Origin of the sequence: Desulfosporosinus shakirovi (genome assembly GCF_020595055.1) — a bacterium.
GTDB classification, from domain to species: Bacteria; Bacillota; Desulfitobacteriia; order Desulfitobacteriales; family Desulfitobacteriaceae; genus Desulfosporosinus; species Desulfosporosinus shakirovi.
The window spans coordinates 1-57,671 of record NZ_JAJDOO010000011.1 but is presented as its reverse complement, the minus strand read 5'-3'; the positions used below and the strand labels follow the sequence as shown (position 1 = coordinate 57,671).

Below are 57,671 nucleotides of genomic sequence, written 5' to 3'. Positions count from 1 at the left end.
TTTGAGGAGCGCCGAACCAAACTCTATCGGGGATGGCTTAAAGCGGTTGAACGGAGTAAAGATTGGGAGGATTAACTATAAGAAGCATTATGCATTTTTACTAGATCTCAAAATAGTCTTCATTAAGAAAGAGGAATTTTGGCAGGAAACTCGGTTTATATAGAGAATGATATAATATCGACTAATAAAGTTCATAAGAGTAGGAAGTTTTGGTATACTAATACATATTTATCCGTAGAAATGCGATAGATTAGTGTAGCGATGCATAATTAATTATCGGCCCCGAACCCTTGGGTCAAGTGAAAGGGGATTTTTGTATGAACAAAAAGAGTGTAAAAGATGTAGAGGTGCGTGGAAAACGAGTACTCGTTCGAGTAGACTTTAATGTCCCTTTAAATGAGCAAGGACAAATTACCAATGATAAACGAATACAAGCCTCCCTACCTACCATTTTATATCTGATAAGAGAAGGAGCACGTGTTATTCTTGCCTCCCACTTGGGGCGTCCTAAAGGACAAGTTAATCCAAAGTATTCTTTAGCACCTGTTGCTAAGCATTTAAGCGAACAGCTGGCTCAAGCAGTGTCCTTTGCTAAAGACTGTATCGGGGATACAGCGATGGAAGCCGTCAGCACGTTGCAAGATGGGGAAGTCCTCTTACTAGAAAATGTCCGTTTCCATGCAGAAGAAGAGAAAAATGACCCTACATTTGCAAAAGAATTAGCTGGATTGGCAGAGTTGTTTGTCAATGATGCCTTTGGAACCGCTCATCGCGCCCATGCTTCAACTGAAGGGGTTACACACTATATACCAGCAGTTTGCGGTTTGCTGATGCAAAAAGAAGTTGACTTCATGGGCAATGCCTTGGAACGGCCGGAACGTCCCTTTGTAGCCATTATCGGCGGTGCCAAAGTAAGCGATAAGATCGGAGTCATTGAAAATTTGCTGGAAAAGGTCGACGCTCTGATCATTGGTGGGGGGATGGCAAATACCTTCCTTAAGGCTCAAGGATTTAACGTGGGAAAATCCTTCCTTGAAGAGGAAAAAGTGGAATTGGCAAAGCAACTCATTGAGAAGGCCAAGGCTAAAGGGATCGAATTAGAACTTCCAATTGATGTGGTGGCAGCTCTTGCTTTTCAAGCGGATGCTACTCATCGTACGGTGAAAGTGTCTGAAATTGGGGAAGATGAAATGGCTCTGGATATTGGTTCGGCCAGTGCTGAGAAGTTCGAAGCCCGCATTTCGACGGCTAAAACGGTGATTTGGAACGGCCCGATGGGTGTTTTTGAAATGGAGGCCTTCGCTAAAGGAACAGAGCGAGTTGCTCAAGCGGTCGCAACTTGCGGCGGGATCACGATTGTTGGCGGAGGAGATTCGGTGGCAGCTGTAGAGAAAATGAAAGCAGCGGATCGCATGACCCATATTTCTACAGGGGGCGGGGCTTCACTTGAGTTTCTAGAGGGTAAAGTGTTGCCGGGTGTTGCCGCTCTGCAGGACAAAGAATAATCTGAAGTTTAATTGTATGGATTGATCGCTTGTTGCATCTCGTGCATAGAGTGAGAAGAACCTTTATTTCCGAGCTGAGCTATTTACATAATTAAAATGCAAAAGATACAAATTACCATTAAGATGGAGGTATCAAACAAAGTGGCTAATCGACGTTCGGTTATCGCCGGCAACTGGAAGATGTTCAAAACTGTAAGTGAAGCAGAGGACTATGCAGTAAAGTTCTTGGATGAGGTTAAGGATGTTACTGATCTGGATATTGTCCTTTGTGCTCCGTTTACAGCCCTTCATGCCCTTAAGAATGAACTGGAAGAAAGTATTGTCCACATAGGTGCTCAAAACATGGCCTGGGCAGACCAGGGTGCTTATACCGGAGAAATCTCAGCTCAGATGTTGCTTGATGCAGCTTGTACATATGTCATAATCGGCCACTCGGAACGGCGTGAAATGTTCGGGGAAACGGATCAGGAAGTTGCTAAGAAAGTGCAACAAGCTTTAGCGGTAGGATTAACGCCCATTCTTTGTTGTGGAGAGAACTTGAACCTACGTGAAGAAGGGGAGGCAGTGGAGCGGGTCCAAGGTCAAGTGTCTCGCGCTCTTTCCGGCTTATCAATTGAAGATTTGAGTCGCATAATAGTTGCTTATGAGCCTATCTGGGCGATTGGCACTGGGAAGACAGCATCGAGTCAAGACGCTCAAGAAATGTGTGCCGCGATTCGTGTCACTCTGACTGAACTTATGGGACAAACCGCCGATAAAGTGCCTATTCTCTATGGCGGAAGTGTCAAGGCCGAAAATATAGCAGAACTGATGAAAGAGACTGATGTCGACGGGGCTCTAGTCGGTGGGGCTAGTCTTGATCCCCTTAGTTTTGCTAAGCTAATAAAAAACGCAGGTCCTCTTGTGGCCCGCATGGAAGGAATATAGTAATGGAAGTTGCCAAACCACTTTTTCTCATGATTCTAGATGGCTGGGGTTGCCGAGACGCCGTTGAAGGCAATGCTATTGCCCAGGCGAATATTCCTAATTTCAAATATCTGGAAAACGACTATCCCCATACTACCCTTCAAGCATCTGGGGAGGCCGTAGGACTGCCGGGCGGACAGATGGGGAATTCCGAAGTTGGTCACTTAAACATGGGGGCTGGGCGGGTCGTCTATCAGGAGTTAACTCGTATTTTCAAGGGGATTCAGGATGGAACATTATTTGAGAATTCCGTCCTGCTCGAGGCCATGGATCAGGCCCGAGTACATAACAAGGGACTTCATCTAATGGGCTTGCTCTCCGATGGTGGAGTTCATTCTCATATTGATCACTTATTCGCACTGCTGAAGATGGCCAAGAAAAAAGACTTAACTAAGGTTTATATCCACGTTATTCTCGATGGCAGGGACGTCTTACCTCAGAGTGCCAAAGACTATATTGTCCAACTCGAGGAGAAGATCAAAGAACTGGAAGTGGGAAAGATAGCATCAGTAAGCGGTCGTTACTACGTAATGGACCGGGATGAGCGTTGGGAACGCCTTGAAAAAGGATATCGGGCGATAGTTTACGGGGAAGGAAAGCACGCCGCAGGGGCCCTATCGGCAGTGGAATTTTCCTATGATACCCGTGTCACCGATGAGTTTGTGTTGCCTACAGTAATCGACGATCAGGAAGGGAACCCGGTGGGCCGAGTTCAAGAGGGTGACAGTGTCTTTTTCTATAACTTCCGTTCGGACCGAGCTCGCGAAATCACACGTGCTTTTGTAGATGATGAGTTTCCGGGATTTGAACGACCCAATCGCCCCCATGTTCGCTTTGTATGTATGACTCAGTATGATGAGACGATTCCTGCGCCTGTGGCATTTCCTCAACAGAATTTGGACAACACCTTAGGAGAAGTGTTTTCAGATCAAGGGCTAAAGCAGTTAAGAATTGCAGAGACAGAAAAATATGCCCATGTAACCTTCTTCTTCAATGGCGGGCTTGAAGAACCTTATCAAGGCGAAGACCGAATCCTTATTCCTTCACCAAAAGTCGCTACTTATAACCTGCAGCCTGAAATGAGCGCCGCGGAGATAACTCAAGCTGTCCTCAAACAGCTGCGGGAATCGACTTATGATGTGATCATTCTAAACTTTGCTAACCCGGATATGGTGGGACATACAGGGGTGTTTGAGGCGACAGTCAAAGCAGTAGAGGTGGTCGACCAATGTTTGGGCCAAATTCATGAGGAACTTAAAAAAATGAAAGCTACCCTCCTTGTGACTGCGGATCATGGGAATGCTGAAGAAAAAGTGGATCCTAAGACATTGTTCCCCATAACTGCCCACTCCACTAACTGTGTACCGTTTATTCTTGTTGATGAAAGGTTTAAAGGACAAGCACTGCGCGAGGGTGGAGCATTGTGCGATGTGGCTCCCACTATCTTAAAACTACTTCAGATTCCTATTCCTAAGGAAATGACAGGAAAGTCATTGCTCGAATCTTTAGCTATTTACTAGCCTTGGAATTCACGAGGCTTATAACATAGGCAGATAGGTTCTATCCTATCCAAAGCTCTAGAGGCATTCAACCTCGGTGCCTTGCCATCGTGGCGGCCCTTTAATCCCGAACATTAAGTTCGAGTCATGGCCAACGTATAAGTGCAACTAAGGCTGCCGCTTGCGCCTGCGTTTTCGCTAGCTAAGTATTTCTTATATTTAATTAAGCTAGAAACTCCTCAGTTGGGATTTCTAATAAAAAAGGGGGACATTGATCAATGAGCTTTATTACAGATGTCTATGCACGCGAGATTCTGGATTCACGGGGGAATCCAACAGTAGAAGTCGATGTCGTTCTCACAGATGGAATCATAGGTCGTGCAGCGGTTCCATCAGGTGCTTCAACAGGGGCGTTTGAAGCGGTTGAACTTAGGGATGAAGATGATACCCGTTACATGGGTAAAGGAGTATTGAAGGCGGTTGAGAATGTTAATCTGACTATCGCCCCAGAAGTAGAAGGACTGAATCCGTTTGATCAACCCGGCTTAGATCGGGTGTTAATTGAACTTGACGGAACAGAAAATAAAGGGAATTTTGGGGCCAATGCAATTCTTGGAGTATCCTTAGCTGCAGCTAAAGCTGCAGCAGAGTCGTTAGGAATACCTCTTTATCAATATTTAGGAGGGGTAAATGCTAAAGAACTGCCCGTGCCTTTGATGAACATCTTAAACGGTGGTAAACATGCTGACAACAATGTGGACATTCAAGAATTCATGATAATGCCCGTCGGAGCGTCAAGCTTTGCCGAGGCTCTTCGCATGGGGACAGAAGTGTACCACAGTCTTAAAGCCGTTCTCAAGGAGAAATCTCTTGCCACTGCAATTGGGGATGAAGGCGGTTTTGCACCTAGTCTAGAGTCCAACGAAGATGCGTTGTTATGCATAGTTGATGCCATTCAGAGAGCAGGGTATCAGCCGGGTGAAGACGTTGCTTTAGCCCTTGATGTGGCAGCAACAGAACTTTACGAAAATGGAATCTATAATTTAGCCGGGGAAGGGGTTAAGAAGACATCGGACGAGATGATTGATTATTATGAGGGTCTGATCGGGCGCTATCCGATTCTTTCCATTGAAGACGGCCTGGATGAAGAGGATTGGGAAGGCTGGCACAACCTGACTAAGCGCTTGGGAGACAAGGTGCAGCTTATCGGTGACGATTTGTTTGTTACCAATCCAAAACGCTTGGCCCGTGGGATTGAAGAGAAGTGTGCCAACTCGATTCTTATTAAGCTTAACCAAATCGGAACACTGACGGAAACCTTGGATGCCATCGAAATGGCCAAACGGGCAGGATATACGTCAGTAGTTTCACACCGTTCCGGTGAGACTGAAGACGTTACCCTAGCGCATATCGCCGTGGCTGTGAATGCAGGCATGATTAAAACAGGGGCTCCTGCACGGACGGAACGAGTTGCTAAATACAATGAGCTCCTTCGAATCGAAGAGGAACTTGGGGAAAGCGCTGTATATCGCGGTCGCAAAGCTTTAGCGAGGTAATAGCTAGGAAAGTTAGCAGAAAGCAAATACATACCCAATTCAACCCCCCTATTCATGGATTGATTGAGTTTTGCAGGCGCTTGTGCTAAAATGAGCCTATTGATAATTTACAAAGTCGTAGTGATAATATAACAAAGGGTTATCTTAGGGGGGTGAATTATTTTGCAAATTGCTTTAATAATTCTTTTAATCCTTAGTTCGATAGGACTGATTGCAGCAGTACTGCTTCAGTCTGGAAGAAGTGCAGGATTATCAGGAGCTATTACTGGCGCCGGCGAAGCTATCTTTGGTAAGAAGAAAGGTATGGACGAATTATTCGCTAAGCTCACAGGAGTTTTAGCGGGTGTCTTCTTATTAAGTTCTTTAGGCCTAGCTATTATTGCTTAAGTCTCAGAGGTTAGATTGGCTTCTTTATACTGTACCAAAATCAATGAGGGGCACTTCGTATGAGGTGCCCTTCTGTGCTATTCTTTATTGCGGATAATATTTTCTTAGAGTTCACTCGAGGTTTATACATAAAATAATAGTAGTCCGGATATTGGGTATCGGACATCGACTAAGGAGGTGCTTTGGTGGAACCACAAAGACGCTTAGTAGAGCCTTTTTATTTCCCAGGAAACCGTGTAGGCTGCTTGCTCATTCATGGCTTTTCGGGATCTCCTTCAGAAATGCGTTTAATGGGTGAAGGTTTAACTAAGTTTGGCTGGTCAGTCCTTGGAGTACAACTTTCAGGGCATGGAACAAGCCCTGAGGAGATGGCAAAAACGAACTGGGAGGACTGGGCTAAAGACGCAGAAGTTGGGGTTAGAAAGCTGAGGGAGTCTTGTGATATTGTCATCGGAGTAGGACTGTCGATGGGAGGGCTATTAGCACTTCATTTAGGGACGCTAGGCATAATCGACGGTCTGATTACTATGAATGCTCCAATGATACTTGCTGACCGGAGAACTCGTTTCCTCCGGTTCGTTAGACCATTTATGACGTATGTTGAAAAACCAAAATCAAAACCAGTTGCAACCGTAGCTAAATCAAAAACAACCTCATCAGTAACGGAACCAAAAGCGGAGCGTTTTGTCTATGAACGGATTCCGGTGGATGCCCTGATTTCTTTGAATAGAGGAATTCGCCAGGTGCGCAGTAAACTCCATACAATTAAGTGCCCGGCTTTATTAATGCAAAGTACAAGAGATTTGACGGTTAACCCTATCAGTGTTGAAATCATTAGAAAGAAAATGCAACAGGTTAACCCAGGCGTGATTTATTGGGAAAAATCCGGACATATTTTAACACTTGGGCAGGAACGAGATGAGGTTGTACTAAAGGTTCATGAATTTCTTCAGAGGTTTGTCGAGAAGAAGGAATTACAACAGTCATGAGCGGATATTTTTGAAAGACATAAACTGATGTAATTGTGCAACCCAATAAAAGCTACCGTTAAAGGGTACATAATTAGGAAATAGGTCCTTATTGTAAGGAAATAATTTTGATTAGGAAAGTGAGCTGGGGCTTTCATTGGAGGTGTTCTTGGAATTTGGTTTAGAAGCAATGCGGGGGATATCAGAAGCCTTGGAACTATAATTCTATGAGAGATTCCAAGTATTCTAGGACATCATTATTTTTAAAATAGGTAATTTGTGTTATACTGAAATACTAGATGAGAGGAGGAGTAGTATGCCTTCTGAAGGAATTAAAGTTGTTGCCGACAATAGAAAGGCTTTCCACGATTATCATATCGAAGATCGAGTGGAGGCCGGGATCATTCTTACTGGAACAGAAATTAAATCTATTCGTAGCGGGCGGGTAAATTTAAAAGATAGTTATGCACGTTTGGACAATGGCGAAGTTTGGGTTCACCAAATGCATATCAGCCCTTATGAACAGGGAAACCGATATAATCATGATCCACTTAGACCGCGAAAACTTTTACTTCATCGTGCCGAAATTAATAAACTGATTGGCAAAATTCAGCAACAAGGGCTAACCCTGATCCCCATTAAAATATATTTAAAGAAGGGTATGGCAAAAGTAGAATTAGCGGTGGGTCAAGGAAAGAAAAATTATGATAAACGCCAGGCACTTGCCGAACGAGAAGGTAAACGTGACATTGAGCGAGCACTAAGGGATCGTAATAAAGCTTACTAGAAATGAAATTTAGTTCAAACAAAAAAATATAATGCGGAAAAAATTGAACTAAAAGAATGTAGGCATTCTTAAATGAGCATCTTTCCATAATAATGTAAAGATTCCATGGATATTCGCTTTGCTTTATGCTTAAATGTGTTATACTATGCATGTGGACCTTTTACATGGGGGCGTTTTAGACTCGCTCGGGGAAGCGGTGGCATAGGTTGCGCGTCGAGATTCCACCTGGTCTCGTTAAACGGTGGACCTAATAGTTAACGAAAATAATTACGCTCTAGCTGCTTAAGTGCCGCTAGCATCCTGCCTTCAGAACCTACGATGAAGAACCAGGGTGTCAATTAAGTAGGACGCTCTAATGTCAATGCTCGGAGACATTAGCTAAGATTATCGAGCTAGCCTGAACTGAATCCTTGCCTTTAGGAGTCAAGACTGGCGAAATTTAAATTAAAGGACACACGCGTAGACGCTTATGTGGCAGCTCTTCGATACAGGGGTGCAAGTCCCCTCGCCTCCACCAATTATTACCACATATGAATAATGATGTAAAATATACATATAACAGCAGTTGTCAATTTACAACTGCTGTTTATTTTTCATTGTATAAAAAAGTATAGTATGAAAAGAGTTCTTCAATTAATACCACCCTAATTGTAGGGTGATATATAAACCTGGTGTGTGAATGGTAAAATAAACTGATCGGTTATCGTACAGCAAAACTTATCGAAATTTGACCACAAAGTGATCGCTTTCATCTTGAAATAATGCAACTTAATTCTGTCGGTGAGCTTGCGGCGATAATGTTTGAAGTAGAAGATGCTGATGAAATTCATGCTCTGGAAGCAGCATTTGAGTTAAAATCTTTAATAATCAATAATCAATAATCCGGCGGTAACAATTCAATTATAGAAAATTCTATTTTAGTGTACCATTCTTGCATGGGTGCTTTTTATTACAAAAAGGGGGGATATTACCCAGTCCGTGAAGTGTTTAGGAAAGAACAATACATTAACTCTTAACAAATTTCAATTTATTCAGAAGATGTAAAAGGGGGAGAGTGAACCAAGCTCTCCTCCATAAAAAAATGTCAATCATCCCAATACATATTATGCCGGATTGTCCAAAAGGGTTACAGGCCTGTTCTGTTGCCCCTGAATAATATACCTAATCCTAGGTAAGATACCCTCGACACAATCTCTTCTCTTACTCAGCTCTCATCAGAAATAGTGGGGTCTGTTGTCAAGGTTCAGAAGGTCATCCGTACAACTGAGGAAAAACTCGCCGGGAACCTCATGAAAGTCTTTAGATGTCAAAGCGAAGTGGATGGAGTAATGAGGGTGTTTGAGTTGAAGTACGAACTGTAGACCTGTAAATGGGTTTTGTGGAAGATGTAACGCCCTTACTCGTTGGGGACTTCTTGCTTTTATAAGCCATAAGCATTTCCCGTGTTAGATTTGTATTAGAGGTAGGATTCAATGTTTATTATCGGAAACGGCGATAGCTTTTTGTTACGTTTAGACACGTTTCCCCTTACTTCGCAAGAAAGTTATGAGATAATACAATTTATCCTAGTCTCTTTAATTCGGAGTCGAAAGGGTGAAGGAGAAAAGACCTTTTTAAAGATAATAAAGTTTGAATAGGGGGAAATTTCATTGAAAAAATTGTTGACCTTGATCTTACTTTTTGCCCTTTTGTTTGTGTCCGGGTGTCAAAGTAACGCCAATTCGCCTGTTTCTAATCCCGACAATTCTGTTTCTTCAGATGCATCGCCACCTGAATCGTCTCCCGTCTCTGAACCCGAACCACTGGTTTCTCCTGAACCTGTTTCTGCTGTCCCTTCTCCAGTTTTAGAAAGCACGACAGAAAAAACACCTCAACCCAGTGAACCTGCTCCGGCCTCCACGGTGCAATCCACACAACCCCAACCCCAACCCCAACCACAACAGGCGACTCAACCTTCACAGAATACAACTAAAACAACAGTTATTGAGATAGAGTTATCCCCGAAGATTAATTCAGCTGAGGTCGACGCTGCATATAAAAGAGCCCTAGCTGAACAGAAGATTGATGATGAGATGAAAGCAAAGTACGGTAATGTTGAAGTGGTTGGAGATGGAACGAATGGTACAAATAACGGCGATGGAATTACTTTAAAGAATGGTGCAGATAATGGTGAGACTAATGGAATTATAATCAAGGAAAAAGGACCAATAGAATGACGCTCATAGACATTGGATAAATATACTCAGCTCTCATCGGCAACGGTGAGGGCTTTTTTTAAGTTAAGATATATAATACTGAGCATACTAATCCCTAACATTTAGGAGGGATAATGTATGTCTGAACTTGAAGAGCTAATAAAGCAAATCGAAGAATTACGCTTAAGTATGATCAAGATAAAAGAGGGTAAATCCTTTACGGATCCGGAAGTCGTAACTTCAAGTCAAATATTAGATGCTGTTTTAGATAAGTATCAAATAATGCTGATGAATATAAAGAAAGCTGATAAGGAATAAAAACAGAAACGAGCCCTAGTCTTTACTGAGGGGGCCATTTTCGTTATCTTTATCTTAATTTCATGGACATCATCTTCGATCCTTCGAAACGACTCGATCAGCCTGGCGTTTGCATGCTCTACTCCATTAGCGACTTGCAGTCTTTATCGTGTAATATAGGAGCGCAATACTGAGGAACCATAGAAAATAACGATGAAGGTTGGAGCGAACATAAATGTATTTGTCATACAGTACTTTAGCTCTACCACAGTCAGACCCTTGATTTCACTGGTGTTTGTACAAATTATAAAAATGTATCAAATTCGGAGGTTTTTAAGCTTTTTTCACACTTCTCTTTCTGTTAAAATTCAGAGGATATTGCAGGTTCAGCCTGAGGTTCAAGGCCGTTAGTGATGTACCATCTGCTCCCTTGGTTTCTGCTCCGTGATTTGACTTGATTGCATTGTAGGCAATGATGTAGATGTCTTCATCATACAACAATCGGTACAGGTCCTTGTTAATAAATTTTGGGTTGGTGCTATTGCGTTTGCGAAAGCCGTCTAGTTTCTTGAGTAGTCTGGTTTGATTCATTCGAATCGACTCCTTTTGAAATAAGAAATTAGGAACTGACTCTCTTGACCGTGTATCAGCCATTATAGCTGATCGTTAGGCTACTGTTGAGTCTCGCTGCCATATGCGGTGCTATAGCGCACTTAGGCAAGTCACGTTTCACAGGCTCAAATGGTGTATCCGTACTTAGGTGCTCTGTTCGCCGTTTATCTGACGATGTCAGTTATGCCTGTCGGCCTACTAATGGTAGGCCAGATTCATACCTACCATACCGACAGGTACTGCGAATCACTCGCAGTAGCCTTCCTGGAACCATTGACTAGAGTTCAGCTAATCTAAGTTTCACCGTATACGGCCTAGCTTGCCAGTATTACTTGCTTTTCCGGCATGCTCTGGTTCCCCTTGACTTTCGTCTTAAGGTTAGCCGGATGCTTTACTACGCATTGTATGAGCGTATATTTCTCATGAAATGCATTTGAGGGAGTACTGTCAATAATTTTTCGCAAAATTGATATCTGTTTGGTTAAAGTATTTAATTAAATGTGCCCCCATACCAAGAGTTGATATGGGGGCAGCGGATTCTACCCCTTAGGGTTGGAATGGGGCTACCCAAATGTCCTTTATCTCGACGACCGAGCGTGGCGTTTTTCGAGACTGCCGGCAGCCTCCTTTTCCCTTTGAACGGTTAAGCCTCACTTAAAACGGCCTGTCAACCCGGAGAGAAAGGAGGAGAGTGTAATGGCGGTGCAAGTGACTCCTTTGAATTCGGCCCTGGTCGTTGTCTACCAGGCCGGACTCACCGCACTCGGCGCCCCGATCAAGAGACAGAAAAGCCTGAATTACCTGAGGTTCGACGCCTCGGACCAGGCTCTTCACGATGCGGCCCATGCTTTATTCGGCCTGTCGCAGAATCCGGTGCTGGACGTACTCTACCGAAAGACCTTTGAACTGACTGAGGAATAACGGTTAGGAACTAAATCTATGAGACGAGGAGGCAGGGGAAAAATGGCCCTATCGACAAGCAAGGTGGTCAGGTTAACCTTCAATACTGCAGGGGGCAAAACCTTCGCGATTACCATTGATAATCCGAAGGAAGACCTGCAGCTGACTGAGGCAATGGCCGCAATGAATTCCCTTATCGCCAGCGATATATTCTTATTCTTTTGGGGGTGCCGGAAGAGGACCGGGCGCAATTCATCAGCGATGTAGACATTGAAAGCATGACGACCCGTGAGCTGGAGCAGGCTGTTAATGAGCTGAAACAGTCCAAACAGGAGACGGCAGGTTTACAGAAAGCATTGGCTCAGGAAAAGGACAAAAACACCCAGCTGGCCCAGGAGCGGGACAACCTGAAAAAGGAAACCAGTGATTTGCGGAAGTCTAAGCAAGAACTGCAGCTGGATGTGGAGAAAAAGGTCATAGAGAATAAGAAGCTAACGGAAAATTCGAACTTGAAGAGCTACCAGAAGGTGAGCAATGAGCTGACTGCTGCCCAGATCAAGCTGCTCACTGCTAAAATCGCTTTTTGCTACGAGAGCTTGGAGAAAACGTTCAAGGAACTGAGTTATGAGATGGGCCTGTTGGCAAAGGTTGATTCTCAGGTGCATGGGGAGTATACGAAGATGCTGAATGGTTTTTTGATTAAGGCTATGGAGGAGAGGATGGGGCGCAAATCCTCCACTGGGAGCCGAAAGGATAGATCCGCCTTGACGTTGTAATACAGATACGAATGCAATAGTATTGCTCGATAAATAGTTCTTATTTTTTCAGTAAACATTCAGTTAATCTTCAGGCCTATTTCGGTCTAATAATGGATCGTAACCATGTCTTCAGAAATTGGTGTTGAAAAATAAATTCAGAACGAGTTGAAGAATATAGAATGACTTTAATTATCACCCTATTATTAGTGGGTATAATTCCTTCATTATTAAGAATGTTGCTGCTTATGAAGATGAAGAAACAGTTCAACTGAAATGAGCGATAGAAGTTTCGGTACTCCAAGCTGCATTTGTTGGGAGTTTAACGAACCAATAATATTCCAATGTGTTAAGGTTAGGTCCCGAAAAATGGAGAGATAAGCGGTGCTTGCCCTAGTGACAAGATATCCCATCAATGAAGGTATTTCATGCCAATATGACGAAAATATAATATAATAAGTGGAAACTTTTCGTGCGTCATGGAGAGGGCATTGGATAAGTTTTTTAATTAGACGTTATATAAAATGGAATAGCTCAAATTGTTTAGCAGGGGTGAAACAGCATAATGCAGCAAAAGACAGTACAAATATCACGCTTGGTCATTGGTGCTCCGAAAGGTCGTTCAGGTAAGAGCATGGTAACCATGGGACTGCTGGCAGCCTTGATGATCCGAGGATTGAAAGTTCAACTCTATAAAAATGGACCTGATATTACTGAATTCGGTTGGTTGGCTAGTGCGACTGGACGTCCCTGTCATAACTTCGATAGTTTTCTCATGTCCCGGGAAGTGATCAGGCAATCCTTCATTCGCCACGCCGTCAGCGCGGATCTTGGGATCGTCGAGGGGGTAGATGGCCTATTTGACAGCGTAGACCTGGCGGGCAGAGGCAGTACGGCCGAAGTAGCCAAAGCAATACAAGCGCCGGTGATACTGGTGGTGGATACTGCGCGTATAACCCGTAGTGTGGCTGCCGTGGTAATGGGCTTTATGCGCTTTGACCCAGATATCCGGTTGGCTGGCGTAATTTTAAACAGGGTGGCCGCCCGTCCCCGTCACGAAAATATGATGAGGTCTGCTATTGAACAATATTGTGGCTTGCCGGTATTAGGGGCGATACCAAAGGGAGTCCTGTTTAACATCCCTGACCAGCATTTGGGGTTGATTCCCACAGATGAACGAAAAGATTTGGACCAGGCGTTGGAAGAAATAGGTCAAACTGCGTTGAAATATCTTGACCTAGATGGGTTGTTGCAGGTGTCCGCTAATGTGCCGCCCTTGGAAATTACCGGTGGAGAGGGAGTCGTTTTTCCTTAACATAACCTATTTCGCCGGACTCAAATAAAAATGTTTTAGCAACTAAACTTCGCTAAAGACTGCGAAGTTGTTTAGAAAAAGGCGCTTATTTGCGCCTTAAATTATACCGGTAATAATACTTATTTTGAAGGAAGTTTTAATATCAGCAACAATGAATCACCTTAAATGTTATTTCAAGGTGATTCATTGTAAACGATGACGATGAGATTGCTACATATAGTTATATACTGATAACACAATTTCTGCCTTTTTTCTTTGCGCGATATAAAGCCACATCGGCAGATTTTAATACATTATCAGGGGTTTTACATTTTTCATTTTTTGAGGAGACACCGATACTTACGGTAATGAAAATTTGTTTTGAAGGTTTTGAGCTTCTGGGTCTGCTTTTTGGCTTCTTTTTTGATCTATTTTTATCTCTTAGTATGAAGCCTTTTTTAGATATTTTTTCCCTGAGTTCTTCAAGATGAGGGAGTACATCATTTATACTTTTGCCAGGGAAAAGGATTGTAAATTCTTCTCCGCCATAACGGAAAGGTTTTCCGCCGCCCATAACATCCTTAATGACAGAAGCAACTAACTTTAAAACTTCATCTCCCGTATCATGTCCATAAGTATCATTGAATTTCTTGAAATGATCAATGTCCAACATAGCAATCGAATACTTATGACCCAGTTTCATAATATCTTGCTTAAGGGCTCGGCGCGATGGCAGACCAGTAAGTTCATCGAAGAATGCCATAGAATAGGTGTCCTGAATTATTGAAATTATAAGAATAATTCCTGAGGTAGTAAAAAATATTGAATAGAGTAACTGACTGTTTATGTGTAACACAAAAAATAATACAAATAGTACAGCAATAAAGGAAATATCCTGATAGGACTTGTATAAGATCAGCCGAATAAACAGAATTATTAAAGTAACGAGAAAGGCTATTATGGAAATTTGGGAAATTGAAGTTATTGACTGAAGGTTTATTGGCAATATATTTTCATTAATCGTTATGAAAATACTACTTTGTCCTGAGTAAAAAAAATAAAATGAAAATAGTAATTGAGAAGTAATAAAACCTATACGAATGAGCCCCCATAAACTAACTATTCCCCGTTCTTTAAAAAGAGGAAATAATGCAAAGTTTATAGGAATCACTAAACTTACTAACATATTAATATCAGTACTTTGAGTCGAATTACCAATGGTCTCTTGAGAATAATAAATTGAAGCCAAACATAGAGTGAGAATTATCAGGATGAAAAATACGCAACTACGGTTAAATCTCCAAGCAATAGCAGAACCTACAAAAAATATTACATAGGGAGCAAATTTTATAATGTCTAATTGCTGGTTTGACATCGTGCTTGTTGATCTATAAAGAAAATATGCCATTAAAATCAATATAAATATTGGTAATGTCGAAAAAAAAGATTTAACTGTAGTTTTCAAGTTTGTTCCCCTTCGAGCGTCTCATTTTATTTCTCTCCCATTTTAAGTTATTTGGACAAAAGTTATAAATTGTGCTATTAAGACTACATTACATATATCGGAACACAAGTGATATTTCTATACGTTCATGACATAAGCTTAATGAGAAGTGTCGAGGGTTTAGTTTGGTGCGCCTTGTCTTGTCCCTATCAATTATTTCCATATATGAATAATGGTTTAAAACGTACATATAAGGGGATGTAACGAAACTTGTTTTCCGGTTTATTATATCCCCACTCTATTTGTAATCCCCTGATATATTGGAGGACTGTTCACCACTTCAAAGGTGTACAGTCCTCTATTTTGGGATAACGCACCACCAGCTTGAAAAAATCTCAAGTTTCGTTACGGCCCCTTTTTAAGTATAGTATGAAAAGAGTCCGGTTAATACCTATTGTAGGGTGATATAACAACGAACCCGCAGGGTTGGCAGTGTGCTGACCGGGAAAATCCTCCTTGGCGGCACCATTGAGACCGGCAGCTGCCCGAAGGAGGCCAAGAACCTGCTTCAGCATGGGGAATGGCTGAAGTGGTTGGAGGATTTTAAAAGAACTGTGGGGGACGGCAAGCTATTTCCACAGTTTGCTTAAGGGGCACCGTAACACAATCGACTGCTTTTAAATTGCTATTCCTCCATGAATCGGATTAATTCTTTAGTGAATCTCTCCCGCTGGTCATAGAAAAGGAAATGTCCGCACGCCTTAAGAGATACAAGTCTGGCATATCTGATACTGTTCTTTTGTGTTATAGCCAGCGGGTACAGGCAGACCTGATCATTGATTCCGTGAAGAATGAGTGTTGGGACTTGTATTGTTTTCAGATCTTGAAATAAGTCTTCTTCCCCCAACCAGGCTCTGGCTATAGCCGCAGTAGACCAACTTGCCGCCTGCAGCCCCAATTGAAAGAGCCAGTCTGACAAAGGGTTGGTGACAGGATTGAAGAAGATCGTATTTCCAAACTTTCTCAACATACTGGGGCGGTCTTTATATGTACCGTTGATGATGTCAATCACCGCTTGCTTTGGTAAACCATATGGGAAATGCGAACGTTGCACAAGGCTCGGCGCCGCTGCGGCAAAAAGGGCCAGTTTCGCAACTCCGTAACCATAGTGTCTAGCCATGTATCTGACGCAAATTGCTCCTCCGGTTGAATGTCCTCCTAGCACAAAATTATGTAAATTTAGTGTTTCAACCACACAGCGAATATCATCGGACAATCGGTTATAATCGTAACCGGTCCATGGTTTGTCCGATAAACCGAACCCTCTGCAGTCTATACCGATGCACCTGTATCCCATTTGGGGCAGTTGGTTGAACTGGTATTCAAATAAATTGTGGTTTCCAGGCCATCCGTGAATGAGCAGGATTGTCTTGTTGCCTGCGGGGTTGATATCCTCCACATAGACTTTTACATTTGGCTCAACAACAATATGAATTCCCATGTCAATACCCCTATTCTTAAAATGTTACGTTATAGGATATTCACCCGGGAATTTATAGGTGTACGTCTTTAGCTGAGAGTTTCTATGTCTGCTATAATTTCGGCACAATTGTTTTGCAATAGAAAATACCTTTCCATAATTCAGGTCTCTCCCTGGTGCGCTGCCGAAAGTTATCAGGTAAATACAGATTATCTTTCCTAATAGGAGTGCAGCTAAGTTTAATAGTACTCCTTGCCAGTCAAATATCAGATGGTACTTTCTGGTATGCAAACTATGTGGCCAAGAACGGTCACGCATCTGATTGTATCAGTTGTCGTCAGTGCGAGAAGCACTGTCCGCAGCATCTGTCCATTGTAGATAGCTTAAAAGAGGTTGCCAAGACATTTGATACGTAAAATTTCTTGACATTCGACCTGTAAGTATATATTAAGGAAAATTTCAGTATTCTTTCAGTTTGTATTCAACTTGCTATTGCATAATTAAAATAGATGCAGGAGGTTTGGTTAAAAATAATCAATTATCAATAGGTAGGGGAAATCAACTCCCTAATCTACCAGGGGAGGTTGAGACAGGAGTTTTCGGATTGACGATCGGCTTAAGATGATATACTCATTGAACAAAAGTATAATGATATGAAGGAGAAATTTATCATGATAATTGAAATGAAGAAAAGAAGCACAGCTGCAATGATCTCAGTAACCATTATAATGTCAGGCTTATTTGGCTTTGGCGGAGCATTTCTTGCGAACGAAATAAACGGTGGAACTGCTTTAGAAACTACAATGAACAACACAGAAAGTAACAGTACGCTAAGCAGTAATAGGCAAAATAACACCATACAATTAATAAGTTCTACTCAAACAGACACGTTAACAATTGCAGAGATAGCACAAATGAATGGAGATTCTATTGTTGAAATCAGGACTGAAACCGTGGCAACAGGTGGAAGGATGGGACAGTTTGTATCCGAGGGTGCAGGGAGTGGCGTAATTATCAGTAATGATGGATATATTGTAACAAACAACCACGTTATTGAAGGTGCAAACAAAATTACAGTAACTCTAAAAAACGCTGAGACTTATACAGCAAACCTTGTAGGTAGAGATGTTAAGACCGATATTGCGGTATTAAAGATTGAAGCAAGTGATTTGAAAGCCGCGATTTTGGGCGATTCAAGCCAACTGGTTGTAGGAGAGCTTGCTGTGGCAATTGGCAATCCATTAGGTGAGCTTGGCGGCACAGTTACAGAAGGTATTATTTCTGCACTTGATCGTGATATTGTGATTGATGGTGAAAGCATGAAGTTGTTGCAAACATCAGCGGCAATCAACCCCGGTAATTCGGGTGGTGGACTCTTTAACGCCTATGGTGAGCTGGTTGGAATTGTGAACGCAAAGTCAAGTGGTTCTGGTATTGAGGGCTTAGGGTTTGCGATTCCTGTCAATACTGCCAAAACAGTGATAGAGCAAATTATAAGCTATGGGTATGTGCAGGGTAGAATTGATTTAGGAATAACTCTGCTTGACATAGCTGATTTAAGAACAGCAATGATGTATCGTGTTTCTAACACAGGTGTTTATGTGGTAGAAGCAGAACAAGAAAACGGCTTGCAATCAGGTGATAGAATCGTTAGCATAAACGGTACAGAAATGACTTCATCAAGTGATGTAAAATCGGTGATTGAGAGTTTTAGCGTCGGACAAGTAGTCGAGTTTGTACTCGAAAGAGGTCAACAAACACTTACTATAAAAATAACCTTAGAGCAGGCTAAGGCTTAAATTGTATAAAGCAAATTGAATAGTAGTGACACTTTTACCCATATAAGACCGTCGGAATACAGGTTTTGTATGGGTAAAGGTAATCATAGTCCCCTCCTTCACGCCCCCTCTTAATGAGGGGATTTCTTTGTTTGTACAGTAAAGAAACAAAAAGCTGATCTTAGTTGAATCAATCAACAGATAGAAAAAAGAGTAAGGTAGGGGTGGATTAGAAATGATTGAATCTGAGATAAGGTTTTCTATTTAAGGAAATATAAAGGTTCGTAAATTATAATTTTCATGATTGATAACAAAGGGGGGGAATTATCGGGTGAGTAATAAAAAAAGAGTCAATATTCTCCATTGGGTAGTAATATTGGTGGGTTCATTATTGTTAATTTCAGGATGCAGCCCTCAAATGCCTTCGTCAGCAGTGGAATCAGCGGTAACGGTAAATGTTGGGATTGCAGAGTCAAGAGATATTCATGGCAGTATCAGTTATAGCGGTCGTTTAAAGGCCAGCAGAGAAGTTCAGGTGCTTCCCCAGACTAGTGCGCGGATACTTTCGATCAATGTAAGTGAAGGTCAGGACGTCGGAACTGGACAGACGTTGATGACTTTAGATAACAGCAGCCTGCAAGCTTCTTTAAAAAAGGCGGAAGCTCAGGTAGCTTCAGCAAAGGCAAATCAGGTCAACAATCAGATCAAGCTGGAAGCTGCAGGCAAGAGCTATGAACGCACTAAATCACTGTATGATGCAGGAGCAACAACCCAGGTGGAGTTGGAAAATGCCAAGGATGCCTATGATTCATTAAACACAGGGTCTGTAGAAGCAGCCGTGGCCGAGGCCGAGGCTGCATTGCTGGAGATTCAGGAGCAGATAGAATATACCTCGATTACTGCACCAGTGAGCGGAACTATCGGCAGAATTGATGCTTCCATTGGGGATTATGTTAATACGTCTAATACCGTTGCTGTCATCAGTGATCCCCAGGAATTGAAGATCGAAATAATGGTTGGGGAGTCAGATATATCGATAATGAAGCTTAACACTAAAGTGGACGTGTATGTGAAGTCTGTAAATCCAGACCCATTAAGCGGTACAATAAGCAGTATTGCCTCAGTGCTTGCCGCCAACTCAAGCATGTATCCGGTTACGATTACCCTGGATAATGTAAATGGAGTAGTCAAATCAGGTATGTATGCCGAAGTTTCAATCGCTGCCAGCGGTGTCCAAAGTGCCCTTTGTATTCCATTGTCATCCATAATACCAGATAATGGGGTTAATGTTGTATATAGTGTTACTGAGGAGAAGGGAGAAACGCGTGCCGCTCGCGTGGAAGTTGAAACAGGCATAAATGATGGGGATTATGTGCAAATATTATCTGGATTAAAAGCAGGTGATAAAGTTGTCACTCTGGGCAATACCCTGATTAGCGACGGATCATTACTGACTATTCAGAGCAAAGAGGGTGAACAGTCATGATGGATAAAATCGCTAAGTTTGCGGTAAACAGACCTGCAAGTATTACGATTTTAGCACTGGCCATAGTTTTACTGGGCTTTATTAATCTATCCAAGCTCTCCATTGATGAGATGCCGGAGATGGAAATGCCTATGATAACTGTTATGACTACATATACAGGCGCCAGTCCGGAATCTGTTGAGGAAGAAATAACTAAACCCTTAGAGTCTGCCCTGGTTAGTTTAAGCGATGTTGAGGACATTCAATCCAGATCCGGTTCAGGTTCATCTACGATTATGATAACCTTTAATTATGGTATAGATATGGATCAAGCTGCTCTCGATATCCGGGATAAAGTGGGGATGATTGAAAGCAGGCTTCCAGAGGGAGCAGCTTCTCCAACTATCATGAAATTTGATTCTTCCTCCATGCCAATTATTCAGATCAGCTTATCCGGTGAGAACATGTCGCTGGCAAAGTTACAAGGCTTGGCAGAAGATACAATTGAACCGCGTTTATCACGTATATCTCAAGTCTCTTCAGTTTCCATAACAGGTGGGCAGGAACGGGAAATCCAAGTAGAGTTAGATGCTAATAAAATGGAAAGCTACGGATTAACCTTAGAGGATATTAACGGGTTCATGCGAGCAGGAAACTTCGATATGTCAACGGGATCTCTTAGATATGGGAACCGTAAGTATTATGTTCGTACTATACAGGAGTATCAGCGGGTTGCCGATATTGGTAATATTCCCATAACTGTGGGGGAAAGCACCATTTATCTGAGAGATATTGCCACGATTGAAGATACTACGGCGGATAGGACTATGTATACGAGGTTAAATGGCGAAACCTCAGTAGGGATATCCTGTCAAAAAGAATCGGGCTCTAATACGGTGGATGCCTGTACAGCTATTAAGAATGAAATTGAGGAAATTGGCCAAGAACTGGGTGGCGAGCTGCATTACGAGATCATTTCAGATCAATCTGAAAGTATTCAGGAGTCTATTGATTCCACTAAACGCATGTTGTACGAAGGAGCTGTACTGGCAGCGGTAGTCTTGGTGATGTTCCTGCGCAGGTGGCGCAGTACCATGATTGTCTTTATATCCATCCCCTTATCTCTAATTGCAACCTTTACCGGAATGTATTTTCTCGGTTATACGGTCAATACCATAACCCTAGGCGGTTTAGCGATGGGGATTGGCAGAATCATCGATGATTCTATTGTGGTTTATGAAAATATTCACCGTCATCGGGCTTTGGGTCTTTCCATGAAGGAAGCAGCTATTTTGGGAGCGAAGGAAGTCGGCGGAGCGGTTCTGGCATCTACCCTTACGCTGTTTGCAGTTTTTGTCCCGATGATGACAGTCGAAGGAATGGCCGGAATGATGTTTAAACCCTTGGCAGCGACCATATGTATAGCCATCGCTTGTTCCTTTGTTGTAGCGATATCTGTAGTTCCTATGCTTTCGTCACGCTTTCTGAGCAATAAGGTCATCAAGGCAGGTGATCCGACTAAGCGCAAAAATATATTTGCCCGAATAGTCAATGCTTTTGGCAATGCCATAGATAATTTGGGTGAAAAATACAAAAATGTTCTTGCTTGGTCGTTAGAACACCGCCTTAGAGTGCTCCTATCCGTAGGAGCACTTATGGCAGCCTCACTGCTGACGGTAGGCTCTATCGGGATGGAGTTTTTCCCTTCCTCGGAATCTAATGAGATGTCGATCACTATTGAAACCGATAGAGGATCTTCCCTCGATGACACTGATGCCATCATAACTCAGATTGAAGATATTTTATTTCAAGTTCCGGAAATGAAGGATGTTTACACAACGGTAGGCAGCAGTGGGTCGAGGATGTCTAGGAGCAGCAGCAATAATAAGGCCAGCATCACTGCCACCCTTGAAGACGAAACAGAAAAGGGCAGAAGCACTGACCAAATCATGGAGGAATTAAGAAAATCAGTAGCCTCAGTCGCAGGAGCCAAAATCGAAATAACTAAAAATACGACCATGGGCGGTATGGCTGGCGCCGACATCAGCGTCGAGATCGAAGGAGATGACCTGGATACTCTGAAAGAGATTTCGATTAAGGTGGCCGATATTGTAAAAGGAGTTTCCGGTGCCCGCAATGTAAGCAATTCATTGACAGATGGAGAACCGGAAGTAAAGGTATTCATTGACGGGGACAAAGCTTCCATGTACGGTCTGACGCCGGTTGCTATTGCCTCGGAAGTAGAAAATGTGATGAATGGCCTAGAGGCCTTCACCTATAGTGATAATGGTGAGGATATTACGGTTGCACTTGGGTATAAAGAGGCTGTTGAGGATCTGGAAGATCTAAAGAAATTGACCATAACTAACGCAAAAGGTGATAATATTAAGCTGTCCGATATGGCTTCTTTTGAGCTGGGTCGGGCACCCGTCGAGATCAATCGTGTCGATCAGGTTCGCCAGTCTACGGTCACCGGGGATATCTATGGACGGGATAATAATAGTGTTAACCAGGAAATCAGAACCCAGACTGCCGAGATAGGCCTGCCTGAAGGGTATAGCATTAGCTTTGGTGGTGCTAATCGGCAAATGCAGGAAAGCTTTTCGGGCCTTCTTATGGCCCTGGTGTTAGCGATTATTATGGTGTATGTAGTCATGGTTGTACAGTATGAATCTTTCTTTGATCCCTTTATAATCATGTTCACCATGCCTACAGCTATCATCGGAGCCATTTTATCCCTAGCTATAACAGGCAAATCTTTGAGTGTAAGCTCATTCCTGGGGATTATTATGCTAATGGGGATTGTAGTTGCTAACGCCATCGTGTTAATTGATTACCTGAAACAGCTTCGTGACAGAGGGATGGAGAAGAACGAAGCGATTATCGAAGCGGGCCGGGTAAGACTAAGGCCTATATTGATGACTTCACTAAGCACTATATTGGCTATGCTTCCCTTGGCGGCTGGATTAGGGGAAGAGGCCTCAACTATGGCGCCTATGGCAACCGTTGTTGTCGGAGGTCTTTTGGTGTCTACTGTCCTGACACTAGTCTTGGTGCCGGTGGTATATAGTATTTTTGATGACTGGAGAAGTAAAGTAATGCGCAAGTTCTCCGGAAATAAAGATGAGCTTATTCTGGGCAATAATTCGATGAACAGCTAAAGAGGATACAGAAGGAATTTGATAGGGAGCTTCCACCTTTGACAGAAAAAGCGCATTGTGTCAAGGCGAGAGTTCTATCAATAATTGAGGTGGCGGTCATGCGAGTATTGATAATCGAAGATGAAGAGCGGATAAGTGCGGCAATAGCTCATACTCTTAAGCAGAAGAATTATGAAGTGGATTGTGTCGAAAACGGAAACGATGGTTTAATACTGGCGGAAAAAGGAATCTACGATATTATCATCTTAGATATTATGATTCCGGGCAAAAGTGGTTTGGAACTATTGAAAGAACTGCGCAACCGCGGAATTACAACTCCGGTATTGCTTTTAACTGCTCTGGATTCGATTACCGACCGCGTTTCCGGTCTGGATCTGGGGGCTGACGATTATCTTGGAAAACCCTTTTCCATGGCAGAGCTTATGGCCAGAATAAGGGCTTTATCACGCAGAATCCAATCTGTCTATATCAGTAAAGCCTTATGCCTGGGTAATATGAGCCTGGATGCAGACAGCCTTACACTTAACCTTGATAAGGCGGAAATTAAGCTCACCTATAGAGAGGTCCAGTTTATGGAGATGCTCATGCGAAGGCCGGGCATGGTCTTTACCCGTGAGCAAATAATCGATAAAGTATGGGGCTACGATAATACGGTAACCGACAATAACATAGAAATATATATTCATTATCTTAGAAAAAAAATAGGTAGCGCCAGTCATGTTATTGCCACGGTAAGGGGAATTGGCTACACCCTGGAAGCGAGGTAATTATGTTTAGAGAACTGCGCAATATGCGGATGAGATTAAATATTTATTATACGCTGATGTTAGTGTTGTTTATTTCTTTGTTCGTCGGCATTGCTTATTTTAATGTACATTATACCAACAAGATGACGACTGATCGGGATTTGAAAGTAAAAGCAGCCTTGGTAAGAGATCTTAACATTTTACCGGAATTTGATGATATACCGCCAAAAAAGGGCAATATTCCCGCGGGTGAGGAATATATTGACCCGTTGTTTAAATATATCTTGCGGAATGAAACTATGGATATTACTCAATCCACTATCCAAAATCAGGCTCTTTTTCAGGAAAGTCAGGAATTTGCACTGCAGACCTGGCGGGATCAGGAAGAACGCTGGGATATCATCAGTCTGCAAGGAATTGATTATCGAATCTTTTCAACGCCTTTTCATAACAATGAGGAAAATGGAGTTGTACAGACTTATTGTAATCTCACTATGATAAATAATTTCATCAGCAAGTTCACTAACCTTTTAATAGCAACCGGTGTGGCATCTATCCTTGTAGCGGCCTTACTTGGCTGGTGGCTGGCGGGTCGGGCTATGATGCCGGTCAGGCATGCCTGGCAGCGGCAGAGAGAATTTATTGCCGATGTTTCGCATGAACTGAGAACCCCGCTGACAGTAGTACAAAGTAACCTAGATGTCGCGTTAGCAGACCAGGACAGCAGTATTAAAGATAATATGTATTGGCTGCAAAATGCTTACAGTGAAACCGAGAATATGGGTAAGCTGATCAATAATTTGCTGTTTATCGCCCGAATTGATGCGCGTGAAATTCAGTTTAAACATAACGAATTTAATTTGTCGGATCTTTTGACCCAACTTGTCTCTTGTTTTGAGCCTCTGTTTCGGAGTAAGAACCTAATATTCACAGCGGCTATAGCCCCTGAAGTGATAATGCATAGTGATGAAGTCTTGATAAGACAGATGGTCAGCATCTTCCTTGATAATGCTTCTAAATATACACCTGCAGGCGGAACTGTTAGCTTGAAAATGGGCTGCATACAAAATGCAATTGAAATTTCAGTGACAGATAGCGGAATAGGGATTGATAATTCTGAGAAAGAAAAGATTTTCAAGAGGTTTTACAGGGTTGATAAAGCACGTTCACGAAAACAAGGTGGAACAGGTCTGGGCTTAGCGATTGCTGCCTGGATTGCTAGTGAAAATGGGGGGCAAATTCAAGTATTCAGCAAACTTGGAGCAGGCAGCGCTTTTAAGGTTCATTTCCCTAATCCAACCACCTCCAATGACCCAAAAACAGGAAATAAAATAAATAGGATTCATGGGAGAATGGCGAAGATTAGACATATTCCCAAACTATTTTATGGTCGGAAGTTACTTCGATAATGCGTCCGCCAGAGCCCTCAGTGATAAGGGGCAGACCATTAGGTAATGGTCTGCCCCCCACAGAATGGGACAACAATTCTGAGAATACAAAAGGGTCCTGCTCGGCAGAGCCCCCTTTGTATTCTATTCGCAAACCTTACCGGGATTAAGAATGTTTTTAGGATCGAAGGCTAGTTTGATGTTTCTCATAAGTTCGACGTACTCCGGTTCATATTGTTCAAACATATAGCCCTTTTTGGCATAGCCAATGCCATGTTCCCCGGATACGAGTCCTTCGAGTTCTCTGGATTTCTTATACATCGCAGCAAAGACTTCGTCAAGTTTCTCTTTCCATTCTGCGTCTGTTAGAGCATCTTTTAAGACATAGACGTGTAAATTACCATCCCCTGCGTGGCCGAAACTGCGGATTCTAACATTAAACTTTTCTTGGAGAAGATCAGTGTATTTGATAAATTCAGCAACTTTGTTGCGGGGAACAACGACGTCACATTCGTCCATGTCGGTGGTTGTGGCTTTTACTGCTTCTAGGAACGCACCCCTGGCTGACCAAACGGCCTCTTTTCGCTCATCCGTGTCGATAATGAAGGCATCAAGTGCCCCTTCTTCCAGGCAGATGTTAGCGACTTTCTCATAGTCTTTTTCCAGTTCTTCTATGCTATTGCCATCAAAGGTCAATAAGAGATAAGCGTCGGAAGTGTTATCAGGGAATTTTTTGCCTAGAAACTCCTCGGCAGCGAGAATGACTTCTCTTTGCATAAATTCGATGGCTGTGGGAATGGATTTTGATTTAATGATTTTCGGAACCGTGCTGATGGCACTATCGAGATCGGGAAAGGGGAGTAATAGAGATATAGCTTTCTTCGGCAAAGGAATCAGTTTTAAGATCACTTTAGTCACGATACCTAAGGTACCTTCTGAGCCGCAGATTAAGTCTTTTATGCTGTAGCCGGAGGAATTCTTAACAACTTTTCCGCCCACGTTGATAACTTTACCGGTAGGTAGAACGATTTCCAGTCCTCGGATATAATCTCTAGTCACGCCATACTTTACAGCTCTCATGCCCCCTGCATTGGTGTTGATATTACCTGCAATTGTGGCGGATTTTTCCCCAGGGTCTGGTGGATAGAACAAATCATGTTCTTCGACATACTTACTGATTTCCATCAAGAGCACGCCAGGCTCCAGGGTAAGGGTTAGGTTTTCTTCGTCGAGTTCAAGGATCTTATTCATGCCGCACATATTAAGCATGATTCCCCCGAAGATTGGAACAGAGGCACCCACTAGCCCGGTTCCTGATCCTCGTGCTACGACCGGGATATTGTTTTCATAGGCATAGCTCATGATTTTTGAGACTTCATCGGTGGATAGAAGGTTGACTAAAACATCCGGTCGTTGGCTGATACCACCTAATTCATCATGACTGAAATCTTCGCTGATGGCTTCACCGGTATAAACTCGCTCTTCTCCTAAGAGTGAAACTAAAAACTCTCTATCTTTAGCATCCAGCCTTTTATAGTTGTTCATGAAATTACCTCCGATTTACTGTCAAATTCTCTATCAGATTCTCGACGTTATTCCCCTTAGCGATTGTGAGACACTCACTTACTACAAGGGGTGTTCCAATTCTGCAATGTTCAGCTATTAGCTAAACGAGTTTACTAACGTGCGCAGGCCAAGAGCTTTGAGCCTTTAATATCCTCGATGAGTTGAGGAACAACTTCGTAGAGATCTCCGATGATTCCGTAATGAGCAATATTAAAGATGGAAGCAAGGGGGTCTATATTGATAGCAAAAATTTGTTCTGAGCTGTTCATGCCCGCTGTGAACTGAACTGCGCCTGAAATTCCGAGGGTTATAATCAGTTTAGGCTTGACTGTTCTACCGGATAAACCGATTTGTTGTTTGGCATTAATCCAACCTGCTTCAACTAAGGGGCGAGTGCCTGCTATTTGTGCGCCCAATAATTGAGCTAATTCCACAATCATGGCCATGTCTTTCTCGGATTTTAAAGCTCGTCCGACAGCAATAATCACTTCGGCATCTGAGATGTTTTCTTCGATCTGCTTGTGGGTTACCTTCAAAACGTTGATAGAGGAGACCAATTGTTGGGGATCTAATTGGCAGAGAGCAATCTTACCATTGGGTTCACATTGTTTTTCGGGAGCATTCATGACCTTATATCGTACCGTTGCCATTTGAGGTCTCGTGTTAGGACATATGATCTGGGCCATAATGTTTCCGCCGAAAGCGGGTCTGATTTGAACCAGATCAGTATTTTCTTTCATTTCAAGGGTGGTACAATCAGCGGTTAAGCCGGTTCGAAATCTTGCCGCGACTCTGGGTGCCAAGGAGCGGCCAATTGTTGTTGCCCCCACCAGTAAGGAGGATGGCTTAATCCTCTGGATAAAGTCCTCAAACGCTGCTGTATAAGGTTCAATGCGGAAATGCTTTAATTCTTCGTAATCATAGACAAAGACCTCGTCGACGCCATAGTGAAGTAATTCTTGAGCTTTGTCTTTAATGTTATAGCCGATAAAGACGCAATAAACAGGGAAATTGACGACTGAGGCGAGTTCTTTAGCCTTACCGATCAATTCCAGGGTTACGGGATGGATTTCCCCTTCCACATGGTCAACGTAGACTCCGATGCCCTTCCATGAGTCCTTATCGACGGTCGTAGCTGCGTCTTCAATAAATTCCATAACCCCTTGGGGACCCTTTTTTACACAAAGTTTGCACATTTTACAGCCTGCGGTGATTTCAAGGGTTCCATTTTTATGCTCAAGGGCACCAAATGGGCAAATATCGACTAAGGCTTGAATGTTGGATTCGTTCAATTTTTCTTGGTGACAAATTAACGTACTCATAGCTCTACCTCCTCTAAACGAACTTTAATTGTCTGAGTTTATCCGCAATTTGAGCACTAAGCTCTGCTGAGGTGCCTGTCCAAGTTTCTCGATCCGAATTAACCGAGGGGGGAAAGATTCGTTCAACCTGAGTCGGCGACCCACTTAACCCATAGCGAGTTTCATTGTTATCTTCAAAATCCTTGAAGGTGATCATTCTAATTTCTCGGTCTTTGGTACTCAGTTTTTTCTTGTAGGAGGGAAGTCGAGGCTGAAAAATGTCCTTTTCGACAGTTAAGAGACAAGGGAATTGAATTTCAGCGACTTCTATTGTATTGGCCATGTCCATTTCCACTTGAATGGACGTATCTTTAAGGTCGACGATGCTCAAAACATTAGCGATATGAGGGATGCCTAGATATTCAGCCATTTCAGGGCCGACCTGGGCAGTGTCTCCATCGGTCGTTTGCTTACCACAAAGTATGAGGTCGAAGTCGCCCAGTTGGCGAACTCCTTGAGAAATTGTGTAGGAGGTTGCCAGGACGTCTGCTCCGGCAAATTTTCGGTCCGAAACCAAGGCACCTTCGTCGACACCCATCATAAAGGCTTCTCGAATGACGTCCTTAGCTTGTGGGGGCCCCATACTAATAACTTGGATCGTTCCACCTTTTTGTTCTTTGAGCTTTAAGGCTGTTTCTATAGCAAATAAATCGTACGGGTTCATTTTGGAATCCACACCATCTCGCTTTAAGACACCTGTTACTGGATCAACGTCAATTTTTGAGGTTCCGGGTACTTGTTTGATACACACGAGAATTTTCATGTTCAACCTCCCACTTAATACGATAATAATGATCAAAGACGTTTAATGGTCAGACCACCAGGCCGTATTTTCATAATAGCACAAGATTCAGACCTGTTCAAAAACAAGTTTTCACAAGCTCACAAGAGGGTCTAACCCCCACACAATGGGAAACAATTCTTAGGTGTAACATAAGAGAGATTGAAAAAACAGACTATTTATTTTTGAACACTAATGTTAAAATAAAACAGTCATAATCTCATATTAAACTCTTTCATATTTTGCACTGATTGAGTCTAGGGGAGGAATAGTATGAACCCTAAAGGATGCTATAATAGCTTATTCGCACAGAAGCTAATTGAAGAATCAGAAAAACGTAATTATAGAAGGATCAATTTGGACTTGACAAGTATAGCGATATATGAATAGACTTAATAGAATTGATAGAGGTGCATCGTATAATCAGTACCCGAAGTTGTTAAGGTTTACGTAAGACCGTAGCTTCGACGAAAGGTGTAGATGCCGAAGTCGGTCCCACTTACGTGGGGACTGGGCTGGCTGAACAAAATAAGATTTGTTCAACTGTCGCGTATGCGGAGAGCTATCTATATTACAGTGTGATTGAAAAATCATAGAGTAATTTAGTAGCTGATTTCCGTATCAGCTATTTTTTTATATAAAGGAGACGTAGAATTAATATGAAAAAGAACACTGTTTTCAAAGGTATCGCCACTGCTCTCATCACTCCTCTGGACGAAACAGGAATTAATTTTGAGCAGTTGGGCAAATTGATCGATTGGCAAATTATGGAAGGAATTGACGCTCTGGTAATTTGTGGAACGACAGGTGAAGCGTCGACCCTAACTGACGTCGAGCACAGAGCGGCAATTACATTTGCAGTTCAGCGCGCAGAAGGCAGGGTGCCGATCATTGCTGGCACAGGTAGCAATGACACCGAATACGTGCATGACCTCACACATTGTGCCTGCGAAGCAGGTGCGGATGCAATGCTCGTAGTTACCCCTTATTACAACAAAGCTACACAAAAGGGCCTGATTAAAATGTTTACTCAAATTGCCGACAAGAGTACTAAGCCTATCATTCTCTATAATGTGCCTTCAAGGACAGGGGTAAATATTGAACCTGCAACCTACGAAGTATTAGCTGAACATGAAAATATAGTAGGGATTAAAGAGGCAAATGGCAACATTTCCAAAATTGTTGAAACGATGGCGCGTGTCCATGGCAAGCTAGATTTGTATTCAGGCAATGACGATCAGTTAGTTCCACTTATGGCGCTTGGAGGAGTTGGCGGCATTTCTGTGCTTTCTAACATTATGCCGGCACAGACACGTGAGATTTGCACCCGTTTCTTTAATGGTGACATTACAGGCAGTGCAGATCAGCAATATAAACTTTACACCCTTATAGACGCGCTGTTTTGTGAGGTAAATCCTATTCCGGTGAAGGCTGCTATGGCAGCTATGGGGTTCTGCAAGGATTATCTCAGATCGCCTCTCACTACGATGGAGGATATAAACCGAGAAAAGTTATTATCTCAAATGAAAGCACATGGATTAAACGTTTGAGGAAGGTCATTAGGGACGAGACCAGCTAATCAATACGGGCAATAGGGTAGTTTCGCTTATCTCTGGGCCTAAAAGGGATACATGTTAGAGAAAGCTTAGGTTTTTAGATTTGATATGGCGAGTTACAAACGGAAGCCTTGAGGTACATTAAGTTGTACGCCTCAAGGCCTTTTTGTATTCTTAGAGGAAATTTGAGTTTAGCTTTAGTAAAGTCAACATGAACAACTCGTTAATAAAAGTTAATAAACTGATATCACCAATCGGGTGATCAAAAACTCCCCCTGTTTTGAGGGTTACCATCAACACCAATGGTACCAGTCCCAATACGGTGGTTACCGCGGATTTTAATGGCGATGGAAGGATAATGTTTCAGTATATTTACTGACTGCTGGAGGAACATATGACTCAAAGACTGACTTTGGGCTTGGTGATAGTCCCTCCCGTATTGTAGCTAGTGACTTCAACTACGATGGAAAGATTGACCTGGCCGTAGTAAACGATTACGCAAGTACCTTCTTTATTTTAATTGGTAATGGTGGCGGTTCCTTTTCTTCGCGTACTGATTATGCTGTTGGCAGAAGCCAATAGGTATTGCGACTACTGACGTCAACGGCACCTGAATGCGGTTCACGGTGATTTAATAATTCAAAATTCAATATAATTCTGTATTAAGAAATATTGTGTTACAATGTAAAGTGCTTATTAAGTAGTGCCTAGTCCCACTTGAAGTGACTTAGTATTGTTCTAGGTGTGGGTTAATTGTATATTCTGCGATAAAGGCAAACCTAGTGTGAACTGGGGACGCAAAGCCACGGGTCTACACCTTTAGAGGTTAAAGATAGCCGGGTTACCGAACAAAAACTTGTCGCCGATCATTGATTTTGGCGTCTTTTTTTATGGAATTTTATGATGGATTATTTATAATCTAAAGAAAGGATTGGTATTAATCATCTGATAATTAGGTATAACTCATGTTCCATCTGACAGTGACAAGTAAACATTAACATCAAAAGGGGATATACGAATGGCAGTAAGAGATTTAAAGCTGAGAAATAAAATACTATTTTCAACGGGGTTAGTTATCTTAGTTTCGTTTATTTGCGTTATATTGCTAGTATCAACAAAATCTGTCGAAATGGCAAAGACTGCTGCTTACGAGACGGCAACGCACACTGCATACCAATATGCCAATCAAGTAACGAGTGAATTAAATATTACTATGGACACGGTAAGAACATTAGGCTCTACTTTTGAAGGACTTAAGGAAGCAAACAACAATGATAGAGCCACTATGAATTCAATGATAGTAAGTGTCTTGAAGAATAACCTTCCCGTTCTAGGAACCTGGACTGTATGGGAGCCGAATGCACTCGATGGGAATGACTCGAATTATATAAATCAACCAGGACATGATGCAACAGGTCGATTTATCCCTTATTGGAATAGGGGGACAGGAGATATTACCCTAGAGGCTCTCGCCGATTATGAAACGCCTGGAGTAGGGGACTTTTACTTAATTCCTAAAAACACTCACAAGGAAACTGTTACCGATCCTATCTTGTACACAGTGAATGGTAAGGAAGTTCTCATGATTAGCTTAATTGAACCAATAATGATCAATGCTAACAACACATATGTCGGAGCAGTTGGAGCTGATATAACATTAGATACCGTTCAAAAAATGATTTCCGACATTAAGCCCTTTGATACTGGATATGCCTGTCTTGTGTCTAATGATGGCAAGTACGTTTCAAACCCAGACCCTGAAAAAATTGGCAAAGATGTCGATGATCAGGCGGCGATTGAAACAATCAAAGCCGGTAAGAGTCATACTATATCCACAGATGAGTATTACAGATTATACGTGCCAGTGACCATTGGTCGGACGACAACACCATGGTCGCTTGTTATCAACGTTCCAATGACTACGATCTTGGATCAAGCAAACTCTATTCGAAATTTCTCAATTATCGTTGCTCTGATTTCGATTTTTGTGATTGGTTTGGTCATTTTCTTAGTTTCTGGAGGGATTACCAAGCCTATTGTACAAACGAGTGAAGTGTTAAAGGATATTTCACAAGGGGATGGAGACCTAACGAAACGCTTGAACATTGTAACTAATGATGAGATTGGAAAACTCTCACAACATTTCAATCGGTTTATTGGGGATATTCATAGCATTGTTACGGAAGTTAACGACACTGCCAGTACTTTAGGTGCCACGAGCGAAGAATTATCTGCTGCAGCCCAAGAAGCCACTGCTGCAAGTGAACAAGTCGCTGATACACTGGGGCAACTTGCTTCGGGAGCAACTGAACAAGCTATCGCAGTAGGAGGTACTGGCGAAATGATCAAGCAACTGTCTGCCCATGCGCAACAAGTCGCTGTGAACGCGGAGATTGTCAGTCATAGTAGTGGTAAGGCAGCTCAAGCCGCAGAATTGGGGGCTCTTCAGGCAGGAAATGCTGTGCAGAAGATTGAGGAAATCCGTGAGGTTACGGACCAAACAGCCGAAGTTATTTCTCAGTTAGGTGAACAATCTATCCAGATTGGACAAATCGTCGATGTTATTACCGGAATTGCCTCACAAACTAATCTGCTGGCCTTAAACGCTGCGATCGAAGCAGCACGTGCGGGAGAACAAGGAAAAGGCTTTGCTGTAGTCGCTGAAGAGGTGCGGAAACTGGCAGAACAGTCATCAATGTCCGCTTCTCAGATTTCCACTCTGATCGGCAATATCCAGCATGAAACGGAACGTGCTGTAGGAGTGATGAAAAAAGGGAAGGTAGAAGTCGCTGCAGGTGTAGAAGCTGTTAATTTAGCGGGGAATTCGTTCCGAACCATTGTGGTAGAGATCAAAACAGTCGTCGAACAAATTCAGAAAGTCACGGAAGCAACCAAACTTATGGCCGATGGGAGTTCACAGGCCGTTAAATCAGTGGAGCATATCGGCATCATTGCTGAACATACCGCTGCTAGTACCCAAGAAGTATCGGCTGCTTCTGAAGAACAGGCTGCTACAATGAATTCTGTAAGCCAATCTGCAGAGGCTTTGGCTAAAATAGGCGAAAATCTTTCTCAACTCGTGGGTAAGTTCAAGATATAATCTAATTTTACGCAAAAAAATTACAGTTACCTCAAATAAAGCGGAAGATAAAAGTGAGAAAGCTTTGACTTGCCCGGACAATGTCTTTAGGATGTAAATGATTTTGAAATAGACCTGTTATAATAAAATAGAAGTAATATGCTATAACTTTTGCTGTTTCTGATATCAAACAGCGATGGTTATAGCACTTTTTATGTAGGAGGAGATATGCAAATATTAAATAACTCTGCCGAGAAGGCTTATGTGTTACACCAGCTGTGTCGTTGCCGTGGCCTTGTCTTACCTTTTCTTTCGCAGCCTGAGTAGCGTTGGTTTCGTATAATATCCAGCGTTGCTCGAGTTCATTGTTGGGCACATTCAAGTCACATTACTGAGTTAAACTCTTCTTAAAACGGGAAAATCTGAGAAGGGACTTTACACACGAATAATATTATAGTGAATAGTGAAAGTAGCAAACTACAAGAATAAATACAGATTCAATTGACAATAAGCATGTAATCTTTTGAAAGAAGGTTTGTCATGTTTCGAATTTTGGTTGTCGAGGATAATTTAAACTTATTGATGTTAATGAAAACTCGTTTGGAACAAGCTGGTTTTAAAGTATTACAAGCACAAAATGGGCAAGAAGCTCTCGGGATTCTTGAAGAACACCATGTCGATTTAATTATTAGTGATATTATGATGCCAATTATGGATGGTTTTGAACTTATTGAAAGCCTTAGAGAAGCAAATTTTAACATGCCTATTTTAATGGTGACTGCTAAAGAGAGCTTTGAGGACAAAGAAAAAGGTTTTAGATTGGGCACAGACGATTATATGGTAAAACCAATCAATATGAACGAGATGATTTTAAGAGTATCAGCTCTGTTAAGACGGGCTAAAATTACTAATGAACATAAAATTGTAATAGGTGAAATCGTACTGGACTATGACAATTTAAGCATAAATGGTCCAGACCTGAATATTGACTTGCCCAAAAAGGAATTTCTGCTACTTTTTAAATTGCTAAGCTATCCAAAGCAAATTTTTACAAGGCAGCAACTGATGTCAGAAATTTGGGGACTGGATACGGATATCGATGAACGAACGGTGGACAGCCACATTAAAAAGCTTCGTAAGAAGTTCGAAGATAGGCCAGAGTTTAAGATCATAACGATTCGGGGACTTGGTTATAAGGCGGAGAAGATTTATGGTTAAGAGATTATCAAATTCAATTCGGGCCAAAGGTACTTTGATTGCCATTGGAATCTTGTTTTTCTCTTGTTTTGTTTCTTTTTCTCTGATGACGATTCTTTTCTTAGGGCTCTATCATGGTGATCTGAGTATTAGCGAAGCGCATGCAGTTTTTGGGAGTTTTATGTTCGTAACATTGATCTTATGCGTAGCCATGGGAGGCTCACTATTATTCTTCGCGATTCGGAAAATTTCTGACCCTATCATTTGGATTAGCAATGCAACAAAAGAGGTTGCTAAGGGTGATTTTTCAATCAAGATGGATTATAGGAGCAATGATGAAATAGGGGTTTTGACCCAAAATTTCAACTTAATGACGACAGAACTCGGTAATATGGAGTATCTCCGCAAAGATTTTATTAGCAGCGTATCCCACGAGATCAAAACTCCTATTGCCTCTATCCAAGGCTTTGCTGAAATGCTTCAGGATAAGGAGCTGTCGGAAGAAAATTTTCAGGCTTACACAAACATCATCATTGATGAGACCAAGAGATTAAGCCATTTAAGTTCAAATATGCTTCGACTTTCTAAGCTGGATCATCAATTCATCCCAGAGAGTACGAAACAGTTTTCTTTAGATGAGCAAATTCGGAGGACGATTGTTCTTCTAGAGGAAAAATGGTCTAAGAAAAACTTAGAACTCGACATAGATTTAGAGAAAATCGTTTACACTGGTGACGAAGCCCTGATTCAACAGATTTGGTTGAACTTAATTGAGAATGCTATCAAATTCTCTGCCGAATCCGGAACTGTTTTTATTCAAGCGAGAAAAATTTCGAACAAGGTCATTGCCGAGATCAAGGATCAAGGTATTGGTATATCCAAAATCGATCAAGGACGAATCTTTGAAAAATTTTTTCAAGCCGATGAATCCCATTCCAAAGAGGGAAGCGGTCTTGGTTTAGCCATCGTTAAGAAGATCGTGGAAATCTATGATGGAGAAATAGATTTTACCAGTGAAATTGGTCAAGGGACAACATTTGTTGTTAAATTGCCATTTAGAAATTAATAAAAACGGTCACATTGAGGACATAATCTTAATGTAAAAAGAAGAGGAGCGAAATTATATTATGAAGGGATCTGATGGTATGAAACGAAAAATAGTAATCGGGGCTTCACTGGTGCTTATGTTGGGACTTACTACGTTTGTAAAACCAGTGCAAACTTTAGCGCTAGATACTCTATCGATTTTCCGTGTAAACAATGTGAAAACCCTTGAAATTACAATTGGGGATCTGCAGGAAGGAATGCAAACCATTTCTAATCTGAAAGAAGATTTTAAAGGAATGAACTTTGAACACAGCTCGCTGATCAACGTTGTTACACACCCACAACATGAAGTAACAAAACTGCAAGAGGCCGAGGAGTTTGATGCTTTTAAACTTCGTTTGCCACGGGAACTAGAATCTCAAAAGCCTGAGATCTCTGCGATGGATTCTAGCAAAATGACGTTCACGTTAGATGTGGATGCTAGCAATGTACTGCTGAAAGCGGTTAATAGTCCAAAACTGCTTTCCAGTGATCTAAACAATGTCGAAATGTCTATGGTATCTTCAGCTGCTGCCTACGCAAAATATGATGATGTCCTATTCGTAGCAACCCAGAAAGCCTATTTAGATGCGCCGAAAGCCGCAAAAAAAGAATTACGAGATGTCATGCTAAATTTGCCGTTAATTCCTGCGAATCTTCGTCAACAACTTGCTGAAATCGAGGAGGATACTTCTGATATCTATCTTCCTGTCCTAGTTGGTTTCGGAAGAGAAGTGGATTTGGGAGGGAAAAATGGTTACGTCTACACTATGTCTGATTTAAAAGGATTTACTGAAACAATTCCTCAAGATATGAGCGCACCAGGATCACATGGTCAAGCTCTTGAAGGCTTAAATGGTGAGTCCCACGAGGCAGCTATGGCTGAAATGAGCAAAAAATTGATTAGCAAATACGGTGAAGAAAAATTTGCTGCTCTGAAAGAAGCACATAAAATGGCTGCAGAAGAAATGCCCGATATGGAGAACGCTTCTGTGCTGATTTGGACCAAAGATGGTAATTTGTATGGGTTAATGGGTAATAAAACAGATGCTGAGCTTGCAAAAATTGCTAGGAGTGTTCGGTAATGATCATCGAAACACATGCTCTCACTAAAAAGTATGGCAATAAAACGGCATGTGACCAAGTTGGCCTTTCAGTAGAAGCGGGGCAAGTTTATGGATTCCTTGGCCGAAACGGTGCTGGGAAAAGTACTTGTATTAAGATGTTAACCGGTCTTGTATTTCCCACATCCGGAAGCGGCACAGTACTTGGCAAACCCCTTGGCGATGTTTCTGCGAGAGAAAAGATGGGTTATCTGCCTGAGCTTTTCCGTTATCAAGACTGGATGACAGGTTTAGACTTACTGAATTTCCACGCCCAATTATTCAAATTGAAAAATAAGAAGGATCAAATTAGCAGGGTCTTAAAGTTAGTAGGACTCGTTGGGCAAGAAAACTACAAAGTGGGTTCATATAGTAAAGGCATGCAGCAACGCATCGGGTTAGCATGTGCGCTGTTGCCTAATCCACAACTGATCTTCCTGGATGAACCAACATCTGCTCTGGATCCAATTGGTCGTAAAGATGTCAGAGACATTATTGTTGCTTTGAAAGATGAAGGAACGACGGTCTTTTTAAACAGTCATCTTTTAAGTGAAGTGGAAGCAGTTTGTGACAGTGTTACCTTTATTCACAAAGGTAAAGTTGTTAAATCCGCGCGGATGGATGAGTTACTAATGACTAAAATTTCGTTAACAATCCGGGCTAATGGCCTAACTGAAGAATTGTTTGCAAAGCTGAATAAGCAACACGAATCATTGCAAAAACTAGCGGATGGCAGTCTAACAGTTACTTTAAATGATTACGAGGAAATACCTGCCCTTGCATCCAGTCTTATCGCCAATGGTGTAACACTATATGAGTTAACACCGCATCGAGAGACGCTTGAGACTGTGTTTATGCAGATTGTTGGCGAGGAGGGACAATCATCGCAGCAATATTAATCACAACATTAAATGAAGCTATTCGTAAAAAAACCTTTATCATAATGGGGATTGTCACCTTTTTGTACTTGGTATTTTGGACATTAATGCTTAATTATTTTCCCAACACATCAGTGACTCATGGAATGGGAAATCAATTTAAGCCTTTTGCGATTCAAATGGTAACGAAAATGGGTTTTCAGTTTTCGGCTATGTTAATAGCTTTGCTAACTATTATGCTTGGATCGGGTGCAATTGCCTCAGAACTAGAGTCAGGACTCATTCAAGGGATTCTCTCTCGTCCCATTCAACGCTATCAGTATATCCTTGGGAAACTTGGCGGATTGGTTATTTTAGCCTGTACCTACGCAACATTGCTTTTCTCATTAATTCTGGTCATCGGAGCCTTTTTTGGGCTTAGCACGATAACCAGTCTAACATTCTCTCAAATCATAACAGGATGGTTGTTGTATCTATTGCTGCCAGTCGCAGTCCTTTGCCTGACATTGTTTGGATCTGTGTCCTTAAAAGCAGTGTCCAATGGAATCTTAATGATCTTCATTTACATTTTAGGTAATGTTGGGGGAATGGTCGAGATGATTGGGCAGTACGTGAGTAACAACTCAGTCATTGGTACTGGAATTTTTATTAGCTTGATTTCACCGTTCCAAACGATTTATAGTACGATGGAACGGGTTATGGTTCCGAATTCTGAGCTGGCAGCAAGTGCCATGTCTGCTGCCAGTTTATCGGGCAGTGGCAAACCAGCAAGTCTATGGATGTTTGTCTATATTGCTATTTACATGCTCGGATTTGTGACGTTAGCAATACGGAAATTTTCTAATAAGGATATCATTTAGACGCAGATTCTATAAAATTGAACAATAGCAAGCAAGAGAAGGGTTCGATATCTCTTTAGCTCTGCAATAATATAACTCTTTGCTATATTTAAAGGCAAAGAGTTATATTATAATAGGTATAAGACTGGACGATAGAAAGGTAATTATGTTCACAAAACAGTTTTTAGTCACAGCATCAATTATTGTGTCGTTGTTAATGGTTATTATCGTCAACTTGGTACGATTGAGAAACACAAAAAAACCGGCTGTAGCGAAAAAGATTATTTTGCCGCCGCTTTTCATGGCAACGGGTGCGAGTATGTTTATCTTACCAATGTTTAGACCGACATTACCTGAACTGATAAGTTCCGTTGTCATGGGAATGTTATTCTCTATCGTCTTAATAAAAACTTCTAAATTTGAAATTCGGGACAACCAAATCTATCTCCAAAGATCAAAGCTGTTTATAGTGGCTTTGATAGGCTTAGTCGCGTTAAGAATGGTCGGGAAAATTATCCTTGCTGAGACCATTCATATCGATCCTGCCCAAATGAGCGGCATTTTTTTCATCTTGGCCTTTAGCATGATCCTGCCATGGCGTATTAGTATGTATATTGGGTTTAGAAAATTAAAAAGACAACTCGACAATGCATAATTCTCTATGAACTTACTCAAAGTGAAAGAGTAATTCTTTAGGGTTATTTCTAGGACCATATGCAGTTGTGTAAATAGCTGGAGCTACATAATAACAAAAGCTTTGAGGTACAGAAAGCTGTATGGACTCGAGGCCTTTTTGCTGTTATTGGGCTATATTTGCTTTACCACTGTCATACAAACGTATTTCAAATATTTGACTTCCCTTGTTCATTCCAAAAACAGTGTAATGGCTGGAATAGGTGTCATAGTATCCTTTGGCAAATCTCATTTATCGGCTGAGGGGCAGGTGCCATTTTCTATGAGAGGATAGAAAATGGAGCGATTCAATTATCGTTATCTCTTTTCATGCAGGTTTAAAGCTTCAGTTTTGTGAAGTACTCATCTCTGAAATCGGGGGTGCAAGGCTTGGATTATTATAATTAAAGCAAAAAAATATAAGGTGCAGAAATAGGAAGGTAATCCTCTTCAGTGAAATATTGAGCCATTTCTAAAGGGATACCTGTCCTCATAAATAGCTGTTCAATTGTTTCACCAGCTATAATTCCAGAGTTAGCCGAAAGTAACTGAACGGCAAATATGTTAGCCTGTCGTTCATACTTATTAGTATTTTGTAAGGAATGTTCATCCAGAAAGAAACGGTTTAAACCTCGGTGTAATCGGTCATGGGCTAATTCATGGGCACATATAAAACGTTGCCAGAAAGAATTGATTCCGCTATTTATCACGATAAAACGACGCCTTAGTTTGCAGTAATAAACACCTCGAGTGTGATCCCCAAGATCGGCGAAGCGTATATGGATATTTAGCCTTTCAGCAATAGTGAAGGGGCAATTGGTTTTGTAACGCTTGACTAAAGTAGAAATAAGTTTGTCCATTTGATTCGCACCCCTTTTAGAAATGACACCAGGAGAGTTACTTCTTGGTGCCATATGTGCTACTGGGCTTATTTTTTCTCTTATTCATATGTTTAGCCTCCCAAAAGAGTCCGGTCAAAACATCCATAACGCGTTTTCGGTCCTCTTTATCAATGGGTACGCCGTCAAACATGAGATCTCCATCGTCTTCGAGCATTTTTTTGAAATCTCGTCTGTCTTTGGGCGTAGCCCAAGACGGGCTAATAGTATTCGTTTCAAAGCTAAGCAGGTAGTCCGGAGTTACATTGTGAAATGCCGCAATTTTCTTGAGCATTTGGATATCCGGTTTGGCAATGTCATTTTCCCAAGAATTATACCGAGGCCTCTTTACTTCCAGAGCATCTGCAATTTGGTCTTGAGTCAGCCCCCTTTTATTTCTTAGTTCGGTTAACAGTTTGCCAATCATAAGATCCTACTCCTTTATGATAATAATATTACCAAAGAACACTCTTGACGATAATTATATTATCAACTATAATGGGCCTTACATAAGGGGGTTGAGTGAAATTATGCCAATAAAGCGCAACTTTTTCACAACATGTCGTAAGGAAAAAGGTATTCAAAAGGAAGCCGCTAAAGAGAATGGAATTTCCGAAGTTTATATGAGAATGATTAAAAACGGAAATATTTACCCCTGGAAGGGATTTATTATTTGAGTTGTATGACATTATGATGAGCGGATTGAGAAGTTATTCTCAGATCTTAATACTAAAAAAGCATAAACTAATCGATAATTTAATTATCTTGTTTTGTATTATAGTTGATAATAATATTATCGTCAATGCAATATCAATTTTTTTTAGTATTAATGATAATTAGATTATCAAAATGGATGTTGTGATAATTGTAAATTTGTTCACGCCAATGGAAAAGGTGGGCAAATAAGAATTGCTCAAGGTAGTGCAAAGAGTATTTGATATGTTGAGGCAGTGTACACAGTGTTATGGGAGAGCTAGGAGAGCTTTATGCTAGAAAGGGGATATTATGGATCAAGCAGAGAAAAAAAACAAAAAGCCTGAGTGGTACTTGCTAACGATCAGGAGACTCTCTCAATATCCGGAGGATAAAAAGCGGTTATGCATTTTGAATGCCCAGCTGGGAAACGAATTACCGAAGACGACGGCGACCTACTCCCAAACTCCTGCCCCTACAAAGACTAGCGATCAGACAGGAGGGATTGCTTCTAAACGTTGGGAGACCGCGCAAGAGATTAACCAGTGCACACTTCGTATCAGGGAGATAGAAATTATCCTGGCCGGATTTGGAGAAGACGATAGGAAGATAATTGAATATCGCTACTTTAGTAAACATAATTATGACTGGTGGGTAGCAAAACAGATGAAAATACCCCTGAGAACTTATTATCGCGTAAGAGATGAACTATTGGCAGAGGCAGCAATTCTGTTAGGAATATATAAACGTGATTAAACGAGTTCTAGAGAGAACACATGTTTGGCACTTTTTTGGCAGAGGGTTTGCACTTTGTTTGGAAAAAAGCGTGATACAATAATATTGTGAAAGAAGTCAGGAACGAGACCTGCTCGTGACATAACCCTCCTCTCACTAGAGCGCTCCGATAAATCGGGGCGTTCGTTTTTTATACTAGGCAGAAAGTATAAACTGGCTGTGCCAGCCAGAACTAAGGCTACCGTCTCGCCTGCGGCTTGGCGCAAGCCTAGTTTTCTAATGCCATTTAAGCGAGGTGCAGGACGTGAAAACCAGAACTGAACGTTGCTCTCTATTCTTACCAGTAAAACCGGGACTTAAAGAAACCTGTGCCAACTGTTTAAAATGGACTGGAAATCGATGTAGGGATAATGGTGAGTTTAAAGAGAGGTACGAGGATACTGCCCGGTTTAAAGCTTGGGATAGGATGATGCGAAGCAACCGAGGGGTAACGATGGTATGAGCGGGATTCTGTTTCGGATAGTTCTTTCACAAAGAGTCAAAGTCAGAGGACAAAAGTTTCTAAATGACCAAGGCATAATCAGAGTCTTTTAGAATTGAAAGGGGGTTAGTTGGAACTGAACGTATAATATCGAAGGTTTAGTTCGGATAAAACGTTGACATCATTGAAAGCCCTTATCTGAACGGCGAGAATGAAAGGACGGGAGAATAAATGTGTAATGAATCAGACAGTGTCTATATCAAGGCATATGCTCAGCAGGTAGATTCTATGGAGAAAATTTATGTGAAAGTGAAGGTGAGATAAGCTATGGAATTTCTTATAGCAGAAGATGAAATATCGGGGGTTCCAACGGGATTAATATCTATGTGGAGCGGAGCTATTGGGACTATTCCTGATACATGGACATTATGTGATGGTACAAATGGGACTCCGGATTTAAGAGACAGGTTTATCGTTGGCGCCGGTTCAACGTATGCAATCGGGAATACAGGTGGTTCCGTTGCAGTAACCCTTACTTCTGAGCAATTGCCTAGTCACTCTCATGGAATTGGGACGCTGGCAACTAATTCAACAGGTAACCATAGACACGACAAGGGCACATTTGTCAATAGCACCACGGGAGCCCACCAGCACAGTTATGACACGAAGATTGAAGGTACTGTCACTAAAGTTGGAACGGGTGCTTATGAGGGGGCGTACGTGGAGGAAGAGGCACGCTTGACTAAATCCGCAGGAAGTCACACTCATACTCTTTCAGGGTATTCAGGATATGAAGGTACGCACGGACATACCCTCTCAGGCTCAACTGCTTCGATCGGTAGCGGAAGCACACATGAAAACAGGCCTCCCTATTTAGCATTAGCGTACATCATGAAGCTCTAGGAGATTTGAAACGTGATATCTATATATTTTTCCGCTTAGCAAACAATACATGGCTCTGGCGCACTGTCGTCGGAGCTATAATTAGTGCAGCCATTGTTGTATTGGCTTTATGAGTTTTTTAAGTTCACTCGGCAACAGGTTTAAACCGCGCGAAGGCTAAGGAGAGGATTCGATGATCACCGTCAACAGTGTCCTGGATAGCGTGATTGCTGCTCTGGACCAAAACTTCCCTAATATTAACACATACAGCGAAGAGAGTGCTCAAGGCTTGGAAGAGCCTTATTTTTATGTAAAGCTGTTTCCTGTGTCGCAAAATCAGCTTCTGGGTCAGCGCTATCGGCGCAATCACTCATTCGATATTCATTATTTTGCAGGGAGCAATGAAGCCTTACATGACGTGGCTGAGCGATTGTATGACAAGCTGGAGCTGATTAGCGTGGACGGTGGTCTTGTCAGAGGCAGCGGAATGCGCCACGAAATCGTTGAAGGTGTGCTTCACTGGTTTGTGGCTTACAATTTCCATGTTATGCGAAGTGCTGAACCAGATTCATTAATGCAGTCTATGAAACAGGAGGGATATCTACGTGATAAAAACTGAAAAAAGAGAAAAGCCGCTCGCGAAGATTTATAGTAAACAGCAGGTTTTGCGGTCTAAGCAATATTCCCACAAGGATTTGCTGGATGCGCTTTTGGAAGAAGGACAGAAATACACCCATGATCAGGTTAAAAAGGTCCTTGAGGATTTTCTGAAAAGGGAGGCTAACTAAGATGGCAGCAGGTACATGGACGACACAAAACAAAGTACGACCGGGAGTGTATGTTAATTTTAAATCAGAGCCCCAGGTGGCAGGTGCACTTGGAGAGCGAGGGATTGCCTCTCTTCCGCTTATGCTCTCATGGGGTGAACCCAACCAAATCATCAGTATTGAAGCAGGTGAAGACACCTTTGTCAAGCTGGGTTATCCGATGGGGGACGCCAATCTGGTTTTAGTCAGAGAGGCTTTGAAACGCGCCAAAACACTGCTCTTATACAGACTCAATACCGGGACAAAGGCAACCGTGACTATTGGTACCCTTACGGCCACAGCCAAATGGGGTGGTGCAAGAGGGAATGATGTGTCTCTGCTCATTCAGCAAAACATTGACGATGATACGAAATTTGATGTCACTACATTAGTGGATGGGGCTGAAACAGATCAACAAACCGTGCTCAATATCGCAAGTTTAGTGGAGAATAATTGGGTTGTATTTTCGGGCACAGGAGCTCTGGTGGAAACGGCGGGCGTGCCTCTCGTGGGAGGTGCAGATGGCACGATCACCAATCAGGTATATGCTGACTATTTGTCAGCAGTCGAGATCTGCGACTTCAATACTGTTGCCTTGCCTTCGACAGATGACACTCTTAAAGCAACATTCGCAGCCTTTTGCCAACGTCTTCGTGATAACGAGGGCAAGAAAATTCAAGTAGTCCTTGAAAATTATCCAACGGCTGATTTCGAAGGTGTAATCAGCGTCAAGAACGGAGTCATCCTTTCCAATGGCACAACCCTGAGCGCAGCTCAAGCTACGGCCTGGGTAGCCGGTGCAACCGCAGGTGCCCAAGTGAATGAATCTCTAACCTATCAGGCTTATGATGGGGCGGTGGACGCGGCTCCCAGGTATACCAATGCTCAGATCATTGCGGCGCTGCGGGCTGGGGAATTTGTGTTTACAGCTAATGACAACAAGGCTATTGTAGAGCAGGACATTAATACTCTAACCACATCGAGCTTAGAAAAAGGTAAGCAGTTTGCCAAGAACCGCGTGATCAGAGTTCTCGATGGAATTAATAATGATCTTGTCAGGATTTTCAGTGAGTTTTACATTGGGCAGGTATCCAATAACCCTGATGGACGAAACCTGTTGAAAACTCAGTGTGTCAAATATATGGAAACACTGCAGGGTATGGATGCTGTCCAGAATTTTGATTCTCAAGCAGATTTGACAGTCCAAACGGGTATCGAATCAGACAGTGTCTATATAGAGGCATATGCGCAGCCGGTTGATTCTATCGAAAAAATCTATGTGAAAGTGCAGGTGAGATAAGCTATGGCATTTCTTAAAGCAGAAGATGCAATATCCGGAAAGCAAGGCAAGGCTTTTGTCACAATTAATGGCCGAGTGGAAGAGTTGTTTTATGCTAAAACAGTGGAGGCGACTATCGAAAAGACGAAGGCAGATGTACCTATATTGGGAAAAACGAATGTCGGCAAAAAGGCTTCTGGTTGGTCCGGTACCGGAACTTTGACGATTTATTACTTTACGAGCATGTTTAGGGCGCTCATGCTGGAATATATCAAGACGGGCAAAGATTTTTACTTTGATCTGCAGATCGTGAATGAGGACCCTGCCTCCACGGTCGGCAAGCAGACCTCCGTCCTCAAGGATTGCAATTTGGACAGCGTGGTAGCCGCAGCCTTCGATGCCACGTCAGATGATCCCTTGGAGGAAGAACTGCCCTTTACATTTGATGATTTTGATCTATTGGACCAGTTTAATGCTCCAATGGTCAGATAAGACAGGTATTCGGGTAGCAGTTATATCGAATCATCAGTAAATTCTGGAGGAAAAGAAAATGAGTGATTTACAAGGATTTTTCGCGCAAAATGCAGGATCTGATCTTAGCAAAGATGTTATCGTATCCGAACGGTTTAAGGACAAAGACGGCAAGCCGATACCCTGGAAAATTCATAGTATCACTGAAGCGGAAAATGAAGAGTACCGCAAGGCTGCCACTCGGAAAGTTAAGGGGAAGAATGGTTCACAGCAGTCTGAAATAGACCAGAACATTTATCTGGCCAAAATCATCGTGGCAAGTGTCAGCTTCCCTGATCTGAAAAATGCTGAGCTTCAAAAATCTTACGGCGTCATAGGTGCCGAAGAGCTGCTGCGCAAGATGCTGTTTCCCGGAGAATATGCAACCCTTGTTCAGCAGGCGCAAGAACTGAACGGTTTTGATCAAAGCCTGGAAGAACTGATGGATGAGGTAAAAAACTAATTGAGGAGGGCGAGGGTGAGTGGAATTACGCTTACTACGCCCTCCACGAACTCCATATTCCCCCTGATGAGCTGGCCCAAAAAACACGAGAAGCTAAGGCCGCTATTTATGCCATGATTGATATTAGAATTAAAAAGGAAAGGCAAGATAAGGCAAAGCTTAAAAAGAAATAGCGTCTAAATATTCTTCAGTTTCGAATTTTCCCGTTTAGGCAGGAATAATTTATAGCATATAAGCAAAAGGTGATGGCAAGCCGCAAACTTGCCTTAGTTGTCTTTCAGCATATGTTAAAAATCAATAATTAAGGTATACTAATGACAGAGGTTACGTATCGTAACAGCAAGGAGCCATGCTGCAAACATAACTCCTTGTGTAACAGCCGCTTAAAGGGCGGAGGGCTTAGGGCAACGGATAGACCGCAAACCTTTCGGCAGGGGCGGTCTATTTCCGTTTAGGGAAAGAAAGTATTAACACCATCAATGTCGCAAATGAAATCATAAGCGTTAATGTTTGGTATACTTCCATGGCATCACCTCCCTTTGGAGGAATGCCGACCGCCCTGCAAGCCTTTTCTGATAAAAGTTATTATAGCATACAAGCACTCGAAACAGAGTGCTTTTTATTCTGCACAAAAGGAGGTTTCCGCTTTGGCAACAGTTGATTCAATCTTGAGCTTCTTTAATGCATCTTCTCGCGTCAATGCTACCGTCCAAATGCTCACGGATTTAGGAAAAGCAAGCATCGGTGGCGCAATGGAGCAGCAAAAAACTCAAGATATGTTTATTGCCCGGACCGGAAATACAGACATTGGGACCGCAATGTTTGATAAGTTTAAAAGTGATGCACTCGCCGCCGGGCAGGATGTCAATAAAGCCTTGCAGAGTAGTCTCACATTTCTCTCGTCTGCTCAAAATGTAGATCAAATATCAAAGCTAAACGATTTCGCCTTTCGTCTGAACGCATTTGACAATGCGGGAAATGGGATTGAAGGGGCTGCATCAGCTTTAAAGGGGGCAATGTCAGGCGACATTACTTCTTTAGCTAAAAGCTTTAATATGTCAGAAGCCGATATTAAAGCCTTTGAGATTGACGATCTAGGCAAGTCGGGAAATATTGATGGTTTTATTAAAGCCTTTGATCAGCTCCTCGAAAAACAGAATATGGGGCAAGCAGCCTTTGATCAAATGATGAAATCTCCAACAAAGCAGTTGGAAGCTTTGACGAACAATATGAAATCCAGCTTTTCCGATGCAGGGGAACAAGCCATGGAAGCCCTTACCCCTCTCATGACTAGATTAAATAATGCTTTTCAGGAGGGAAGCTTTCAGCCATTTATTAACGGGTTAAGCATCGGACTAGCAATTATTGCCGGAGGAATTGTGGGGATCGTTGATAGTTTAGCTTCGCTGGGTGGAACTATACAGCGAAACTGGGATATCATTGCTCCTATACTTGTGATGGTTAGCTCGGCGCTCACCATGTGGGCAGTAACACAAATACCGGCGTTGATTGCTAAACTCTGGTTGATGACAGAACCTATAAGGGCAGCGGCGTTAGAATGGATTGCGCTAAATTGGCCTATTCTACTGATTGGTGCTGCTATTGGTTTTGTGGTTTATGCTATGGTAAAGTGGGGGGATACAACGGTGGAGGTGATCGGCTTCATCGGAGGGTTATTAGGAGCTTTTTTTGGTTTTCTTTATAATAACGTTGCTTCCTTTGCAAATAATGTCCTATCCGTTGCAGAGTTTATCGCCAATGTGTTCATTGACCCAATATATGCAGTAAAAAAATTATTTTACGATTTAACAATCAATGCCCTTGAGTACCTGCAGACTCTGGCCCATGGGATTGAAACTCTTATTAACAAAATCTCAGGAATAAAAATTAATATTACTGCTGGGATGGATAATCTGTTGAAAACCCTTGAGGGAGCGAGAGATAATCTTAAAAGCGAAGCAGACGTTGTTAGTTTAACGAGGATGAAGCAAGTGGATTATCATGAAGCATTCAGTAAAGGACAAGACATCGGCAAAAAGCTAGGCAATTCTGCTGTAAGTAGTGTTCAAGGAGCTTTTGGGTCACTGGAAAACGCGTTTAATTTTAAGGGTGGTGCAACTGATGGTGCATACAACTTGGACAACTGGAACCAAAACCAAAACCAAATTTCCGCCATCGACCGCGTCAACGAAGTCGGCAAAATAAACAACACCGTCGATATCTCCAGTGAAGACCTAAAGACTATGCGTGAACTGGCTGAAATGAAGAACATCCAAAACTTTGTAACCCTTACTCCAACGGTGGCTATGACAACAGGGGATATTAACAACGGACAGAGTGTAGATTCAATTATAGTCAAGATTAAAACGATGCTGGAGACCGAGATTTCCTCATCTGCTCAGGGGGTTTATGCGTAATGCAGTATGGAATAGAATTGAGTTTTAATGACAAGGCAGAAGCCTTCCAGTTGCCTGTCATGCCAGGGGCTCTAGAAATCAGTGAATCTGCCAACGGCAAAACTTATGACATCGTTGCCTTAGGAGAAATCAATGTGATCAAGAACCTCAAGCTCAGTGAATATGAATTCAGCAGTCTTTTCCCAGCCCAACGCTATCCGTTCGTAACGGTTCAAACCCTTCTGAAGCCCATTGAATACGTAAAACTCATTGTAAAGTGGATGGAGTCCAGGCAGCCCATCCGCTTTATTTTCACCTCTGATCACTACGATATCAACACCTTGGCCAGCATCGAGAGTTTTGACTGGAAAGAGGTTTCTGGCGGGGCAGGAGACATTGACTATGACATTTCGTTGAAAAGGTATGTACCCTATGCCGCGCAGAAGGTTGAGATCAGCTCGCAAACTCCAAGCACTGCAGTTGTCTCGGCGACAGCGGCTCCAGCCCGCCCGGATGAGACACAACAGCCTAAAACCTATACTCTTGTGAGCGGTGATACACTTTGGGCTGTTGCCAAACAGTTTCTTGGTAACGGAGCTCGTTGGCCGGAAATTCAAAAGCTGAACGGTATTGCCGAGGCAGAGATCAAGCGGCTGCAAATCGGCAGAGTCCTAAAGCTGCCTTAAAAGGAGGTTCTCTGGGGATGCTAAAAATACTAATCGACAACAAGGACGGCAACGTGTGGGACATTTCAAGCCTTGTGTCTGCTGTAAGCTGGAAAACCAGCCGGATCGGCAAAGCTGGCAGCTTGAACTTCACTCTGATTAAAAACCCACCCGGGCAAGACCGGACATTTAAGTACAGTAATGGCGATATCATTCGGGTTCAGAGAGCAGAGGATGGGGCCAAGGTCTTTTACGGCTATGTTTTTTCCATCGATGAGGGAAGGGATGAGGAAGTTAAAATATCCTGCTATGACCAAATACGCTATCTCATGGCTAAGGATACTTATATGTTCGCCAATGTCACAGCGTCTGAGGTCATTCAAAAGATAGCGGCAGATTTTAACCTCATGTTGGGACAGATCGACGATACGGGTTACCGAATCCCGAGCATGAGCGAGGACAATCAAACGTTATTGGATATTATCTGCAAGGCTTTAGATCTCACTCTCATCAATTCTGATCGAAACTTCGTCTTTTTTGACGACTTTGGCGCTCTCTCTGTCCGTAATGTTAATGATCTTTTGCTGGATTTTTGGCTTGGAGACGGCGGGCTAATGACAGACTATACCATGAAAAAATCCATTGACTCAGATACCTTCAATAAAATCAAGCTTTACAAGGAGTCTAGAATGTGGGATCCTTACTTTGCCATGGATACGGACAATGTGACTAAGTGGGGGGTACTTCAGCTAAGTCAGAAAGTCAATGAAAATATGAATGAAGCGCAAATCAATGAGATGTTGACAAGGCTGTCTACACTGAAAAACAGAGAAACTAAAACTCTGAAGGTTGAGGCTATTGGGGAGCCGCAGGTAAGAGCGGGCAGATACGTTCGGATTTGGATTGCGGAATACGGAATTAATCAGCCCTTTCTTGTGGATGAATGTACGCATAGTTTTGAGGGGACAAATCATACCATGTCCCTAGAATTGAAGGTGATATAAATGTCCAGCCTATTAGAGCTGATCAAAACCGCAGGAGTAGATGCGGTAGGAGCTTCCAATCCCGTTAATGTAATGTTTGGTGAGGTTATCGGCATTAATCCGCTCAGTGTGAAAGTTGATCAACGCTTTACGCTGACTGCGGATTTTTTGTTAGTACCGGAAAGCTTGATCAAATATGAAATTGACCTTAAGCATATTCATCCATATACAGACAACGGATCTATGCGCAGCACATCCGAGGCTCTAGGTGAGAAGATCGTCATCCGTCCCGGTCTTAAAGCTGGGGATACGGTTCTTCTGCTGCGGGTCCAGGGCGGGCAAAAATTTGTAATCTTAGATAAGGTGGTGACGACGTGATCCCAGTCGGAGGAACAGTAACCCAGGATACGATCGAAGAAATAGAGCAGCCTTCACTCACTTGGAAGCTGGATGGGGCCAAAGATCGAATTTCAGGCAGATTAGACGGAATTGAGGCAGTCAAGCAGGCCGTCTATAAGATCTTGCTGACTCCACGTTTGCGCTATTTGATTTACACAGCCAACTATGGTTCTGAGCTGGAGAAGTTGATCGGCAGTAATCCGATTTTCGTCCAATCGGAAATAACCAGGATGATCGGAGAAGCTCTGACTCAGGATGATCGAATCTCTTCAATTGAAAATGTTCAGTTCACAGCTGCAGGGGATGGTCTATTGATTGAATTTACTGTGATCAGCAGCTATGGGAGCTTTGATATGACTCAGGAGGTGAAGGTTTAGTGTATGAAGCACAAACTTACGAGTTAATACTCAAAAGAATGCTGGAGCGGGTAGATGCTGACCTAGACAAACGAGAGGGCAGCATCATTTATGACGCCCTCTCCCCGGCCGCAGCAGAGTTGGCGCAGGCCTATGTGGAGTTAGAGATCAATCTGAAACTGTTTTCGGCCCAGACTTCAAGCGGAGACTATCTGGAATCCAGGACAGCAGATTATGGGGTTACTCGTAAAGCCGCAACGAAGGTTCAACGGAAAGCCCTGTTTTTTGGAAAAGATGATCTGCCTTTGGAGGTGGCCGTAGGCAGTCGCTTTTCCATAGAGCAGCTTAACTATCGGACTATAGAGAAAATCTCAATTGGTCAGTATATCCTGGAGTGCGAGGTTGCCGGAAGCATAGGGAATCAAAACTTCGGAGCTTTGTTGCCTATTGACTATATCAGTGGACTCGTAAGAGCAGAACTGTCCGACATCTTGGTTCCCGGAGCAGATACAGAGACGGATTATGACCTCAGACAGCGATATCTGCAGCGAGTTCGCCAGCCGGCAACCTCGGGAAATACTGCTCAGTATCGACAGTGGGCAACAGAAGTACCTGGCGTAGGAGATGCGAAAGTCTTTCCATTATGGGCAGGACCAGGCACAGTGAAGCTTGCCATAGTGGATACTGAAAAACAACCAGCCTCCTCAATCTTAGTGAACGAGGTTGCAGACTACCTTGAAACCGTCCGGCCTATTGGTGCGGCAGTGACGGTTGTTTCGGCAGCAGCTAAGGGGATTAATGTTTCTGCTGCGGTCATCTTGGCATCAGGTTATGTTATCCAAGCTGTGACAGATGCTTTTAGTACAGCGCTGGAAGTCCATTTGCAAGAGATGGCTTTCACAGGTGCCTATGTAAGTTATGCCAAGGTCGGGACACTACTGCTTAGCACACCAGGAGTCATCGATTATACAAGCTTGACAGTTAATGGCAGTGGTGCAAATGTGGCTTTAGCCGATGAAGAAATACCGGTGCTTGGAACCGTAGGACTGGGGGTATGAATAGATGCCTGAATACTCGATACCTGATCTAATGAAATATCTGCCTGAGTATTATCAGGACATTCGAGAAATGAAAAGACTCCAAGAGACTGCGTCGGATGAGATGGGTCTTTTTTTGTATTCTATTGACGACGTTTTGAGTCAATGCTTCGTGGATTCAGCCACATGGGGCTTGGATTACTGGGAAAGCGAGCTAGGTTTAACCACAGAGGTTAATAAGCCTATCGACCGGAGAAGAGAATCTATAAAAGCAAAAATTCGCGGCTCTGGCACAACCACCAAACAAATGATCATTGATACTGCATCCGCCTTTTCGGGAGGGGAGGTAGATGTCATCGAGTATCCGTCAGACTATCGCTTTGAGGTGCGGTTTACCGGGGTAAAAGGTATCCCGCCTAACATGCCGGGGTTTATTCAGATGCTCGAACAAATTAAGCCAACCCATTTAGGGTACAGTTTTAAGTATTCCTATACTTGGTGGGATTCTTTGAAAAGTCTCACTTGGAATAGTGTTAACTTGATGACTTGGAATGAACTAAGAGTTTATGAGTAAAGGAGATAAGCTATGCAAACGACAGCGAATTTAGGGTTGAAAAAGCCCGAAGGTACAGATGTTGTAAACATCCAAGATTTTAATGATAATGCGGATTTGCTTGACAATTATGCGGCAGCGACAGCAACACTTATCGGTACCAAGGCACCGATAGCCTCGCCCGCGCTTACTGGAACGCCCACAGCACCAACAGCAGGGATTGATACGAGTACGACACAGGTTGCAACAACCGCTTTTGTGCTCGGCCAAGCTGGGACGACTGCTCCGGTTATGAATGGGACTGCGGGAATAGGGTCATCGAAGAGATATGCTAGAGCAGATCATGTTCATCCAGCAGATACGAGCAGGGCTGGGCAGGCAGATCTTATGGCGCATTTGGCGGAAGATGCGAATCCACATGGGGTAACAGCGGCTCAAGTTGGAGCGATTCCGACGAGCCAAAAAGGTGTAGCTAATGGTGTTGCTACTCTTGGTAGTGATGGGAAGTTAAATTCTAATCAGAGAATCTTGCCTTTATTCGAACCCGGAAATATGATTTTATTTAGTTCTGATCGTAGAGGACAGGTAAATGATGATGTGTGGAAAGAATGTGTTAGAATAAAAATGAATTACTCAGGAACCTTTAGGATTACGTTTGAAGTTATTACCACTACAAGTGGGGAAAATGCCTATGGCCGTATTTATAAAAATTACTCCCCTTTCGGTACTCAAAGGATATCTACTTCTACGTCGGGAACAGCGTTTACAGAAGATTTAGCATTCAACGCTGGGGACACTTTGTCTATATATGGTAAAACCGACGAAGCTGGGGTGCCATTTATGCGGACACAATACTATACTATTAGAGCAAAAGAATATGCGGTACAGCAGGAAGTTCTATAATAGAGTAAGAGATGTGGTACTGGTGGTTTCATACGGATGAAATGGAGGTAAAAAATGATAGAGAGAACGTATAAAGACATTGAAGAGAGAGATAACATCGTAGCTGATCTTGAATCCCAAGGTTTTGTTTTAAGAGAAGAAAAGAATATTACTGAAGGTAATTTCCTGATTTTCGCTACAATAGAAGAACTTCAACCAAAACCTACTCAAGACGATTATCTCTTAGATTTAGATTTCAGATCATCAATGATTGAATTAGGATTATAGAAAGGATAATGTGAAATGACGACATATACATTATGCAAAAAAGTAATCGAGAATAAAACTTATGGAACTGAGGAAGAGATGCAGATTAAACTTGATGTATTCATGCTAAATAATCGTATTACGCAGGATCAGTACAACGAATTAGTTGGAATGTTTCCTGCACAGTAGACCGATTATGCGCAGTAAAACGCCTAAATAGCGGGCGTTGTTTTTATGTCTTTAGAAAGGATAGTGGCAATATGGGGGATCAAGAAGTACTGATAGACATAAGAGAACGTCTTGTAAGAGTCGAAACAAAACTTGATACCCAAAACGGATTGCGAGAAAAGGTAGACTGTATCGAAACCAAGGCCACAGAGACGGAAGCTAGGTCAAAATCAAACACTCACCGCATCGACAAACTGGAAGCAAACAATACATGGCTCTGGCGCACAGTCGTCGGGGCCATTATCAGTGCAGCGATTGCTGTACTGGCTATTTCTAAATGAGCTTTTATTCCGAGGAGCTGGTTAAATGAAAGCAGTTATTAACTACGGCCATGGGCCTAAAGACATGGGTTATGATCCGGGAGCAATCGGGCCAACGGGTTACCAAGAGGCCACACAAAATAAAGAAGTCGGAGAGAGGATCGTCAGTAAGCTTCAAGCCAACGGCTGGGAAATCCTTACCATTCAAGACGGAGACCTCTGGGATGTGACAAACAGAGCCAACGATTTCAATCCGCACTACTTTTTATCAATTCACGCCAACTCCTTCGCTGATACTAATGCCTACGGGATTGAAACGATAGCCCTGGCAGCTGGCGGGATGGGGGAAAAAATGGCTAAGGAGATCCAGAAGGAGTTAGTCGCCGCAACAGGTCTCACTAATCGAGGAGTTAAGTTTAATAATCTCCATGTGCTCAGAGAAACAGATTGCCCGGCAACTTTGGTGGAGATCGGATTTATCTCAAATCCTGCTGAAGAGGCACTCATGAAACAGGACTTATTTGATGAGACAGTGGCCTCGGCAATCTGCAGGGGCTTTAGCCGTGCCGTCAGCGTTCCTTATACAGAAGCGGTTAACCCAGCTGCTCCAAGCCCAGAACCTACCGTAATGTATCGCGTTCTTTTAGATGACAAGCAGACCATGGCATTAAGCTCCCTAGCAGACGCAATTAATGAAGTGAAAAAAAGCGTCGATGTCGGATATGCACAAAAAGGCTGTGTGCAGCGCAACACTGACTTTGCCAATGTTTTTGAGTATGCCAAAGTAAAAACACCAACGCTGACGCCGGAAACTCCACCATTACAGCCACTGCTTCCTTCGGCAACGCCAAAGGAAGCAGGTATGGGTGAAGAAACGATGACTGCTGAGAAGTTTAGCAGTCAGACTTCTTTGTTAAGAAAAATATTGCAACTTTTATTAGACTATTTTAAAGGTGGAAATTGATATGCAAAAGAAATGGTATACATCAAAAACACTATGGTCTAATGGCCTTATGCTCGGTGGTATAATCGTCTTGAATGCTACGGGGCAAGATATCCTCACTACTGAGGTGCAGGGAGCAATCCTTGTCGTAGTTAATGTGATCCTGAGGGTGCTTACCAAGGAAGAGATTACTTGGTAGAATTAATATGAATCAATTCTAATACGGGATATAAAAAATTTCTTTTTGTGGTTCTAAGAAAATATATAAGACGTGAAATAATCCTCGCCCAAGGTTTGATAATACCGTTACAATCTGTCTAATAGTCGCCTTTTCTATCTACTTCCGATAGTCCAGACTCAGGCGCTTTTTCCCTTCTCGGGACCAACTAACGGAGGAATGGGCAAATATATTAATTTAATTGTAAAACTTAAGAGGATCTTTGCAAATTTATGTCGAATATACAACTAAACATTTACTAGTATTTATTTCCAAATTATTTTCGTATTTATATTCAATTTAGTCAGTTCCTTTGGGCTTTCTTTTTTCTTTCTTGTCTAAAATGGTGGGCTGTATAAATTCAAGTTAACACTTATAATTACCGCGGAATACTTTATAAGTGAACATATAAGAGTTAAAATTGTATAAAATTGGAAATGATATATAACGGATGAGGAGGGTGGTTATGGATCTATATATTGCGTTAATGGGAGATATCGTTGGTTCTAAAAAGCTCGATATAGTAAGACGGAACCAAGTGCAAATCAATTTAAGTAATATCTTGAAAAAGGCTAACCTCCAATATAGAGATTATATTGTAAGTGACCTAAGAATTGTTGGGGGTGATGGAATCCAGGGGCTTATGCTTCCCGAAGTTCCTATTTATGAAGTTATTTGCTATATTATGGAGGGTATAAACCATCCCTCAGAAGATGAAGAGTTCTTACAATTGCGATTTGGAATTGGATTTGGGCGTACTTATACGGAAGTAAATAAGGATTCACAAGTGGTTGATGGACCTGTTTTCCATTGTGCAAAGTTGGCTATAGAAAGTTCTAAAGAAAAAAAGGATCATACGATTGTATTTAAAGCCGAACAAGGGCTTATTAAAGAAGTAGACGAATTATCAATTAGTACAATGCTAGAACTTTTAGCAATAACACGAAAGTTCTGGATTAATAAGGTCAATGCTTTTACTAAAATCCTTCCTTATTTAAGGGAAAATATGTACCAAAAAGATATTGCACAGAAATTAAATTGTTCACAACCATATATAAGCTCACAAATTTATGCTGCATACTGGAATGAGGTTAAAGAAATAGAAAAAAAGGTTTGCCAAATCATAAAAAAATATATAATATCTTAATTGTAATGATCCAAATTGAAGCATAACCTCTAAATATAATGCATATAAATATACTTCGAGAATATAACTAATATGGTTATATTCTCTTTTTATAATCTATATACTTATGTGGATTCAACTTATTTTATTCTTGATTGTCTGAAATTTTTAGATATTGATAGAATTCCTAGGGGTGGAAAAATGTTTGGTAATTATATACTCGCTTTTTTACTTGCACATTTAATAAGCGATTTTTTAATTCAAACAGATAAAATATGTATAATGAAAATAACGCCAGGAAAATTACATAAAGGTTTATTGTTACATCTATTAGGGTTCTTTATAACCCATATTATAATTTTTTTATTTTTTCTTGGTCATTTATATTATGACGAATTATTATATATTGGTATTATGTCAGGGGTTCACGGAATTATAGATTATATTAAATCAAAATACACGATATATAAACAAAGTAATAATAATGAAGCAGTAAACAAAAAGAAAGAACCAAACTTAACCATCGAAGAAATATTGATTACAGATAGAATATCCTATAATTTATTTGGGATGACAACCAACAGAACTAAGACAATAAAACAGATTAACCAAAAAGAAAAACTGCCTGAAGGATCAAAATATTCAAACCGTTGGACAATTTACATTTTTTTCATAGACCAAATTGCCCATTATTTCGTTATTATTATTATTTCGCTACTTTTATTTGACCCTCCAAATATGTTGTTTTTTATTCACGGTTATATTGAACGTCTTATGGGTTTTTATTTTTTATTTCTTAATAATACGGTTCGAATATCAGAGTCTTTGATATTAATTAAAAAAGAGATATTAGGTTTAATCCTTTTCTTAATGGCTACTTCTGTATCAAGTGTTGTAATAAAGACAATTATGAATGGAATTAAAGATGGTAATTCGTTAAACATAAAGTCTGGAAGATACATCGGTCAACTTGAACGTGTTTTAACTATATTTATAATTTTAGCTGGAGCTTGGCAGGCTCTAGCAGTTCTATATGGGGCTAAAACTGCAATTCGGTTTGAACAAGCAAAAGATGATCCGGAATTTGCAGAATACTATATTCTCGGAACTTTATTATCTGCTTTATTCGGGACACTAAGTGCAATTGCTATTAAAGTCGCGTTCTATTAAATGAGCCTAGCTTTTCCTACCTTGTTGCAGTTGAATACGCGTTGGCTAAAACAAAGTCCTAAAGGTTCAACATTTAATGTATATTTTGATTTGGGTGAGCCGTAAAGATAGAGTACAATTAAGTTCGCAAAATTAAAAAAGGGAAAACCATCGGTTACTCC

The 57,671-nt window shown here is 42.0% G+C and carries 63 protein-coding genes, 1 other RNA gene and 2 riboswitches (1 of these 66 running past the window's edge); of the genes, 54 read left to right on the top strand and 10 right to left on the bottom strand.

From position 1 onward, the window contains the following. The 11 genes from glpK to LJE72_RS11590 all read left to right on the top strand — a co-directional run. Positions 1-75, top strand: partial view of a glycerol kinase GlpK gene (glpK, locus tag LJE72_RS11640; protein ID WP_229247741.1) — the 3' end only. The gene continues 1,422 nt to the left of window position 1, outside the view; only the last 75 of its 1,497 coding nucleotides appear in the window; its start codon lies beyond the left edge, outside the window; the stop codon is at positions 73-75. A gap of 242 nt (positions 76-317) precedes the next feature. Continuing rightward, complete coding sequence (locus LJE72_RS11635; protein WP_229247740.1) at positions 318-1,505, top strand: phosphoglycerate kinase; 1,188 nt, start codon at positions 318-320, stop codon at positions 1,503-1,505. A 141-nt stretch (positions 1,506-1,646) separates the two neighbouring features. Then, positions 1,647-2,432, top strand: a complete 786-nt coding sequence (tpiA, locus tag LJE72_RS11630) for a triose-phosphate isomerase (protein ID WP_229247739.1) — start codon at positions 1,647-1,649, stop codon at positions 2,430-2,432. Between the two features lie 2 nt (positions 2,433-2,434). Then, positions 2,435-3,991 (top strand): 2,3-bisphosphoglycerate-independent phosphoglycerate mutase, encoded by a 1,557-nt coding sequence (gene gpmI, locus LJE72_RS11625; protein ID WP_229247738.1) that lies wholly within the window; start codon positions 2,435-2,437, stop codon positions 3,989-3,991. Positions 3,992-4,248: 257 nt separating this feature from the next. Continuing rightward, positions 4,249-5,526, top strand: coding sequence for a phosphopyruvate hydratase (eno, locus tag LJE72_RS11620; RefSeq protein WP_229247737.1), 1,278 nt, complete (start codon positions 4,249-4,251; stop codon positions 5,524-5,526). Between the two features lie 162 nt (positions 5,527-5,688). Beyond that, positions 5,689-5,913, top strand: a complete 225-nt coding sequence (secG, locus tag LJE72_RS11615) for a preprotein translocase subunit SecG (protein ID WP_229247736.1) — start codon at positions 5,689-5,691, stop codon at positions 5,911-5,913. A gap of 185 nt (positions 5,914-6,098) precedes the next feature. Continuing rightward, entirely contained in the window at positions 6,099-6,902 is an 804-nt protein-coding gene (locus tag LJE72_RS11610; RefSeq protein WP_229247735.1) for an alpha/beta hydrolase, read from the top strand. 295 nt (positions 6,903-7,197) lie between these two features. Next, positions 7,198-7,668, top strand: coding sequence for an SsrA-binding protein SmpB (gene smpB / locus LJE72_RS11605; protein ID WP_073027613.1), 471 nt, complete (start codon positions 7,198-7,200; stop codon positions 7,666-7,668). A 166-nt stretch (positions 7,669-7,834) separates the two neighbouring features. Beyond that, positions 7,835-8,185: a transfer-messenger RNA gene (gene ssrA / locus LJE72_RS11600) on the top strand. Positions 8,186-9,317: 1,132 nt separating this feature from the next. Continuing rightward, positions 9,318-9,884, top strand: coding sequence for a hypothetical protein (locus LJE72_RS11595; protein ID WP_229247734.1), 567 nt, complete (start codon positions 9,318-9,320; stop codon positions 9,882-9,884). A 117-nt stretch (positions 9,885-10,001) separates the two neighbouring features. After that, on the top strand, positions 10,002-10,181 hold the full coding sequence (locus LJE72_RS11590) for an aspartyl-phosphate phosphatase Spo0E family protein (RefSeq protein WP_229247733.1): 180 nt from the start codon (positions 10,002-10,004) through the stop codon (positions 10,179-10,181). Positions 10,182-10,493: 312 nt separating this feature from the next. On the opposite strand, the gene LJE72_RS11585 is transcribed toward LJE72_RS11590, so the two are convergent. After that, complete coding sequence (locus LJE72_RS11585) at positions 10,494-10,751, bottom strand: hypothetical protein (RefSeq protein ID WP_229247732.1); 258 nt, start codon at positions 10,749-10,751, stop codon at positions 10,494-10,496. Between the two features lie 717 nt (positions 10,752-11,468). Between LJE72_RS11585 and LJE72_RS11580 the strand changes: the two genes are divergently transcribed. The 4 genes from LJE72_RS11580 to LJE72_RS11565 all read left to right on the top strand — a co-directional run bounded on the left by LJE72_RS11580 (position 11,469) and on the right by LJE72_RS11565 (position 13,742). Continuing rightward, on the top strand, positions 11,469-11,693 hold the full coding sequence (locus tag LJE72_RS11580; protein WP_229247731.1) for a DUF1659 domain-containing protein: 225 nt from the start codon (positions 11,469-11,471) through the stop codon (positions 11,691-11,693). Positions 11,694-11,735: 42 nt separating this feature from the next. Then, on the top strand, positions 11,736-11,939 hold the full coding sequence (locus LJE72_RS11575; RefSeq protein ID WP_229247730.1) for a DUF2922 domain-containing protein: 204 nt from the start codon (positions 11,736-11,738) through the stop codon (positions 11,937-11,939). After that, positions 11,900-12,448, top strand: coding sequence for a DUF3102 domain-containing protein (locus LJE72_RS11570; protein WP_229247729.1), 549 nt, complete (start codon positions 11,900-11,902; stop codon positions 12,446-12,448). The genes LJE72_RS11575 and LJE72_RS11570 overlap by 40 nt, the downstream gene beginning before the upstream one ends. 544 nt (positions 12,449-12,992) lie before the next feature. Next, on the top strand, positions 12,993-13,742 hold the full coding sequence (locus tag LJE72_RS11565; protein ID WP_229247728.1) for a nucleotide-binding protein: 750 nt from the start codon (positions 12,993-12,995) through the stop codon (positions 13,740-13,742). A 220-nt stretch (positions 13,743-13,962) separates the two neighbouring features. On the opposite strand, the gene LJE72_RS11560 is transcribed toward LJE72_RS11565, so the two are convergent. Next, positions 13,963-15,186 (bottom strand): GGDEF domain-containing protein, encoded by a 1,224-nt coding sequence (locus tag LJE72_RS11560; RefSeq protein WP_229247727.1) that lies wholly within the window; start codon positions 15,184-15,186, stop codon positions 13,963-13,965. A 473-nt stretch (positions 15,187-15,659) separates the two neighbouring features. On the opposite strand from LJE72_RS11560, the gene LJE72_RS11555 reads away from it, so the two are divergent. Further along, a complete protein-coding gene (locus LJE72_RS11555) occupies positions 15,660-15,815 on the top strand; it encodes a DUF3102 domain-containing protein (RefSeq protein WP_312038929.1) in 156 nt (51 codons plus the stop codon). A 35-nt stretch (positions 15,816-15,850) separates the two neighbouring features. On the opposite strand, the gene LJE72_RS11550 is transcribed toward LJE72_RS11555, so the two are convergent. Then, on the bottom strand, positions 15,851-16,666 hold the full coding sequence (locus LJE72_RS11550) for an alpha/beta fold hydrolase (RefSeq protein WP_229247726.1): 816 nt from the start codon (positions 16,664-16,666) through the stop codon (positions 15,851-15,853). A 155-nt stretch (positions 16,667-16,821) separates the two neighbouring features. Between LJE72_RS11550 and LJE72_RS26755 the strand changes: the two genes are divergently transcribed. The 6 genes from LJE72_RS26755 to LJE72_RS26545 all read left to right on the top strand — a co-directional run bounded on the left by LJE72_RS26755 (position 16,822) and on the right by LJE72_RS26545 (position 25,204). After that, positions 16,822-17,061: a 4Fe-4S dicluster domain-containing protein gene (locus LJE72_RS26755; protein ID WP_396390897.1), complete on the top strand. Its 240-nt coding sequence runs from the start codon at positions 16,822-16,824 to the stop codon at positions 17,059-17,061. A 255-nt stretch (positions 17,062-17,316) separates the two neighbouring features. Continuing rightward, positions 17,317-18,444, top strand: a complete 1,128-nt coding sequence (locus LJE72_RS11540; protein ID WP_229247725.1) for a S1C family serine protease — start codon at positions 17,317-17,319, stop codon at positions 18,442-18,444. Between the two features lie 310 nt (positions 18,445-18,754). Then, positions 18,755-19,909 carry an efflux RND transporter periplasmic adaptor subunit gene (locus tag LJE72_RS11535; protein ID WP_229247724.1) on the top strand — a complete coding sequence of 385 codons (1,155 nt, stop codon included), beginning with the start codon at positions 18,755-18,757 and terminating at the stop codon, positions 19,907-19,909. After that, the gene (locus LJE72_RS11530) at positions 19,906-23,049 is read left to right on the top strand and encodes an efflux RND transporter permease subunit (protein ID WP_229247723.1); all 3,144 of its coding nucleotides are present in this window, start codon (positions 19,906-19,908) and stop codon (positions 23,047-23,049) included. Before LJE72_RS11535 ends, LJE72_RS11530 begins: the two co-directional genes overlap by 4 nt. A gap of 38 nt (positions 23,050-23,087) precedes the next feature. Continuing rightward, complete coding sequence (locus LJE72_RS11525) at positions 23,088-23,816, top strand: response regulator transcription factor (RefSeq protein ID WP_312038928.1); 729 nt, start codon at positions 23,088-23,090, stop codon at positions 23,814-23,816. A 2-nt stretch (positions 23,817-23,818) separates the two neighbouring features. Next, positions 23,819-25,204, top strand: a complete 1,386-nt coding sequence (locus LJE72_RS26545) for a sensor histidine kinase (RefSeq protein WP_312038927.1) — start codon at positions 23,819-23,821, stop codon at positions 25,202-25,204. Between the two features lie 123 nt (positions 25,205-25,327). Here LJE72_RS26545 and LJE72_RS11510 read toward each other — a convergent pair whose 3' ends face one another. The 3 genes from LJE72_RS11510 to LJE72_RS11500 form a co-directional block, all read right to left on the bottom strand. After that, positions 25,328-26,728: an FAD-binding oxidoreductase gene (locus LJE72_RS11510; protein WP_229247722.1), complete on the bottom strand. Its 1,401-nt coding sequence runs from the start codon at positions 26,726-26,728 to the stop codon at positions 25,328-25,330. Between the two features lie 134 nt (positions 26,729-26,862). Then, entirely contained in the window at positions 26,863-28,071 is a 1,209-nt protein-coding gene (locus LJE72_RS11505) for an electron transfer flavoprotein subunit alpha/FixB family protein (protein WP_229247721.1), read from the bottom strand. 13 nt (positions 28,072-28,084) lie between these two features. Then, positions 28,085-28,873, bottom strand: coding sequence for an electron transfer flavoprotein subunit beta/FixA family protein (locus tag LJE72_RS11500; protein ID WP_229247720.1), 789 nt, complete (start codon positions 28,871-28,873; stop codon positions 28,085-28,087). Between the two features lie 415 nt (positions 28,874-29,288). After that, positions 29,289-29,464: riboswitch (Lysine riboswitch) on the top strand. Positions 29,465-29,550: 86 nt separating this feature from the next. Here LJE72_RS11500 and dapA point away from each other — a divergent pair. The 8 genes from dapA to LJE72_RS11460 all read left to right on the top strand — a co-directional run bounded on the left by dapA (position 29,551) and on the right by LJE72_RS11460 (position 39,284). Beyond that, positions 29,551-30,441: a 4-hydroxy-tetrahydrodipicolinate synthase gene (gene dapA, locus LJE72_RS11495; protein ID WP_229247719.1), complete on the top strand. Its 891-nt coding sequence runs from the start codon at positions 29,551-29,553 to the stop codon at positions 30,439-30,441. Between the two features lie 768 nt (positions 30,442-31,209). Next, positions 31,210-31,296: riboswitch (cyclic di-GMP riboswitch) on the top strand. Between the two features lie 169 nt (positions 31,297-31,465). Next, on the top strand, positions 31,466-33,547 hold the full coding sequence (locus tag LJE72_RS11490) for a methyl-accepting chemotaxis protein (protein ID WP_229247718.1): 2,082 nt from the start codon (positions 31,466-31,468) through the stop codon (positions 33,545-33,547). Positions 33,548-34,066: 519 nt separating this feature from the next. Next, positions 34,067-34,744 (top strand): response regulator transcription factor, encoded by a 678-nt coding sequence (locus LJE72_RS11485; protein ID WP_229247717.1) that lies wholly within the window; start codon positions 34,067-34,069, stop codon positions 34,742-34,744. Beyond that, positions 34,737-35,789, top strand: a complete 1,053-nt coding sequence (locus tag LJE72_RS11480; protein ID WP_229247716.1) for a HAMP domain-containing sensor histidine kinase — start codon at positions 34,737-34,739, stop codon at positions 35,787-35,789. The genes LJE72_RS11485 and LJE72_RS11480 overlap by 8 nt, the downstream gene beginning before the upstream one ends. A 61-nt stretch (positions 35,790-35,850) precedes the next feature. Further along, complete coding sequence (locus LJE72_RS11475; protein ID WP_229247715.1) at positions 35,851-36,894, top strand: hypothetical protein; 1,044 nt, start codon at positions 35,851-35,853, stop codon at positions 36,892-36,894. After that, positions 36,894-37,811 carry an ABC transporter ATP-binding protein gene (locus LJE72_RS11470; protein ID WP_229247714.1) on the top strand — a complete coding sequence of 306 codons (918 nt, stop codon included), beginning with the start codon at positions 36,894-36,896 and terminating at the stop codon, positions 37,809-37,811. Before LJE72_RS11475 ends, LJE72_RS11470 begins: the two co-directional genes overlap by 1 nt. Continuing rightward, complete coding sequence (locus LJE72_RS11465) at positions 37,793-38,650, top strand: ABC transporter permease (protein ID WP_312038932.1); 858 nt, start codon at positions 37,793-37,795, stop codon at positions 38,648-38,650. The genes LJE72_RS11470 and LJE72_RS11465 overlap by 19 nt, the downstream gene beginning before the upstream one ends. A gap of 145 nt (positions 38,651-38,795) precedes the next feature. Next, the gene (locus LJE72_RS11460) at positions 38,796-39,284 is read left to right on the top strand and encodes a CcdC family protein (protein WP_229247712.1); all 489 of its coding nucleotides are present in this window, start codon (positions 38,796-38,798) and stop codon (positions 39,282-39,284) included. Positions 39,285-39,428: 144 nt separating this feature from the next. Here the strand turns inward: LJE72_RS11460 and LJE72_RS26260 are convergent, their stop codons facing one another. From LJE72_RS26260 to LJE72_RS11445, 3 genes are all read right to left on the bottom strand, one after another. After that, positions 39,429-39,554 (bottom strand): DUF4309 domain-containing protein, encoded by a 126-nt coding sequence (locus LJE72_RS26260; RefSeq protein WP_282437898.1) that lies wholly within the window; start codon positions 39,552-39,554, stop codon positions 39,429-39,431. A gap of 151 nt (positions 39,555-39,705) precedes the next feature. After that, positions 39,706-40,161 (bottom strand): ImmA/IrrE family metallo-endopeptidase, encoded by a 456-nt coding sequence (locus LJE72_RS11450; RefSeq protein ID WP_229247711.1) that lies wholly within the window; start codon positions 40,159-40,161, stop codon positions 39,706-39,708. Positions 40,162-40,198: 37 nt separating this feature from the next. Then, a complete protein-coding gene (locus tag LJE72_RS11445; RefSeq protein WP_229247710.1) occupies positions 40,199-40,606 on the bottom strand; it encodes a helix-turn-helix domain-containing protein in 408 nt (135 codons plus the stop codon). 103 nt (positions 40,607-40,709) lie between these two features. Between LJE72_RS11445 and LJE72_RS11440 the strand changes: the two genes are divergently transcribed. The 9 genes from LJE72_RS11440 (at position 40,710) to LJE72_RS11400 (ending at position 46,028) form a co-directional block, all read left to right on the top strand. Next, positions 40,710-40,856 (top strand): hypothetical protein, encoded by a 147-nt coding sequence (locus tag LJE72_RS11440; RefSeq protein WP_229247709.1) that lies wholly within the window; start codon positions 40,710-40,712, stop codon positions 40,854-40,856. Positions 40,857-41,184: 328 nt separating this feature from the next. Then, on the top strand, positions 41,185-41,628 hold the full coding sequence (locus tag LJE72_RS11435) for a hypothetical protein (RefSeq protein ID WP_229247708.1): 444 nt from the start codon (positions 41,185-41,187) through the stop codon (positions 41,626-41,628). A gap of 283 nt (positions 41,629-41,911) precedes the next feature. Next, a complete protein-coding gene (locus LJE72_RS11430) occupies positions 41,912-42,109 on the top strand; it encodes a hypothetical protein (RefSeq protein WP_229247707.1) in 198 nt (65 codons plus the stop codon). Between the two features lie 306 nt (positions 42,110-42,415). Then, positions 42,416-42,991: a hypothetical protein gene (locus tag LJE72_RS11425; RefSeq protein WP_229247706.1), complete on the top strand. Its 576-nt coding sequence runs from the start codon at positions 42,416-42,418 to the stop codon at positions 42,989-42,991. A gap of 172 nt (positions 42,992-43,163) precedes the next feature. Beyond that, positions 43,164-43,589 (top strand): phage tail terminator family protein, encoded by a 426-nt coding sequence (locus tag LJE72_RS11420; RefSeq protein WP_229247705.1) that lies wholly within the window; start codon positions 43,164-43,166, stop codon positions 43,587-43,589. Beyond that, positions 43,576-43,758 (top strand): hypothetical protein, encoded by a 183-nt coding sequence (locus tag LJE72_RS11415; RefSeq protein WP_229247704.1) that lies wholly within the window; start codon positions 43,576-43,578, stop codon positions 43,756-43,758. Before LJE72_RS11420 ends, LJE72_RS11415 begins: the two co-directional genes overlap by 14 nt. Before the next feature lies 1 nt (position 43,759). Beyond that, a complete protein-coding gene (locus LJE72_RS11410; protein WP_229247703.1) occupies positions 43,760-45,076 on the top strand; it encodes a phage tail sheath family protein in 1,317 nt (438 codons plus the stop codon). Positions 45,077-45,079: 3 nt separating this feature from the next. Further along, positions 45,080-45,547, top strand: a complete 468-nt coding sequence (locus LJE72_RS11405; RefSeq protein ID WP_229247702.1) for a phage tail tube protein — start codon at positions 45,080-45,082, stop codon at positions 45,545-45,547. Positions 45,548-45,605: 58 nt separating this feature from the next. After that, positions 45,606-46,028 carry a phage tail assembly chaperone gene (locus LJE72_RS11400; RefSeq protein WP_229247701.1) on the top strand — a complete coding sequence of 141 codons (423 nt, stop codon included), beginning with the start codon at positions 45,606-45,608 and terminating at the stop codon, positions 46,026-46,028. Positions 46,029-46,469: 441 nt separating this feature from the next. Here the strand turns inward: LJE72_RS11400 and LJE72_RS26750 are convergent, their stop codons facing one another. Then, entirely contained in the window at positions 46,470-46,553 is an 84-nt protein-coding gene (locus tag LJE72_RS26750; protein ID WP_363319132.1) for a putative holin-like toxin, read from the bottom strand. A gap of 188 nt (positions 46,554-46,741) precedes the next feature. Here LJE72_RS26750 and LJE72_RS11395 point away from each other — a divergent pair, with 188 nt between their 5' ends. The 15 genes from LJE72_RS11395 to LJE72_RS11325 all read left to right on the top strand — a co-directional run bounded on the left by LJE72_RS11395 (position 46,742) and on the right by LJE72_RS11325 (position 57,510). Beyond that, complete coding sequence (locus LJE72_RS11395) at positions 46,742-48,445, top strand: hypothetical protein (protein ID WP_396390937.1); 1,704 nt, start codon at positions 46,742-46,744, stop codon at positions 48,443-48,445. Beyond that, positions 48,445-49,110 (top strand): LysM peptidoglycan-binding domain-containing protein, encoded by a 666-nt coding sequence (locus LJE72_RS11390; protein ID WP_229247699.1) that lies wholly within the window; start codon positions 48,445-48,447, stop codon positions 49,108-49,110. The genes LJE72_RS11395 and LJE72_RS11390 overlap by 1 nt, the downstream gene beginning before the upstream one ends. A 17-nt stretch (positions 49,111-49,127) precedes the next feature. After that, complete coding sequence (locus tag LJE72_RS11385; protein ID WP_229247698.1) at positions 49,128-50,093, top strand: XkdQ/YqbQ family protein; 966 nt, start codon at positions 49,128-49,130, stop codon at positions 50,091-50,093. Further along, a complete protein-coding gene (locus LJE72_RS11380) occupies positions 50,094-50,450 on the top strand; it encodes a DUF2577 domain-containing protein (protein WP_229247697.1) in 357 nt (118 codons plus the stop codon). Then, positions 50,447-50,848: a DUF2634 domain-containing protein gene (locus LJE72_RS11375; protein WP_229247696.1), complete on the top strand. Its 402-nt coding sequence runs from the start codon at positions 50,447-50,449 to the stop codon at positions 50,846-50,848. The genes LJE72_RS11380 and LJE72_RS11375 overlap by 4 nt, the downstream gene beginning before the upstream one ends. Further along, entirely contained in the window at positions 50,848-51,885 is a 1,038-nt protein-coding gene (locus tag LJE72_RS11370; RefSeq protein WP_229247695.1) for a baseplate J/gp47 family protein, read from the top strand. The genes LJE72_RS11375 and LJE72_RS11370 overlap by 1 nt, the downstream gene beginning before the upstream one ends. A gap of 4 nt (positions 51,886-51,889) precedes the next feature. Further along, positions 51,890-52,438, top strand: coding sequence for a YmfQ family protein (locus tag LJE72_RS11365; RefSeq protein ID WP_229247694.1), 549 nt, complete (start codon positions 51,890-51,892; stop codon positions 52,436-52,438). 12 nt (positions 52,439-52,450) lie between these two features. Next, entirely contained in the window at positions 52,451-53,320 is an 870-nt protein-coding gene (locus tag LJE72_RS11360) for a hypothetical protein (RefSeq protein WP_229247693.1), read from the top strand. A gap of 54 nt (positions 53,321-53,374) precedes the next feature. Then, positions 53,375-53,587: a hypothetical protein gene (locus LJE72_RS11355; protein ID WP_229247692.1), complete on the top strand. Its 213-nt coding sequence runs from the start codon at positions 53,375-53,377 to the stop codon at positions 53,585-53,587. 15 nt (positions 53,588-53,602) lie between these two features. Further along, positions 53,603-53,755 carry a hypothetical protein gene (locus tag LJE72_RS11350; RefSeq protein WP_229247691.1) on the top strand — a complete coding sequence of 51 codons (153 nt, stop codon included), beginning with the start codon at positions 53,603-53,605 and terminating at the stop codon, positions 53,753-53,755. A gap of 71 nt (positions 53,756-53,826) precedes the next feature. Further along, a complete protein-coding gene (locus LJE72_RS11345; protein ID WP_229247690.1) occupies positions 53,827-54,075 on the top strand; it encodes a hemolysin XhlA family protein in 249 nt (82 codons plus the stop codon). Positions 54,076-54,100: 25 nt separating this feature from the next. After that, positions 54,101-55,018 carry an N-acetylmuramoyl-L-alanine amidase family protein gene (locus tag LJE72_RS11340; RefSeq protein WP_229247689.1) on the top strand — a complete coding sequence of 306 codons (918 nt, stop codon included), beginning with the start codon at positions 54,101-54,103 and terminating at the stop codon, positions 55,016-55,018. A 1-nt stretch (position 55,019) separates the two neighbouring features. After that, the gene (locus tag LJE72_RS11335) at positions 55,020-55,196 is read left to right on the top strand and encodes a hypothetical protein (RefSeq protein WP_229247688.1); all 177 of its coding nucleotides are present in this window, start codon (positions 55,020-55,022) and stop codon (positions 55,194-55,196) included. 484 nt (positions 55,197-55,680) lie between these two features. Continuing rightward, a complete protein-coding gene (locus LJE72_RS11330; RefSeq protein ID WP_229247687.1) occupies positions 55,681-56,361 on the top strand; it encodes a SatD family protein in 681 nt (226 codons plus the stop codon). Between the two features lie 180 nt (positions 56,362-56,541). Then, positions 56,542-57,510: a DUF3307 domain-containing protein gene (locus tag LJE72_RS11325; RefSeq protein WP_229247686.1), complete on the top strand. Its 969-nt coding sequence runs from the start codon at positions 56,542-56,544 to the stop codon at positions 57,508-57,510. The last annotated feature ends 161 nt before the right edge of the window (positions 57,511-57,671 follow it).

Bases quoted from the DNA above. Each gene is read 5' to 3' on its own strand.
- LJE72_RS26545 (WP_312038927.1), top strand. From the start codon at position 23,819: ATGTTTAGAGAACTGCGCAATATGCGGATGAGATTAAATATTTATTAT.
- LJE72_RS11380 (WP_229247697.1), top strand. From the start codon at position 50,094: ATGTCCAGCCTATTAGAGCTGATCAAAACCGCAGGAGTAGATGCGGTA.
- LJE72_RS11445 (WP_229247710.1), bottom strand. From the start codon at position 40,606: ATGATTGGCAAACTGTTAACCGAACTAAGAAATAAAAGGGGGCTGACT.
- LJE72_RS11460 (WP_229247712.1), top strand. From the start codon at position 38,796: ATGTTCACAAAACAGTTTTTAGTCACAGCATCAATTATTGTGTCGTTG.
- LJE72_RS11385 (WP_229247698.1), top strand. From the start codon at position 49,128: ATGCTAAAAATACTAATCGACAACAAGGACGGCAACGTGTGGGACATT.
- LJE72_RS11435 (WP_229247708.1), top strand. From the start codon at position 41,185: ATGGATCAAGCAGAGAAAAAAAACAAAAAGCCTGAGTGGTACTTGCTA.
- LJE72_RS26260 (WP_282437898.1), bottom strand. From the start codon at position 39,554: ATGAGATTTGCCAAAGGATACTATGACACCTATTCCAGCCATTACACT.
- LJE72_RS11425 (WP_229247706.1), top strand. From the start codon at position 42,416: ATGGAATTTCTTATAGCAGAAGATGAAATATCGGGGGTTCCAACGGGA.
- LJE72_RS11565 (WP_229247728.1), top strand. From the start codon at position 12,993: ATGCAGCAAAAGACAGTACAAATATCACGCTTGGTCATTGGTGCTCCG.
- LJE72_RS11540 (WP_229247725.1), top strand. From the start codon at position 17,317: ATGATAATTGAAATGAAGAAAAGAAGCACAGCTGCAATGATCTCAGTA.
- LJE72_RS11440 (WP_229247709.1), top strand. From the start codon at position 40,710: ATGCCAATAAAGCGCAACTTTTTCACAACATGTCGTAAGGAAAAAGGT.
- LJE72_RS11410 (WP_229247703.1), top strand. From the start codon at position 43,760: ATGGCAGCAGGTACATGGACGACACAAAACAAAGTACGACCGGGAGTG.
- LJE72_RS11590 (WP_229247733.1), top strand. From the start codon at position 10,002: ATGTCTGAACTTGAAGAGCTAATAAAGCAAATCGAAGAATTACGCTTA.
- LJE72_RS11485 (WP_229247717.1), top strand. From the start codon at position 34,067: ATGTTTCGAATTTTGGTTGTCGAGGATAATTTAAACTTATTGATGTTA.
- LJE72_RS11405 (WP_229247702.1), top strand. From the start codon at position 45,080: ATGGCATTTCTTAAAGCAGAAGATGCAATATCCGGAAAGCAAGGCAAG.
- LJE72_RS11500 (WP_229247720.1), bottom strand. From the start codon at position 28,873: ATGAAAATTCTCGTGTGTATCAAACAAGTACCCGGAACCTCAAAAATT.
- LJE72_RS11330 (WP_229247687.1), top strand. From the start codon at position 55,681: ATGGATCTATATATTGCGTTAATGGGAGATATCGTTGGTTCTAAAAAG.
- LJE72_RS11390 (WP_229247699.1), top strand. From the start codon at position 48,445: ATGCAGTATGGAATAGAATTGAGTTTTAATGACAAGGCAGAAGCCTTC.
- LJE72_RS11510 (WP_229247722.1), bottom strand. From the start codon at position 26,728: ATGAACAACTATAAAAGGCTGGATGCTAAAGATAGAGAGTTTTTAGTT.
- LJE72_RS11365 (WP_229247694.1), top strand. From the start codon at position 51,890: ATGCCTGAATACTCGATACCTGATCTAATGAAATATCTGCCTGAGTAT.
- LJE72_RS11505 (WP_229247721.1), bottom strand. From the start codon at position 28,071: ATGAGTACGTTAATTTGTCACCAAGAAAAATTGAACGAATCCAACATT.
- LJE72_RS11575 (WP_229247730.1), top strand. From the start codon at position 11,736: ATGGCCCTATCGACAAGCAAGGTGGTCAGGTTAACCTTCAATACTGCA.
- LJE72_RS11325 (WP_229247686.1), top strand. From the start codon at position 56,542: ATGTTTGGTAATTATATACTCGCTTTTTTACTTGCACATTTAATAAGC.
- gpmI (WP_229247738.1), top strand. From the start codon at position 2,435: ATGGAAGTTGCCAAACCACTTTTTCTCATGATTCTAGATGGCTGGGGT.
- eno (WP_229247737.1), top strand. From the start codon at position 4,249: ATGAGCTTTATTACAGATGTCTATGCACGCGAGATTCTGGATTCACGG.
- LJE72_RS11635 (WP_229247740.1), top strand. From the start codon at position 318: ATGAACAAAAAGAGTGTAAAAGATGTAGAGGTGCGTGGAAAACGAGTA.
- smpB (WP_073027613.1), top strand. From the start codon at position 7,198: ATGCCTTCTGAAGGAATTAAAGTTGTTGCCGACAATAGAAAGGCTTTC.
- LJE72_RS11530 (WP_229247723.1), top strand. From the start codon at position 19,906: ATGATGGATAAAATCGCTAAGTTTGCGGTAAACAGACCTGCAAGTATT.
- LJE72_RS11450 (WP_229247711.1), bottom strand. From the start codon at position 40,161: ATGGACAAACTTATTTCTACTTTAGTCAAGCGTTACAAAACCAATTGC.
- LJE72_RS11355 (WP_229247692.1), top strand. From the start codon at position 53,375: ATGATAGAGAGAACGTATAAAGACATTGAAGAGAGAGATAACATCGTA.
- LJE72_RS11345 (WP_229247690.1), top strand. From the start codon at position 53,827: ATGGGGGATCAAGAAGTACTGATAGACATAAGAGAACGTCTTGTAAGA.
- dapA (WP_229247719.1), top strand. From the start codon at position 29,551: ATGAAAAAGAACACTGTTTTCAAAGGTATCGCCACTGCTCTCATCACT.
- LJE72_RS11550 (WP_229247726.1), bottom strand. From the start codon at position 16,666: ATGGGAATTCATATTGTTGTTGAGCCAAATGTAAAAGTCTATGTGGAG.
- LJE72_RS11475 (WP_229247715.1), top strand. From the start codon at position 35,851: ATGAAGGGATCTGATGGTATGAAACGAAAAATAGTAATCGGGGCTTCA.
- LJE72_RS11580 (WP_229247731.1), top strand. From the start codon at position 11,469: ATGGCGGTGCAAGTGACTCCTTTGAATTCGGCCCTGGTCGTTGTCTAC.
- LJE72_RS11400 (WP_229247701.1), top strand. From the start codon at position 45,606: ATGAGTGATTTACAAGGATTTTTCGCGCAAAATGCAGGATCTGATCTT.
- LJE72_RS11360 (WP_229247693.1), top strand. From the start codon at position 52,451: ATGCAAACGACAGCGAATTTAGGGTTGAAAAAGCCCGAAGGTACAGAT.
- LJE72_RS26750 (WP_363319132.1), bottom strand. From the start codon at position 46,553: ATGGAAGTATACCAAACATTAACGCTTATGATTTCATTTGCGACATTG.
- LJE72_RS11340 (WP_229247689.1), top strand. From the start codon at position 54,101: ATGAAAGCAGTTATTAACTACGGCCATGGGCCTAAAGACATGGGTTAT.
- LJE72_RS11350 (WP_229247691.1), top strand. From the start codon at position 53,603: ATGACGACATATACATTATGCAAAAAAGTAATCGAGAATAAAACTTAT.
- LJE72_RS11420 (WP_229247705.1), top strand. From the start codon at position 43,164: ATGATCACCGTCAACAGTGTCCTGGATAGCGTGATTGCTGCTCTGGAC.
- LJE72_RS11470 (WP_229247714.1), top strand. From the start codon at position 36,894: ATGATCATCGAAACACATGCTCTCACTAAAAAGTATGGCAATAAAACG.
- LJE72_RS11480 (WP_229247716.1), top strand. From the start codon at position 34,737: ATGGTTAAGAGATTATCAAATTCAATTCGGGCCAAAGGTACTTTGATT.
- LJE72_RS11585 (WP_229247732.1), bottom strand. From the start codon at position 10,751: ATGAATCAAACCAGACTACTCAAGAAACTAGACGGCTTTCGCAAACGC.
- LJE72_RS11335 (WP_229247688.1), top strand. From the start codon at position 55,020: ATGCAAAAGAAATGGTATACATCAAAAACACTATGGTCTAATGGCCTT.
- LJE72_RS11490 (WP_229247718.1), top strand. From the start codon at position 31,466: ATGGCAGTAAGAGATTTAAAGCTGAGAAATAAAATACTATTTTCAACG.
- LJE72_RS11395 (WP_396390937.1), top strand. From the start codon at position 46,742: ATGCTCACGGATTTAGGAAAAGCAAGCATCGGTGGCGCAATGGAGCAG.